Annotated in this window: 55 protein-coding genes (1 of these 55 running past the window's edge); 30 read left to right on the top strand and 25 right to left on the bottom strand. The window is 44.9% G+C overall.

The genetic code is table 11. The annotated features are described in order from the left end of the window. Window positions 1-294 carry the 3' end of an ABC transporter permease gene (locus tag NM125_RS13240; RefSeq protein WP_255135433.1) on the top strand. Its footprint begins 1,401 nt before the window's first position, so 294 of the gene's 1,695 nt are visible here — the last part of the coding sequence; its start codon lies beyond the left edge, outside the window; the stop codon is at window positions 292-294. 369 nt (window positions 295-663) lie between these two features. Here NM125_RS13240 and NM125_RS13235 read toward each other — a convergent pair whose 3' ends face one another. After that, complete coding sequence (locus NM125_RS13235; RefSeq protein ID WP_255135432.1) at window positions 664-1,683, bottom strand: Fe(3+) ABC transporter substrate-binding protein; 1,020 nt, start codon at window positions 1,681-1,683, stop codon at window positions 664-666. Window positions 1,684-1,762: 79 nt separating this feature from the next. Here NM125_RS13235 and NM125_RS13230 point away from each other — a divergent pair, with 79 nt between their 5' ends. Beyond that, window positions 1,763-2,758: an aromatic ring-hydroxylating oxygenase subunit alpha gene (locus NM125_RS13230; RefSeq protein WP_255135431.1), complete on the top strand. Its 996-nt coding sequence runs from the start codon at window positions 1,763-1,765 to the stop codon at window positions 2,756-2,758. Window positions 2,759-2,872: 114 nt separating this feature from the next. Here the strand turns inward: NM125_RS13230 and NM125_RS13225 are convergent, their stop codons facing one another. Continuing rightward, window positions 2,873-3,217 carry a gamma-butyrobetaine hydroxylase-like domain-containing protein gene (locus NM125_RS13225; RefSeq protein ID WP_255135430.1) on the bottom strand — a complete coding sequence of 115 codons (345 nt, stop codon included), beginning with the start codon at window positions 3,215-3,217 and terminating at the stop codon, window positions 2,873-2,875. Window positions 3,218-3,260: 43 nt separating this feature from the next. On the opposite strand from NM125_RS13225, the gene NM125_RS13220 reads away from it, so the two are divergent. Next, the gene (locus NM125_RS13220; protein ID WP_255135429.1) at window positions 3,261-3,965 is read left to right on the top strand and encodes a DUF5673 domain-containing protein; all 705 of its coding nucleotides are present in this window, start codon (window positions 3,261-3,263) and stop codon (window positions 3,963-3,965) included. A gap of 90 nt (window positions 3,966-4,055) precedes the next feature. Beyond that, entirely contained in the window at window positions 4,056-4,544 is a 489-nt protein-coding gene (locus NM125_RS13215) for a YajQ family cyclic di-GMP-binding protein (RefSeq protein ID WP_255135428.1), read from the top strand. An 84-nt stretch (window positions 4,545-4,628) separates the two neighbouring features. Here the strand turns inward: NM125_RS13215 and NM125_RS13210 are convergent, their stop codons facing one another. After that, the gene (locus tag NM125_RS13210; RefSeq protein WP_255135427.1) at window positions 4,629-5,054 is read right to left on the bottom strand and encodes a CoA-binding protein; all 426 of its coding nucleotides are present in this window, start codon (window positions 5,052-5,054) and stop codon (window positions 4,629-4,631) included. Between the two features lie 89 nt (window positions 5,055-5,143). Between NM125_RS13210 and NM125_RS13205 the strand changes: the two genes are divergently transcribed. Together NM125_RS13205 and NM125_RS13200 are read left to right on the top strand one after the other, a co-directional pair. After that, window positions 5,144-5,575, top strand: coding sequence for an FKBP-type peptidyl-prolyl cis-trans isomerase (locus NM125_RS13205; protein ID WP_255135426.1), 432 nt, complete (start codon window positions 5,144-5,146; stop codon window positions 5,573-5,575). Window positions 5,576-5,661: 86 nt separating this feature from the next. Then, the gene (locus NM125_RS13200) at window positions 5,662-6,807 is read left to right on the top strand and encodes a THUMP domain-containing class I SAM-dependent RNA methyltransferase (protein ID WP_255135425.1); all 1,146 of its coding nucleotides are present in this window, start codon (window positions 5,662-5,664) and stop codon (window positions 6,805-6,807) included. A 169-nt stretch (window positions 6,808-6,976) separates the two neighbouring features. Here NM125_RS13200 and NM125_RS13195 read toward each other — a convergent pair whose 3' ends face one another. Next, complete coding sequence (locus tag NM125_RS13195; RefSeq protein WP_255135424.1) at window positions 6,977-8,227, bottom strand: glycosyltransferase; 1,251 nt, start codon at window positions 8,225-8,227, stop codon at window positions 6,977-6,979. A 136-nt stretch (window positions 8,228-8,363) separates the two neighbouring features. Here NM125_RS13195 and NM125_RS13190 point away from each other — a divergent pair, with 136 nt between their 5' ends. Further along, window positions 8,364-9,236: a hypothetical protein gene (locus NM125_RS13190; RefSeq protein ID WP_255135423.1), complete on the top strand. Its 873-nt coding sequence runs from the start codon at window positions 8,364-8,366 to the stop codon at window positions 9,234-9,236. A 70-nt stretch (window positions 9,237-9,306) separates the two neighbouring features. Here the strand turns inward: NM125_RS13190 and NM125_RS13185 are convergent, their stop codons facing one another. Further along, window positions 9,307-9,966, bottom strand: a complete 660-nt coding sequence (locus tag NM125_RS13185; protein ID WP_255135422.1) for an O-methyltransferase — start codon at window positions 9,964-9,966, stop codon at window positions 9,307-9,309. Between the two features lie 49 nt (window positions 9,967-10,015). On the opposite strand from NM125_RS13185, the gene NM125_RS13180 reads away from it, so the two are divergent. Next, window positions 10,016-10,681, top strand: coding sequence for a lysophospholipid acyltransferase family protein (locus NM125_RS13180; protein ID WP_255135421.1), 666 nt, complete (start codon window positions 10,016-10,018; stop codon window positions 10,679-10,681). A gap of 15 nt (window positions 10,682-10,696) precedes the next feature. Here the strand turns inward: NM125_RS13180 and NM125_RS13175 are convergent, their stop codons facing one another. Beyond that, a complete protein-coding gene (locus NM125_RS13175; RefSeq protein ID WP_255135420.1) occupies window positions 10,697-11,764 on the bottom strand; it encodes a hypothetical protein in 1,068 nt (355 codons plus the stop codon). A gap of 59 nt (window positions 11,765-11,823) precedes the next feature. Between NM125_RS13175 and NM125_RS13170 the strand changes: the two genes are divergently transcribed. From NM125_RS13170 to NM125_RS13145, 6 genes are all read left to right on the top strand, one after another. Beyond that, window positions 11,824-12,975: a glycosyltransferase family 2 protein gene (locus NM125_RS13170; protein ID WP_255135419.1), complete on the top strand. Its 1,152-nt coding sequence runs from the start codon at window positions 11,824-11,826 to the stop codon at window positions 12,973-12,975. A gap of 66 nt (window positions 12,976-13,041) precedes the next feature. Next, window positions 13,042-13,959, top strand: a complete 918-nt coding sequence (gene xerC, locus NM125_RS13165; protein WP_255135418.1) for a tyrosine recombinase XerC — start codon at window positions 13,042-13,044, stop codon at window positions 13,957-13,959. Window positions 13,960-13,991: 32 nt separating this feature from the next. Further along, window positions 13,992-14,291 (top strand): ribosome hibernation-promoting factor, HPF/YfiA family, encoded by a 300-nt coding sequence (gene hpf / locus NM125_RS13160; protein WP_255135417.1) that lies wholly within the window; start codon window positions 13,992-13,994, stop codon window positions 14,289-14,291. 18 nt (window positions 14,292-14,309) lie between these two features. Beyond that, window positions 14,310-15,341, top strand: coding sequence for an HPr(Ser) kinase/phosphatase (hprK, locus tag NM125_RS13155; RefSeq protein ID WP_255135416.1), 1,032 nt, complete (start codon window positions 14,310-14,312; stop codon window positions 15,339-15,341). Window positions 15,342-15,424: 83 nt separating this feature from the next. Continuing rightward, the gene (locus tag NM125_RS13150; RefSeq protein WP_255135415.1) at window positions 15,425-16,399 is read left to right on the top strand and encodes a M23 family metallopeptidase; all 975 of its coding nucleotides are present in this window, start codon (window positions 15,425-15,427) and stop codon (window positions 16,397-16,399) included. 111 nt (window positions 16,400-16,510) lie between these two features. After that, window positions 16,511-17,884, top strand: coding sequence for a M28 family metallopeptidase (locus tag NM125_RS13145; protein ID WP_255135414.1), 1,374 nt, complete (start codon window positions 16,511-16,513; stop codon window positions 17,882-17,884). Between the two features lie 3 nt (window positions 17,885-17,887). On the opposite strand, the gene NM125_RS13140 is transcribed toward NM125_RS13145, so the two are convergent. From NM125_RS13140 to NM125_RS13130, 3 genes are all read right to left on the bottom strand, one after another. Further along, entirely contained in the window at window positions 17,888-18,580 is a 693-nt protein-coding gene (locus NM125_RS13140) for a TrmH family RNA methyltransferase (protein ID WP_255135413.1), read from the bottom strand. A gap of 66 nt (window positions 18,581-18,646) precedes the next feature. Continuing rightward, window positions 18,647-19,318 (bottom strand): response regulator transcription factor, encoded by a 672-nt coding sequence (locus NM125_RS13135; protein WP_255135412.1) that lies wholly within the window; start codon window positions 19,316-19,318, stop codon window positions 18,647-18,649. Window positions 19,319-19,436: 118 nt separating this feature from the next. Further along, window positions 19,437-20,138: an alpha/beta hydrolase gene (locus NM125_RS13130; protein ID WP_255135411.1), complete on the bottom strand. Its 702-nt coding sequence runs from the start codon at window positions 20,136-20,138 to the stop codon at window positions 19,437-19,439. 166 nt (window positions 20,139-20,304) lie between these two features. Between NM125_RS13130 and NM125_RS13125 the strand changes: the two genes are divergently transcribed. Then, the gene (locus NM125_RS13125; RefSeq protein WP_255135409.1) at window positions 20,305-20,901 is read left to right on the top strand and encodes a hypothetical protein; all 597 of its coding nucleotides are present in this window, start codon (window positions 20,305-20,307) and stop codon (window positions 20,899-20,901) included. 3 nt (window positions 20,902-20,904) lie between these two features. Beyond that, complete coding sequence (locus tag NM125_RS13120; protein ID WP_255135408.1) at window positions 20,905-21,588, top strand: DUF2490 domain-containing protein; 684 nt, start codon at window positions 20,905-20,907, stop codon at window positions 21,586-21,588. A 4-nt stretch (window positions 21,589-21,592) separates the two neighbouring features. Here the strand turns inward: NM125_RS13120 and NM125_RS13115 are convergent, their stop codons facing one another. Then, the gene (locus NM125_RS13115) at window positions 21,593-21,955 is read right to left on the bottom strand and encodes a hypothetical protein (RefSeq protein ID WP_255135407.1); all 363 of its coding nucleotides are present in this window, start codon (window positions 21,953-21,955) and stop codon (window positions 21,593-21,595) included. Next, window positions 21,939-22,325 carry a VOC family protein gene (locus NM125_RS13110; protein WP_255135406.1) on the bottom strand — a complete coding sequence of 129 codons (387 nt, stop codon included), beginning with the start codon at window positions 22,323-22,325 and terminating at the stop codon, window positions 21,939-21,941. Before NM125_RS13110 ends, NM125_RS13115 begins: the two co-directional genes overlap by 17 nt. Before the next feature lie 248 nt (window positions 22,326-22,573). Between NM125_RS13110 and rsmI the strand changes: the two genes are divergently transcribed. Both rsmI and lnt read left to right on the top strand, forming a co-directional pair. Then, on the top strand, window positions 22,574-23,257 hold the full coding sequence (rsmI, locus tag NM125_RS13105) for a 16S rRNA (cytidine(1402)-2'-O)-methyltransferase (protein ID WP_255135405.1): 684 nt from the start codon (window positions 22,574-22,576) through the stop codon (window positions 23,255-23,257). Beyond that, window positions 23,254-24,807, top strand: coding sequence for an apolipoprotein N-acyltransferase (gene lnt / locus NM125_RS13100; RefSeq protein ID WP_255135404.1), 1,554 nt, complete (start codon window positions 23,254-23,256; stop codon window positions 24,805-24,807). The genes rsmI and lnt overlap by 4 nt, the downstream gene beginning before the upstream one ends. Before the next feature lies 1 nt (window position 24,808). On the opposite strand, the gene sov is transcribed toward lnt, so the two are convergent. After that, window positions 24,809-32,065 (bottom strand): T9SS outer membrane translocon Sov/SprA, encoded by a 7,257-nt coding sequence (gene sov, locus NM125_RS13095; protein WP_255135403.1) that lies wholly within the window; start codon window positions 32,063-32,065, stop codon window positions 24,809-24,811. A 278-nt stretch (window positions 32,066-32,343) separates the two neighbouring features. Here sov and NM125_RS13090 point away from each other — a divergent pair, with 278 nt between their 5' ends. Further along, on the top strand, window positions 32,344-33,771 hold the full coding sequence (locus NM125_RS13090) for an LptF/LptG family permease (protein WP_255135402.1): 1,428 nt from the start codon (window positions 32,344-32,346) through the stop codon (window positions 33,769-33,771). After that, window positions 33,764-34,846, top strand: a complete 1,083-nt coding sequence (locus tag NM125_RS13085; protein ID WP_255135401.1) for an LptF/LptG family permease — start codon at window positions 33,764-33,766, stop codon at window positions 34,844-34,846. The genes NM125_RS13090 and NM125_RS13085 overlap by 8 nt, the downstream gene beginning before the upstream one ends. Before the next feature lie 135 nt (window positions 34,847-34,981). On the opposite strand, the gene NM125_RS13080 is transcribed toward NM125_RS13085, so the two are convergent. Continuing rightward, window positions 34,982-35,299 carry a DUF3467 domain-containing protein gene (locus NM125_RS13080; protein WP_255135400.1) on the bottom strand — a complete coding sequence of 106 codons (318 nt, stop codon included), beginning with the start codon at window positions 35,297-35,299 and terminating at the stop codon, window positions 34,982-34,984. A gap of 46 nt (window positions 35,300-35,345) precedes the next feature. Beyond that, window positions 35,346-36,338, bottom strand: a complete 993-nt coding sequence (locus NM125_RS13075; protein ID WP_255135399.1) for a PLP-dependent cysteine synthase family protein — start codon at window positions 36,336-36,338, stop codon at window positions 35,346-35,348. Between the two features lie 176 nt (window positions 36,339-36,514). Here NM125_RS13075 and NM125_RS13070 point away from each other — a divergent pair, with 176 nt between their 5' ends. From NM125_RS13070 to NM125_RS13050, 5 genes are all read left to right on the top strand, one after another. Continuing rightward, window positions 36,515-36,790: a DUF4290 domain-containing protein gene (locus NM125_RS13070; RefSeq protein WP_255135398.1), complete on the top strand. Its 276-nt coding sequence runs from the start codon at window positions 36,515-36,517 to the stop codon at window positions 36,788-36,790. A 190-nt stretch (window positions 36,791-36,980) separates the two neighbouring features. Further along, complete coding sequence (locus NM125_RS13065) at window positions 36,981-38,444, top strand: isochorismate synthase (RefSeq protein ID WP_255135397.1); 1,464 nt, start codon at window positions 36,981-36,983, stop codon at window positions 38,442-38,444. Next, window positions 38,431-40,146: a 2-succinyl-5-enolpyruvyl-6-hydroxy-3-cyclohexene-1-carboxylic-acid synthase gene (gene menD / locus NM125_RS13060; protein WP_255135396.1), complete on the top strand. Its 1,716-nt coding sequence runs from the start codon at window positions 38,431-38,433 to the stop codon at window positions 40,144-40,146. The genes NM125_RS13065 and menD overlap by 14 nt, the downstream gene beginning before the upstream one ends. Next, entirely contained in the window at window positions 40,143-40,958 is an 816-nt protein-coding gene (menH, locus tag NM125_RS13055) for a 2-succinyl-6-hydroxy-2,4-cyclohexadiene-1-carboxylate synthase (protein WP_255135395.1), read from the top strand. Before menD ends, menH begins: the two co-directional genes overlap by 4 nt. Before the next feature lie 2 nt (window positions 40,959-40,960). After that, window positions 40,961-41,797 carry a 1,4-dihydroxy-2-naphthoyl-CoA synthase gene (locus tag NM125_RS13050; protein WP_255135394.1) on the top strand — a complete coding sequence of 279 codons (837 nt, stop codon included), beginning with the start codon at window positions 40,961-40,963 and terminating at the stop codon, window positions 41,795-41,797. Window positions 41,798-41,879: 82 nt separating this feature from the next. Here the strand turns inward: NM125_RS13050 and NM125_RS13045 are convergent, their stop codons facing one another. Beyond that, window positions 41,880-42,278: a type II toxin-antitoxin system VapC family toxin gene (locus NM125_RS13045; RefSeq protein WP_255135393.1), complete on the bottom strand. Its 399-nt coding sequence runs from the start codon at window positions 42,276-42,278 to the stop codon at window positions 41,880-41,882. Next, complete coding sequence (locus tag NM125_RS13040; protein ID WP_255135392.1) at window positions 42,275-42,517, bottom strand: FitA-like ribbon-helix-helix domain-containing protein; 243 nt, start codon at window positions 42,515-42,517, stop codon at window positions 42,275-42,277. Before NM125_RS13040 ends, NM125_RS13045 begins: the two co-directional genes overlap by 4 nt. Window positions 42,518-42,619: 102 nt before the next feature. Between NM125_RS13040 and NM125_RS13035 the strand changes: the two genes are divergently transcribed. Next, complete coding sequence (locus tag NM125_RS13035) at window positions 42,620-42,952, top strand: GNAT family N-acetyltransferase (protein ID WP_255135391.1); 333 nt, start codon at window positions 42,620-42,622, stop codon at window positions 42,950-42,952. Window positions 42,953-42,959: 7 nt separating this feature from the next. Here NM125_RS13035 and NM125_RS13030 read toward each other — a convergent pair whose 3' ends face one another. From NM125_RS13030 to NM125_RS13000, 7 genes are all read right to left on the bottom strand, one after another. Then, entirely contained in the window at window positions 42,960-44,171 is a 1,212-nt protein-coding gene (locus NM125_RS13030) for an ABC transporter permease (protein ID WP_255135390.1), read from the bottom strand. 127 nt (window positions 44,172-44,298) lie between these two features. Then, on the bottom strand, window positions 44,299-44,562 hold the full coding sequence (locus tag NM125_RS13025; RefSeq protein WP_255135389.1) for a hypothetical protein: 264 nt from the start codon (window positions 44,560-44,562) through the stop codon (window positions 44,299-44,301). A gap of 88 nt (window positions 44,563-44,650) precedes the next feature. Further along, the gene (locus NM125_RS13020) at window positions 44,651-45,103 is read right to left on the bottom strand and encodes a DUF2141 domain-containing protein (protein WP_255135388.1); all 453 of its coding nucleotides are present in this window, start codon (window positions 45,101-45,103) and stop codon (window positions 44,651-44,653) included. A 65-nt stretch (window positions 45,104-45,168) separates the two neighbouring features. Continuing rightward, window positions 45,169-45,507 carry a tRNA-binding protein gene (locus tag NM125_RS13015; RefSeq protein ID WP_255135387.1) on the bottom strand — a complete coding sequence of 113 codons (339 nt, stop codon included), beginning with the start codon at window positions 45,505-45,507 and terminating at the stop codon, window positions 45,169-45,171. 2 nt (window positions 45,508-45,509) lie between these two features. Then, entirely contained in the window at window positions 45,510-47,222 is a 1,713-nt protein-coding gene (locus tag NM125_RS13010; RefSeq protein WP_255135386.1) for a peptidoglycan DD-metalloendopeptidase family protein, read from the bottom strand. Between the two features lie 91 nt (window positions 47,223-47,313). Beyond that, entirely contained in the window at window positions 47,314-48,570 is a 1,257-nt protein-coding gene (locus NM125_RS13005) for a T9SS type A sorting domain-containing protein (protein WP_255135385.1), read from the bottom strand. A gap of 142 nt (window positions 48,571-48,712) precedes the next feature. Next, window positions 48,713-50,887 carry a glutamine synthetase III family protein gene (locus tag NM125_RS13000; protein WP_255135384.1) on the bottom strand — a complete coding sequence of 725 codons (2,175 nt, stop codon included), beginning with the start codon at window positions 50,885-50,887 and terminating at the stop codon, window positions 48,713-48,715. A 278-nt stretch (window positions 50,888-51,165) separates the two neighbouring features. Between NM125_RS13000 and NM125_RS12995 the strand changes: the two genes are divergently transcribed. From NM125_RS12995 to NM125_RS12985, 3 genes are read left to right on the top strand one after another with little or no spacing between them, the layout of a single operon-like run. Beyond that, entirely contained in the window at window positions 51,166-52,053 is an 888-nt protein-coding gene (locus tag NM125_RS12995) for a 1,4-dihydroxy-2-naphthoate polyprenyltransferase (RefSeq protein WP_255135383.1), read from the top strand. Continuing rightward, window positions 52,053-53,123, top strand: coding sequence for an o-succinylbenzoate synthase (gene menC / locus NM125_RS12990; protein WP_255135382.1), 1,071 nt, complete (start codon window positions 52,053-52,055; stop codon window positions 53,121-53,123). The genes NM125_RS12995 and menC overlap by 1 nt, the downstream gene beginning before the upstream one ends. Before the next feature lie 4 nt (window positions 53,124-53,127). Further along, window positions 53,128-54,612, top strand: coding sequence for a class I adenylate-forming enzyme family protein (locus NM125_RS12985; RefSeq protein WP_255135381.1), 1,485 nt, complete (start codon window positions 53,128-53,130; stop codon window positions 54,610-54,612). Between the two features lie 622 nt (window positions 54,613-55,234). Here NM125_RS12985 and NM125_RS12980 read toward each other — a convergent pair. Further along, on the bottom strand, window positions 55,235-56,197 hold the full coding sequence (locus NM125_RS12980; protein ID WP_255135380.1) for an integron integrase: 963 nt from the start codon (window positions 56,195-56,197) through the stop codon (window positions 55,235-55,237). 227 nt (window positions 56,198-56,424) lie between these two features. On the opposite strand from NM125_RS12980, the gene NM125_RS12975 reads away from it, so the two are divergent. Then, window positions 56,425-56,883 (top strand): WapI family immunity protein, encoded by a 459-nt coding sequence (locus tag NM125_RS12975; RefSeq protein ID WP_255135378.1) that lies wholly within the window; start codon window positions 56,425-56,427, stop codon window positions 56,881-56,883. A 157-nt stretch (window positions 56,884-57,040) separates the two neighbouring features. On the opposite strand, the gene NM125_RS12970 is transcribed toward NM125_RS12975, so the two are convergent. Further along, window positions 57,041-57,671 (bottom strand): FAD-dependent oxidoreductase (locus NM125_RS12970; protein ID WP_255135377.1); only part of this gene is annotated, 631 nt, incomplete at its 5' end.

Raw genomic sequence — 57,671 nt, 5'->3', positions numbered from 1 at the left:
ATGGGTTATACGTTCACTAAAGTTCTGCGGAAGATTCACATCCCCATGATGTCGGGAGGACTGCTTACAGCCGGGTTACTGGTTTTTGTAGATGTGATGAAAGAACTGCCGGCTACCCTGATCGTCCGCCCTTTCAATTTTGACACCCTGGCTGTACAGGTGTACCGCTATGCCTCCGATGAGCGATTGGCAGAATCAGCCGGAGCCGCTTTGATGATTGTGTTGGTAGGGATTATTCCGGTGATTATCATAAGCCGTACCATTGCTAAATCCCGGAAGTCTGAAACGCAATAGAACAGCGAACACCGAATGGCGAACAAAGAACGTTTAACGTTCCGGCCTCCAATCAAAACATCCATCACCCCGTTTCTGTCCTATCTTTCATACATGCCTGATTTTGGGAAACGGAATGATGGATAGGGTATATCTAAGATCTTGCCTCTGCTCAGCAGCGCAGGGCTGAACCCCATGATTGCGTACCTGAATAGATCATGAATTGTGGCAGCCCATTTGGCAGTAATTACCATGCATTCAGGTACACAAGAATGCCGTTCACGGCTGAGGTTGTAGAAATTACCGAGCTGAACATTAACATCGAACACCGAATGACGAACAAGGAACCTTTAACGTTCGTCCTTCGATGTTCCTTGTTCGATGTTCAATCTATTTCCAGCCGGCCCGGTCCATAATTTGGATGGCTTCCGGGTTGTTTCTTCCTAAAGCGGATACATTTACCGCATCGCTTTTAAATTCCCCGAATTCCTTAAGAACGTCAGCAATCTCTGCATTCTCGTTGATGGGATATTCGTTGTTTCCGCCGATATAATATTTCTGAGCTTCCGTTGTGGTCAGGTATTCCAGAAATTTAATCGCATTATCTTTGTTTGGTGCATTTTTCAGGATACCGGCACCGCTGATATTCACGTGAGCTCCACGCCCATCTTCTCCTTGGTTAGGAAATACAAATTCAACCTTGGAAGCCGCTTCGAGGTCTGCTTCGTCATCGCCGGTAATCATTACGGCAAGGTAATAGTGATTAGCAACCGCTACATCACATACACCGGCAGCAACTCCTCTGATTTGATCTCTGTCTCCACCCTGGGGATCCCGCGCAAAATTAGATACCAGTCCTTCGGCCCATTCTTCAGTAGCTTCTGCACCCATGGTTTCGATCATAGAAGCAACCAGCGACTGATTGTAGATGTTATTGGAAGATCGAATACATACACGGCCTTCAAATCTTGGATCGGCTAAATCTTCGTAGGTCAGTTCTTCATGGTTTTCCACGGCATCGGGATTAACCACGAGTCCACGCACGCGCTTGGAAAGACCTACCCAAAGTCCATCAGGATGACGGAAAGAAGATGGAATGCGCTCTTCCAGAGTTTCAGATTCAAACGGTTGAAGAATATCTGCTTCTTCAGCTCTCCAAAGTCGGCCGGCATCAACGGTGATGAGAATATCTGCAGGGGAGTTAATTCCTTCACTTTTCACACGTTCAATAAGCTCGTCTGAGCCACCTTCAATCAGGTTAACTTCAATTCCGGTTTGCTCTGTAAATTCTTCATACAACGCCTGATCTGTATCATAGTGACGTGCTGAATACACATTTACTTCTTCCTGTCCCGTACAGGAAGCAAAAATCATTGCCAGTGCAACGAGAGAAAAAATGGTGGATTTCATAAGATTGGTTTTATTGTTGGTAGTTATATATTTGATGAGCCCTAAATTAACCTTTATTTAGATTTATTCTAAACAGATGATGGCAAAAAACAGTAAAAATCTATTTGGTGAAGAAAACCTGGACATTGAATCCATTGAGAGAGCCAAGACTATTCCCTCACGATGGTACTATGAACCAGAGTTCTTCAACTTTGAACAGGATCATCTCTTTACTAATCACTGGCAATTTATTTGCCACGAGGCCCGGATTCAGGAACCCGGAGATTCCTATACCACCGACATTGCCCAAAACCCTGTTATTGTTTTGCGAACCGCTGATCATGAGGTCAAGGCTTTCTTCAATGTGTGCAAGCATCGTGGCGGACCGCTTGCCGTAAAGAAAGGGACCAAAACCGTACTGCAGTGTCAATATCATGGCTGGACCTACCTGGATGACGGTTCACTCCGTGGAATTCCTGACTGGAACCTGGTTGAACTGTTCGATAAAAAGGATTTCGGGCTTGAAGCTGTAGAAATCAAAATCTGGCAGGGACTTATATTTGCAAGAATAAACCCCCAAACACCGAAGCTTTCTTCTCTTTTATCAGGGATTGAAGAACGAATTGCCCCTATTAACCTGGGAGCATTGCAATTTCATTCGGAGCACATTTATGATGTAGAATGCAACTGGAAAGTGTATGTAGATAATTACCTGGAAGGTTATCACATCCCGATTGTGCACCCTGAACTCGCCAATCTGCTCGACTACCGAGCGTACGTCACGGAAACGGAAACGTGGCATTCTCTGCAACACAGTCCCTTTAAAGCCAAAGAAAGTGTGTATTCTCAGGATGGCGGTGAAGCTTTTTACTACTTCATCTTCCCCAATATGATGCTGAACATTTTACCCGGCCGGTTACAAATAAACAAGGTGGTGCCGGTATCACCGAAAAAATGCAAAGTCATCTTCAGCTATTTTTATGATAATGTACAGGCAAAGCAAGAATCGGGACTTATCGATGAAGACATTGCATACAGCCACGATATTCAGCTTGAGGATGTTGAGATTTGCGAAGCCGTGCAGCGCGGACTTTAATCCAGCGCTTATGATCAGGGTCGATTTTCAGTGAAACGGGAACAGGGAGTTTATCACTTTCAGAGCCTTCTCAAAAAAGAGTTCAGGAAAGCGGTTTAGAAATTGTAGTTTCTTCTACTCTTCGTTGTCACCCGGCCGGTGATTTTCGGGATCCAGCCATCTTAATGTTTTCCATTGATACATCCCGGAATTATGACCGTCTCCCCAGGTAATCTGTATGGCATGATTCCCAACCTGTTCTAAGTTCCGGATTTCGATGCGGGAAGGGTTTTCTTCAAAAAAAGCTTCCGGCTCAAAGTCTCCCATGCTTCCATGTCCACCCCGGCACATCACGCAGGGGCAGTTTTTTCGGAGTCCATATAGTGGAAAAACAGTGGTATGTCCATCTTCCCAGGAAATTTCCAGAACCTGATCTTTATTACTAACTTCAATGCCCGTTGGCGTTGTGGATGCGTCCATCAAATCTGTATTTTCTGTTTAAATATCTAACCAAAATTAACCAATGATCTGGATAGTTGTATCAGCAATTGCGACAGCCGCCATCAGTACCTGGCTGGGTTATAAAAGGCTTATTTATCTCGATCAACTCACGGCCAGAAATATATCCTACACCCTGATTGGGGTACTCACCCTTTTCCTGATGCTTCAATGGCTGCACCAAATCGGGTATTTCCCGGAAGCCATTGCCGGAGCCGTAATGGCCAATGTGTATTCTTCCCTATTTGGATTTTTTATGGGAGCGGCCGTTCAGCAATTTCAGCAAAAAACCAATTGCGGTGAAATTGTATATGTGAACCGGTCTTTCTGGACGGATATTTTCCCGAGTATGGTAACTATAGGTATTATCCTTTTTGGGATACAAAGAACTTCGTTGTTTTCAGATCTTCCCTTCACTCCCATTAGAGTGACTTCAGGTTTATCCATCATCGCCATTGGGGCTTACAGCTTTACCATCCGGCTGGTTCCGGAGTTGAGAAAAAATGGGTTAATTCTGCTGGATCGTAAAATAAGCTGGGAACAGTTTTTCACCTATTCCTGGTTTTCTGAGGGTGTGATTGAAATAGAGTATAAGCGGGATGAGAAAATCCGCAGCTTTAAAACCATGATTCCCAATGAAGACCACCTGTTTGTAGAAAAAATTCTGTCTGAAAAGATTGCCGAAAAGCTGGAGAAAGACGAATTTGATGAATACGAAGAGTTGGAGTGATAAAGTGATAAAGTGAGTTAAAATAAACTACTCATCACTTAATCACTCTATCACTTCATGACCCTTTTAAAATTAATAAACTGAATACCTATGGCCTCTTTTGATATTGTTAATAAAGTAAATACACAGGAAGTTGATAATGCCATCAATAATACCCTGAAAGAGATTAACAGCCGTTATGATTTCCGTGGCCTCCACACCGAAGTGGAATTTCATAAAAAGGAAAACCGGATTCACCTGGTAGCAGCTGAAAACATGAAGCTTGAAGCCGTTAAAGATATGCTGGCCAAAAACTTCATTAAGCGGGGAATCAGTTCTAAAGTGTTGGAATACGGAGAGCCGGAAGGAACTTCACAAGGACATCTGAAAATGGATGTGATACTGAAAGAGGGAATTGACCGTGAAACGGCGAAGAAAATCACCAAAGGGATTAAAGGAATGGGAATTAAAGTCCAGCCTCAGATTCAGGAAGACCAGGTTCGTGTGGTTGGCAAGAAAATTGACGACTTACAGGCCGTTATCAAAAACCTGAAAGCCAAAGACTTCGGCGTCCCCCTCCAGTTTGTGAATATGAAGTGATTGAGTGATAAAGTGTTTAGGTGTTTAAGTGTTAATGACTAAAACCAAACACGTTCACACTTTAACACCTAAACACTTTCAAACTTAAAAATACCGATCCCACTCTACCATAATGCATTTGTTGCGTATGTAAGGGAGCTCTTGTTCTTCAGCAACTTTCTTGGCTTCCGGGGATGAGACATCAAGCTGCGTCCATACAACAGGATTTTGTCCGGTTTGCTTTTTCCATTCGGCGACATCACGGGCTGCATCAGCAGCATATTCTGAATTGCGGAATACATTCACGATGTCAATTTGGATGTCTTTGGGGATATCGGTGAGGGAATCGTAGCATTTTTCTCCGTAGATTTCTTCCGGTCCCGGATTAACCGGTATCACCCGATATCCTCTCTCCTGCAGAAACCGAGCTGCGTAGTTGCTGGTGCGATACACGTTCTCAGAGCAGCCAATAATGGCAATAGTTTCAGCCTCTGAAAGCACCTCATTGATATTACTAATTGTTTCAATCATTAAAACCTGTCTCGATAGCCGTCAATTGTATTCAAATATCCTTATCTTATATCACCTAATCACTATAAACTAAAACAAAACGATTTATTTTGTCTAAAGTAAAAGACGGTGACACCGTAAAAGTCCACTACACTGGAAAATTAGAAGACGGATCTGTTTTTGATTCTTCTGTATCAAGAGACCCATTAGAAGTAACATTGGGTGAAGGAAAATTGATTCCAGGTTTTGAGAAAGCTGTTGTTGGTTTAGAAGTTGGAGATAAGACCACAGCTAATATTGAATCTGCCGATGCATATGGAGAGCGCAGAGAAGACCTGGAAGTAACTATTGAGCGTGAACAACTTCCTGAAGATATTGAGCCTGAAGTTGGAATGCAGCTTCAACTGAACCAACCAAACGGACAGCCTGTACCTGTACAGATTACTAAAGTAGAAGAGGAAAACATCATTATTGATGCAAACCACCCTCTTGCAGGTAAAGACCTGACTTTTGATATCGAATTGGTTGAAATCATAAACTGATTTCGCTTCTTTGAAACGTAATTGATGGAGTTCTTCGAGAGAAGGACTCCATTTTTTATATCTGCTCTTAATCACCAAACATTACTATGGCCGATTTTTCCCAAAAAAGCACCATCTCCATCACCTGCCCCAAGCGTATCACCCCTTATCTTAAAAAAGAGCTGGAAGATCTGGGATTCCCCATTCATAAAGTCCGGCATGCAGGCATTGAAACAGAGGGTTCGCTGAACGACTGCATGATGTTGAACCTCTCGCTAAGAACCGCACATCGGGTACACTATCGGCTTAAAGACTGCCGGCCACAGAATGCAGATCAACTATACCGGGAGTTGGTAAAAATTCCCTGGGAAGATTATATCGACAAGCACGGCTATGTGAGTGTTACCTCCTTTATCAAAAACAAGACGGTGACGAACACGCAGTTTGCCAATATGAAGGTGAAGGATGCCATCGTGGATCGCATTCGGGAAAAAACGGGTACCCGACCCGATTCAGGTCCTAACCTGAACAAAAGCGTTGTATTTGTATTCTGGAAAAACGACCGGGCACAGATCTACCTGGATACTTCCGGGGAATCCGTATCACGGCGTGGCTATCGTACCGAAACCAGTACTGCTCCCATGCAGGAAACGCTGGCTGCTTCGCTGATTCTGGCCAGTAAGTGGAAACCCGGTAATCACTTTATCAATCCCATGTGCGGAAGCGGAACCATTGCCATTGAAGCGGCTCTGCAAGCCCTGAATAAAGCTCCGGGTCTGCTCAGGCCCAATTACGGCATCAAACACATTCTCGGCTTTGATGAAGACCGCTGGAATGATTTGCGCTCAGATTTAAAGAATAAGTCGAACAAAGACTTTGAAGGCAGAATTATAGCCACCGATCACGATGTACGAGCGGTGAATGCCACCCGCAAGAATGCTCGCACGGCCGGACTGGATCATTTGATTGAGGTTAAAAAATGTGACTTCAGCGAAACAGAAATTCCGGGGGGCGACCCGGGAGTGATTATGCTAAACCCTCCTTACGGTGATCGCATTGGAAATGAGAAAGAATTAGAGCCGGTTTATGCCGGTATCGGCGATTATTTTAAGCAGGAAGCAACCGGTTGGTGGGGATATGTTTTTACCGGAAACTTTGACCTGGCCAAACACATCGGGCTGAGAACCAACCAGCGTATTGAGTTCTATAACTCTACCATCGATGCCCGGCTGCTGGAATATGAACTTTACTGATTTGATTCTGTAGTCGAGATTGGTACTCTGCTTTAGATACAACCAAAGGTCCAAGCGGACGATTGGACCATTGAGATTGAACTACCTAAGCTTGAAGTATCTGTTCATGAAATAAAAGTTTGAAGGATATTTTCTGTCTCGGTAATAATCAGCGAAATCCAACAATCCTTCAATCTGTGATCCTGTTTTTCGCCTCTATCCACTTACCCATAAATTTGGTGCTGGCTAACGTATGATGCTGTAACATAGATCCCATAAAATTATGGTGACGATGAGCTTCCAGGTTTTCTCGAACTTCTTTTATCCTTTCGATCAAACGGACTGAATGAGTCTCTTTATCAAATCTCCTATGGATAACCTCCAGGCCCTTTTCCTGCTTGTTCTTCCAAAGCTCCTCGTTCTTATAAAGCTGAATAGCACGGTCTGCAAATTCCCGCGGATCATCGGAAATAAATCCCGGCCACGGCAGATTTCCGTTCATTCCTTCAGCGCCAATGGTAGTGGTCACGCTGGGCGTGCCGCATTGCATGGCTTCAACCAGCTTTCCTTTTAGTCCGGCCCCAAAACGTAGCGGCGCCAGCAACATCCTTGAGGCACCTACAACATCCGTTGCACTTTCTGCCCTTCCTTTAATCAGAAAGCCTTCTGACTCATTATGAAGCTGCTGCACTTTTTGAGAAGAATACGCTCCATAAATATGAAGCTCTGCCTTTGGTAATTCAGCCCTGATTAACGGCCATATTTCTTCTTTAAGATACAACACCGCATTCCAGTTCGGCTCATGCAGAAAGTTCCCAATAGATATAAAGTCTTCCCTGTTATCGAATGACTTCCAATTGTTTACGCTATTCTCAGAAATCTGTTCGAGCAGGAAAGGTAAATACAGAAGCAATTGTTTATCAATCCGGAAAGTTTCCTCAAGCAGATTCGTTTCAAACTCAGAAATGATCAGGGAAAGGTCGCACCGAAGGATACTGGCGATCTCTCGTTTCGCCTTGTCATTAAACAGATCTGAAGTCTCAAACTCTTTACCCTTCTTACATGCCTGATACCTGCCTTCCCGTAAAAAATGAAGATCCTCGGTATCAAGGATTCGAAGGGCACCCGGGCATTGTTCCGCCACCCGCCACCCAAATTGCTCTTCAGTCATAAACCGATCAAAAACCACAATATCCGGATTTAACTCACCTGCAAAGTGATCAAAGGAAGAGCTGTTTATGCTTACAGATGCACATTCTACCCCACACGATTTCAGATCTACAGCAAATTGACTTTCAGAAGCTGCTGAAGCAAAGGTCACTTGCCAATCCTCAGACTGAAACACCTCGATCAGTTCCATCATCCGCGAGCCTGCTGCCGAGGAAGCCGGCTCCGGCCATACTTTACCAATTATCAATACCTTGAGAGAGCTGGTGTTCATAAAATATAATTTGTCCGGCTATTTTTATTCATTGCATAATTTATGACATTTACTGGTCGTTTAAGTTACTGACAATAACTCGAGCGGTACAAAAATGTCGGTTGAGTAGGTACAAATAAAATAATCAGGGAACATTATGAAATCATCTAAACTGTGGGTCGCTTTTCTCTCACTTTTTCTGTTTGCAGGATTAGCAACTCAAATTCAGGCTCAAACAGAGACTGAGACCACAAAAACCTACCTCATCATAAAAAATGACGGGTCAAGATATGTCGGGCAAATCATTTCTCAGGATGCCCGGGAAGTGATCTTATTAACGAAAGAGCTGGGAGAAATTGCTATTCCAAAGCATGAAATAAAAGAAATGAGAGAGCTGACCAGCGAGGAAATAACTGACGATGGTCGCCTTAGAAGGGAAAATACCTTTGCCACCCGTTATTACATTTCCACAAACGCGAATCCCATTTCGAAAGGTGAAAATTATATTATATGGAACCTGTATGGGCCGGATATTCAATTTGGCATCAGTGACGACTTTGGAGTTGGCCTGATGACAACCTGGTTCGGGTCTCCCATTGTTGGATCTGCAAAATACAGCCTTTTGAAAAAGAACAATGCCGGAGTTGCTTTAGGAACCCTTTTAGGAACCGGCTCTTGGGCGTCACCTGAATATGGTATTGCTCTTCCATTTGGCTCAGTTACCTTAGGAGAAATGGATAAAAATATATCCCTTTCTGTCGGTTATGGAGCTGTATTTGGCCCGGGAAGTTCAGGCGGCTCAGCCCTTTTTTCCTTAGCTGGAATGAACCGAATTAGCGATCGAGTGAGCTTGGTTTTCGATTCCTTCGTAGTCATGGAAAATAATGAAGCAGCTGCGTTAATTATTCCCGCGGTTAGATTACATTCTGGACCACAGAAAGCATTCCAGCTTGGCTTCGCCGGTGTAGCAGCAGAAGGCGAGTTATTACCATTCCCCTTTCCATTCCTGCAGTGGTATAGAGCTCTTTAAAGCCCTTAGTTAATTTTTAAAAAGGCCGGGAAATTAAGCGATTGTTTCCCGGCTTTTCTATGTGCGGGAATCATTTCTTCCTGATAATAGTAACCCCATCCCGAACAGGAAGTAGCAATTGCTCTACCCGATTATCTTGTGAGACTATCTTATTAAATTCATGCAGCGCTTGTGCTTTATGATCTTCAGGATCTAAAACCGTTCCGTCCCAGAGCACATTATCTACTACCATGAGTCCACCCTGCTTTAACAGCGGTAGTGTTTGACTAAAGTAATCTTCATAACTCAATTTATCTGCATCAATGAATATCAGATCGAAATCCCCACTTAGCCCCGAAACCAATTCCCGGGCATTTCCTTCCAGCAGCTTTATCTTGTTCTGATGATCAAACTGCCGGAAGTGCTTTGACGCAAGCTCCTGATAGCGGATGTTCATTTCCATCGTAATGATTTCTCCGTCATCAGGCAGAGCTTCTGCCATCACGATAGCGGAATAACCCGTAAAGGTTCCGATCTCCAGAATCCGCTTTGCTCCGCTTACCTGAATCAGCATCCGCAACATTTGACCCACCAAATTTCCGCTCAGCATGTCGATATATTCCAACTCTGCATCAGAAGACTCTACAAGAGCTTTAACGTCTTCTGACTCCGGTGTGGTCATTGCACGTGCATATTCTTCTATCTTTGCGTCTGTAATTTGAACGATCGATTTATCTCTGTGCTTCTTCATAATTGAAAGATAAGGCACAACCCCCTATTATCACCAAAAAAAGAACGCATTGAATTTCATCCCCGCTGACGAATCCCGCTTTTTCATCTGGTTTTTTGACCGTTACACCCGCTGGTCTCTTAAACGAAGGTTCAAACAACTCTGGATTAAGCAGGAATACCATCCTGAACCCGACTCCCGCACTGTTTATTTCTTGAACCACAACCTCTGGTGGGACGGACTGATCCCTCTTTACCTAAACGAGAGTCTCTTTCATCAACAAGCGCGGGCCCTGATGGAAGACAAGCAGATGCAGCAGTACACGTTTTTTAGCAAGATCGGGGCTTTCTCGATTAACCTGGAAAACCCGAAGGCATCAATTCAATCGCTGCGCTATGCCGTAAAGTCTCTGGAACGAGAAAATTCCTGCCTGTTTATTTACCCGGAAGGAACCATTACTCCGGCTTCAGATTCAGCTCCTGATTTCAAAGGTGGCCTGGCCTGGCTGTACACTAAAACGGAGAATATTGACTACGTTCCCATCCATATTTACGCTCATTTTCTCCGAAGCAGCAAACCGGAGCTTTATTTATCAATAGGAGAATCAGTTGATCATGATAAGTCAATGAGCAGAAATGAATTAACATCTCTTTTTGAAGCAGATATTCAGCGTTTAAATGAGCGAACCAGGCTTGTTGCCGGATTTTCAGACGAAGGCTTCGAACCGCAATTTTAGCCTAAATAATTTAGGTTACCATGTCCACGGATACATGCGCCGGGATTTTTGCACCCAGTGTGGATTCTGTTGATTATCATTCAGCCTCATTTTCACTAATGGCCAGAATACCTTATTGTATATATTTAAGGGATATATATACTCTGAAATACCATGCGCTGCATAGACTTGATCGTTATACCTTAAAACTGATTCACCTTTAAATCTTTGATAAAAAGGTCCGTCATCAATTTTAGTGCTACATTGAATATTTACAGTAGTTTCACCTGCTTTTAACTCAATTTTTCGGGCTGATTTCAATCCAAACCAATTTCGGGTGAAATAGCTCATTTCTGCATCGCTAAATTTCTCCAGCACCTGCTGACTTTCCCGGTCGATTAGCCAGGCTTCAAACTGCTCGGTGTTCCTTTTTTGCATCAGGTAATAAACAAGAGTGAAATCTTTGAAGTGGTACCTTCCCCAGTACCAATCCCGGAAGCTCTCCTTCATCGGTTCGTGTCCTGTATTGTGATCATGATATCCTGCACCCGAAAAGTTCAGCTCCTCTTCCCCATTCTTGCCAATGATGTTCAGCTTTGTCTCAACTGATACTTGAGGGAACAACAAATTCCAACTGTGGCGGTCTTCACTTGTTGATTGTATCAGACTTTTATCCGCTACCGGTGCTTTCCCGGTAACCGTTCCTTCAACCTTATGCCCCGATGGCAGCTCCTGATTCAAAGTGATTTCAAAGCCGGATTCTTTCTGATCAAGTCGGTAGCTAACAGTATCATTTTTAACCGAAAGCTTTTTCTTGTCTTCATCCCAGCTAAACTCATCGCTTCCAAATTCGAGGAAGCTGTAGTACACCGTCTCACCATCCTTATACAGTGAAACACTAATGGCCGGATAGAAAACCTCACGAACCCGGTTTTCTTCTAAATCGCGGATATATTGGATGGAAAAAGGATTGGTTTGATATAGAATGATGACGAAACCTTGCTGCCCGTCCTCACTTAAACCATCGAAATACCACCACTCGTACCCGCCGAACGACTTGTTAAAATCTGGAGTTATATGCCTGAAGTCTGTAGATATATTCATGGTCAAATAAAATAATCGTATTGGTGAACGGCAACGCTCTGTTTGCTAACTTTCGTTCAATGGACATACTTCTTTACATCGCAGCTACTTATATCGGTTTTACGGTTTTTGTTTTTGTACGAAACTGGTTTGAATTCCGCTCCCTTTCAAAACAGTCTCCCTCAACATTTAAAGCAGGTGATGCACCGTTGGTAAGCATTTGCATTCCCGCACGCAACGAAGAGACGGTTATAGAACATTGTGTCACTTCGGCCCTGAAACAGGATTATCCAAACTTTGAGGTGCTGGTGCTTGACGACAACTCCACCGACCAAACCACGGAGATACTGGACAAGCTAAGCGGAATCATTAACAACCTGCACCACCTGAAAGGCCTGTCAAAACCTGATGACTGGCTGGGGAAACCCTGGGCTTGTCATCAGTTGAGCGAGCACGCAAAGGGTTCTTACCTGCTCTTTATCGATGCCGATGCGTGGCTGGAAGAAGATGCGGTCTCAAAAGCTGTTCAGGCCCTTCAAACATCCGATGTAATCACCGTTTGGCCCAAACAGCAAGTGGTCAGCTTCTGGGAAAAGCTGATTATCCCGATGATTTACTACGGACTCTATACCCTGTTGCCTGCAAAGTATGTAGAACAAAATCCCCGATGGCTTCCCAGGAATCTTCGCCAGAAAATGGCCCCTCAATTTGCAGCCGCCTGTGGACAGTTTATCGCCTTCAATAAAAAAGCCTACTCGGCGATTGGCGGACATTCATCCGTAAAACAAGAAATTGTGGAGGATGTGGAGCTGGCAAAAACCATAAAGCGCCACGGCTTCTCTATCACTATGTTTGACGGGGTTGGAACGGTGAATTGCCGGATGTATCGCTCTCATAAAGAAATATTTGAAGGACTCCGCAAGAATTTCTTTGTGGGTTTTGGCAGAAACGTCCCCCTCTTCCTCTTCATGGCTTCAATGCAGTTCATCGTATTTGTAGTCCCGTTTTTGGCTTTGTTCTCCGGAGATCCCGGCTCTCAACAACTCGCAGCCATCCTGATTGGAATTTTTATCATTCAGCGATGGCTTCTTGATTTCAGGTTTGGCTGGAATCCAATTGTGAGCCTTTTGCAGCCTGTAACCATACTTTGGTATGAAGTGCTTGGCATTCGGTGCTTATGGGACTACTTTACCGGAAAAAGAGCCCGCTGGAAAGGCCGCGAAGTCGGTTAAAAATTTATCTGTTCTTCACTAATAAGTGTTTTCTTTTTTGCAGATACATAGACATATTTAAGATGTATGAAAGCATTGATCGAGAAATATCTGAAATACCTGAGTGTAGAACGAAATGCTTCGGAACATACCATTACCTCTTATCAAAATGACCTGAGTTCTTTTCTCGAATTCACAGCAGAAGTAAATGAACAGACAGATGAACAGGTTGATATTTCATCGATCACCCGCTTAAACATCCGTTTATGGCTGGGAGATCTTTCCGAAAAGGGATTGGCAAAAACATCCATTGCCCGCAAGGTTGCCGCACTCCGATCTTTTTTTAAATACTGCTTTAAGCGGGGACACATTGACAAAAACCCCGCCCACCTGCTGGTTGTACCCAAAAAAGAACAGACACTACCCAAAACAGCTACTGTGGAAGACATTTCCCGCATGATGGACAGTGTGGATACCGACACCATAAGCGGACTGCAGGACAGAGCGATCCTCGAGCTTTTTTATGGAACCGGAATGCGGCTGAGTGAGTTGACCGGACTGAATGTTACGGACATTGACTTAAAACAACGGCAAGTTACCGTACACGGTAAGGGCAATAAACAACGGATTATTCCATTGGGTAATACAGTGGCTTCCATCTTAAAGCAATTCATTGAAAGAAGACCGGAATTATACGGAGAACGAACCGATAGCGACGCAAAAAAAGCACTGTTCCTTGCAGCAAGCGGTCAGCGGATTTATGACCGGGCCGTTCAGTCGATGGTAGAAAATTATTTAAAACAGACCAGTGAGGTCACCCAGAAAAGTCCACACGTTTTAAGGCACAGTTTTGCAACCCACATGCTCGACAACGGAGCGGATATAAGAATCATCAAAGAGTTTTTAGGGCATGCCAACTTAGCGGCAACGCAGGTTTACACGCACACAAGCATGGAAAGGCTTAAGAATGTGTATGAGCAGGCCCACCCAAGAGCAAAAACGTAATAATTACACAACTATAAATTAAGGAGTAGAATATGAAAACTACATTCACAGCACGCCATTTTGAAGCCAGCGCTGACCTTCAACAATATTGCAGAGACAGTGTGGAGAAACTGGAACAGTTTTATGACCGGATTGTAATGTGCGATATTATTTTGCAACCTACTCCCTCCGATGAAAATCCACAGCAGGCTGAAATTATTGTAAAAGTGCCCCGTAAAGTTTTAACGGCGAAAGAATCGGCCGGCTCCTACGAACAGGCTGTGCATAATGCGGTAGAAACCGTAAGCCGACAGCTGAAGAAGTACAAGGAAAAAATGCACGCTGTCAACTAAACATATAATTTAAAATCTATGCCATTTTCGCCCCAAGCACCAATTCCGCGCAAAGACAAGATTAGCGTGGCTTACCTTGTTAAAAAACTGCGAGAGCGCGTAAATATTAATTTAGAAGCGTGCGTATCTGAAAATTGTGCTGAAGACCATTATGTGGTGGAAGCCGATTTACACCGGCCGGGATTGGCGCTTGCCGGGTATAAAAAGCTTTTTACCTACCAACGAATTCAAATTATCGGGAATACCGAAACCCAGTTTCTGGAGCACATGGGTAAAGACAAGCAGGAAGAGTCGTTCCGGAATATCACGCAGTTTGATATCCCGGTTATCTTTCTCACCGATAGCAATAAGCTGCCCGAGAATTTATTCCAGATTGCCAAGGAAGCCAACATTCCCATCTTCTCCACCCCCCTTGAAACCACCCGTTTTATGTACATTCTGCGGGATTTCCTGGAAGATCAGTTCGCCATTCAAACTATGGTTCACGGTTCAATGATGGATGTATATGGAATCGGGATTTTGGTAGCGGGAAAGTCCGGTATCGGTAAAAGTGAGGTTGCTCTCGACCTGGTTGAACGCGGACACCGCCTGGTAGCTGATGACGTTGTGATGCTTACCAAAAAGAACAACGTGTTGATGTCGTCGGCTACGGAAATGAGTAAACACTTTATGGAAATCAGAGGGCTCGGTATCGTGGATGTAATGTCGATGTTTGGGATTCGCGCTATCCGATACCAAAAACGATTAGAGGTGGTTTTGGAACTGACCCTTTGGGATGAAACCCGCGAGGTAGAACGAACCGGTTTAAATCACGATTCAGTAAATGTATTAGGATTGGAAATTCCCCTCATCCATCTCCCTATCACACCGGGTAAAAACATTACGGTGATAGCAGAAGTAATTGCTATGAATTATTTATTGAAACATTATGGGTACGATCCCGCAAAAGCATTCCAGGAAAGGATTAAGTCGAGCATTGGCGAAAAAACAAAAGGACGGGACATGACTCCTAAAAGAGCTATCGAATACTTTGAAGGAGATATTGAATAACTGTAACATTAGAGTTCCGGCTTACTCTTTGAATGTGATACGAAGGTTACTATCTTAGGCAAGTTTTGGAACAAGGTTAGTATATGTCAATAAAAAATCACTATTACTACGACGAAACGAATTGCGAATTTGTGCCTATTGAGTACAATCGCCTCGAACAGGTTGTTTATAACCTTTCTATTTGGATCTTGTCCGGTGTGGTGTTAACCGGCATCGGTATTATCCTCCTCTCTACCTATATCGGAACCCCGGCTGAACTCGCACTTAAAGCCGAAAATGAAGCCCTCTACGAACAGCTGGAAAGCACCAAAGATGCGCTTGTGGATTTGGATGAACAAATCACGGCTATAGCTGAAAAGGATAATGAGATGTACCGCTCTGTACTGGGGATGGATCAAATTTCCTACGAAGAACGACAGGCCGGTGTAGGTGGTTCTGATCCTTATAACGAATTTGACGTATATAATGAATCCACTTCGGAATTATTGAAATGGACAGCCTCCAAAGTAGATAACCTCGAGCGGCGTATTGGCATTCAGAAATTGAGCTTTGAAGAAATTAAAAGCCAGTACAACGTGAATAAAGAGAAGATGAGCCATATCCCGGCTATCAAACCCACCTCTGGTATTCTATTGAGTGGTTATGGCGTTCGCTACCACCCGATCCTGAAATACAACCGCCGGCACAATGGATTGGACTTCCGGGCAGATATCGGAGATCCCGTATTTACAACCGGAAACGGTAAAATCCGATTTGCAGGACGTAAAGGAACCCTTGGCCTTGTAGTAATTGTAGATCATGGCTTTGGCTTCGAAACGTTATACGCACACCTTTCCGGCTTGGCTAAAGGCATTAAGAACGGAAGTGAAGTAGAGCGTGGCGAGCAAATCGGCATGGCCGGAGATTCCGGACTTTCTGAAGGACCTCACCTTCATTACGAAGTTCATTTCAAAGGCGAGCCGGTAGATCCGATCTACTATCTCTTCGCTGATACTTCCCCGGAAGAATATGCGATGTTTAAAGAGATATCAGAGACGAATAAAAACTCTCTCGACTAACCGACTTACCCAGCCCCGCTTATAATTTATATCCGGGGTTTTTTGTGGCATTGAACATCGCTTTTCCCTTTCTTTGATTCGTTCCCAAAAATGAATCAATCATACAATGCCATGAAATACATCCTACCCATTCTCCTCTCTGTATTCCTCCTTTCTCCAGACTTTATGAAGGCACAATCGGTGCTCACCAATCAGCACAAAGAACATGCTCAACAGCTTATTCAAAAAGCGATGGGCAGTGATGTAGCCTGGGAACGCCTCACCTACATGGCCGATACTTTTGGACCTCGATTCAGTGGTTCTGAAAATCTGGAAAATTCTATCGACTGGATTGTGGAAACCATGGAAGAAGACGGCTTTGATAAAGTGTGGACCCAGCCGGTGATGGTTCCTCATTGGGTACGCGGCGAGGAGTCGGCCACCTTGCTCTCACCCCGAAAAAAGGATTTACCTATGCTCAGCCTTGGGGGCAGTGTCGCCACTCCGGAGGGCGGAATATCAGCCGAAGTAATTGTGGTTAAAAGTTTTGACGAACTGGAGAAGGTTAAAGATCAGGTAGAAGGAAAGATTGTTCTGTATAACGCTGAATTTACGTCCTACGGCCGTACCGTACAATATCGGGTAAACGGTGCCATCGAGGCAGCAAGGCATGGCGCAGTGGCAAGTATCATTCGATCGGTCGGCCCTTATTCTATGCAAACTCCGCATACCGGAACCATGTATTATGACGATGAAGTGAAGAAGATTCCCCATGCAGCCATCACCATAGAAGATGCCATGTTGATACAACGATTATATGACCGGGGCGAGAAGATTGAGATCAACCTGAACATTCAGGCCCGGACACTGCCGGATACTGAATCCCGAAATGTGATCGCCGAGATAAAAGGAACCGAATTCCCGGAAGAAATTATAGTGATGGGAGGACATATTGATTCCTGGGATGTGGGTCAGGGCGTGATGGACGATGGCGGAGGTTGTATTGCTGCATGGGAAGCCGTTCGATTAATGAATGAATTGGGCATCAAACCCAAACGAACCATTCGGGTAGTACTATGGACCAATGAGGAGAACGGACTGCGCGGTGCGGAAGAGTATCACCGTTGGGTAAAAGAGGAAGAGAAATCTCTGGAAAACCATGTACTGGCTATTGAATCTGATGCCGGGGTTTTTGACCCCATCGGGTTTGGGTTTTCTGGAAGTGAACGCGCTTATGATATTCTGTCTGAAATCGGCACTACCCTGCAGCCTATCGAATCAGGACAGGTTACCAAAGGCGGAGGCGGAGCAGATATTGGTCCGTTGATGCGAGATGGTGTACCCGGAATGGGTTTGGTTGTGGATGGCTCCCGCTACTTCTGGTACCACCACACAGGCGCCGATACCATGGACAAGCTGAACAAGGAAGACTTCAATGAGTGCGTGGCTACCATGGCTGTATTTGCCTATGCCGTGGCAGATATTGAAGAAAGGCTGCCCCGGTAATCCTTAAAGAGACAGCCCTTTTTCTTGCAGGAAAGCTTTTTCGATTTGTTCGCCGGCTTTAATGGATTTTTTTAGCCACTGATATTTTAACTCTTCAAGTTCGTTATCGGAGAGCTTCCAGTTTATTTCTGAGGCTCTGAGTCGCCGGGTTACGTTATACAGGCAAACCGCTGCGCTCACAGAAATATTAAAGCTTTCGCTGAAGCCGGTCATGGGAATTTTGACAAAACCATCTGCCATTTCTTTAGCCCGCTCACTAATTCCGTCAAGTTCGGTTCCAAAAACGAGCGCTGTTTTCTGATCAAGAGGTAAATCGTTCAGGTTGGTATCATTTTCATGCGGCGAGGTTGCTATCACTTTAAACCCCTGCTCCTTTAGCCTGTTAAAACAAAGCTCGGTGTTATCCTTTCGCTTTTCCCTGTACCGGTGCAAAGTCAGCCACTGATCGGCGCCTATGGTAACCTGCGTGGAAGCATCGAAAGTGTTGGAGTGTTCAATGATATGCACATCCTGAATGCCAAATCCGTCACAGCTCCGCAATACCGCACTGGCATTATGAGGCTGGTAAATATCTTCAACCACCACACAAATATGCCGGGTGCGTTGCTGTACAACTTCTTGAATCTTTTGCCACCGTGCCTCAGTGGCAAATTCCTTCAGGTGTTCGGTGATTGCCTGCCTTGTAGATGCATCCATAAGCTAAAAATAAAAAAGCCTCGTACACGGCTATAGCATACGAGGCTGATAAATTCATTTAAAATGTTATTCGCAACGGAATACAAATCCTTTTTTGCGAATGGTTTCAATATAGTCCACCTCAGAATGTTCGCGGATTTTCTTTCTCAGGTAACTGATGTACACATTGATATAGTTGGTCTGTGTATCAAAGTGAATATCCCATACTTTTTCCGCCAGTTCTTCCTGTGTAATAATGCGATTTCGGTTTTTAAGGAAGTAAACCAGCAGATTAAATTCATTATTAGTGAGCTGCACTTTTTCACTTTTAATGGAGAACTCCCGCTTAAGTAAATCCACCTTAAGTTCGCCACAGGTAAGCTGCTGCTCCCCTCCCGATTCTGTACGCCGTTTAATGGCATCCATTCGGGCTATCAATTCTTCGGTGTTAAAGGGTTTGGTCAGGTAGTCATCTGCCCCCACCTTTAAACACTTCACCTTTACATCTGTTTCCTGCTCGCCGGAGAGGATCAGAACGGGTGTGGTGACATTCTTGTCGCGAATATTTTTACATACCTCGTAGCCATCCCCATCCGGTAAACCCAAATCGAGTATGATCATATCAAAATCATTACCTACAGCATTGGCTTCACCATCAGTCGCATTATCAGCGGTGGATACGGAGTTTCCGTTGTGCTCCAGAACAGCCTTTACAAGCGTTCGGACAGATGGATCATCTTCGATTACTAATATATTCATTTATGTTCGCGGGGTTTTTTGTAGCGGTTTCAGGGATATCGTAATGATTTATGAACTGCTTTGCAATAGTTTAATTAAAATAACTTAACAAACATTAGAGCCTAAAGTATAACAAAATTCAACTTGATTCAACGTAACCTGATTCCTTCAGCCAGTCTTTCGATTCTACTATAAAAATTGGCTCCAGTTTATGTCCTGCTTCCACTAATTTAAACTCAGCGTTAAACCCTTCACTTTTCAACAGTTCCACGCACTCCTGCTGTGGTTCCGGATATACACTGTCATCGTCTTTTCCGTGCAGTGCTAATATCCGTATGTGACGGGCCTGTTCCCTTTTCCCATCAAAGGCTTCCGTTTTAATGCGTCCGCCAATCACAATTAAATCGTTTACATGCTTCCAGCGCGACAGTGCAAAATATCCACCCAGGTAACCACCCATCGAGTAGCCGAACAGACATATACGGCTGATTTCAATCTTTTCTTTCACATCCTCAATAATTTCCAGAATGAAACGAGAGGCATTTTCCATCGATTGTAAGAACTGCTGCTGGGAACCGTCATACAAATACCACGCTCTTCCCCATTGCGATACTTTAAGCTTTCGGGAGGTGTCATAAATAGGATATGGAGCCTGAATAAATAAATGAAAAGCTTCAAGTTCTAACAACGGGGCAGTTTTCTTTTCAAAATATTCTATGTTTTGATTGTAGCCGTGCAAATATACTATGAGCGGTTTCTTTCCACTATCTCCCGTTTCAATCAGCTTGTAGGGAACGTCGAGGTTAAATGAGGCTTTTTCGGAAATAAAAACATTACGCATATAATGGGTTCGTTTTTTGATGAGATGTCGACTTAATTTAACCCATCTGTTTTGGGGATGCATTTTTTTATAAAGACTTTTTGTGATCTGCCTTAACATACCAACCCTTTATCCACGCTTAACCCTCTATTAAAGATTTGGTAATACCTGTTTTCCATATTCCGGTATGAAAACGTATTACCAAATATTATTACTTCTGCCGGTTCTGATCCTCTCCTCAACCCGCTTTGGTGCAGCTCAGCACACAAAAAATGAGGTTGAAAAATCGATTGATCGTGATGCCATGCCTGCCAGGGCTTTATCACTGATAAATCAATTTTGGAAAGAGCCAAAAAAAGCAGATTTTTACCGCCAATCGGACGGTGAAATGATCAGCTATGAAGTAAAGCTGAATTGGGAAGATCACCCGTACAGTATCGAATTTGATGCTTCAGGTTCGCTCATTGACGTTGAGCAGCTTATCGAATTCGAAGAGCTTCCCCACGCTTTACGGAACACCATCACAGAAGAAATAAACAATCAGTACACAACATTCAGATTAACCCGTGTTCAGCGTCAATTTTCTGCTTTCGAAAACGACGATGATGAGGTGTTGAAAAAAATTCTCGAAGAGGATTTCGAAGACCTGTTGATTCGTTACGAAATTGAGATTGACGGACATAACAAGACAGAACTCGGTTCATTTGAAATGCTGTTTGATGAAAACGGTAATCTCATTCAGAAACGTAAAATTGTGAGACGTTCGCTGGATAACATTTGGTAATACATGGACTTTATGAAATGTAAGGCGCTGCTGGCAGTTGCTATCCTCTACCCTGTGTGTGCCTTTTCGCAGCAAGCGGACCTCATCTGGAACCCGGAACTATCTTATTCCTGGAAGTCTTCTGACCGGCTGGGCTTCAACACCAAGCTTTCGGTCTTCAACTCCATCAGGGATTTCGACAACGAAGCCGCCATCCGATATATCGAGCCTCAGTTTACTTTTTCCTACGGACTTTCAGCCGGCACTAAAATCGGCGGTGGTTACTATTACCGGCTCTCCACTCCTATGGTTGATGGCTACCAATACGAGCACCGGTTTCTGCAGCAGGTAGGTTTTATTTCTTATTTAGGAGATCGGCGACTTGCTCACCGATTGCGACTGGAACAGCGCGTTCGGTCCAGCTCCTACCAAAACAGGCTGCGTTATCGGTTGAGTTATGACTTCCCGCTGGAGGGTGAAAAGCTGGATCCCGGCGAAAAGTACCTGATTGTGAAAGATGAAATGATGACTGCCTTCAATAAAGATGAAGCCGATGCCGAAAACCGTGCTTCCGTTGGTTTGGGATGGTACTTCAATTCAAAACAAAAATTTGAAGTGGGTCTTCAGTATCGCACGCAGGATGTTTTCAGTGATGGCGGAATCAGCCACCTTTTCCTTGTAAGTACATCCTATTACCTGAATCGGTAGGGTTTTAGTCGTACCAGCCATTGGGCGTTAACTTCAGGATATAAGTGATCGGTGATTTCCAGGTAATGGCCGAGCTGATAGCCATAATCAGGAATACAACATGCATGAAGGGTGTCATGGTCTCAAAGAATGCTTCCAGTATGCCTAATGTAATGGGTCCTAATATTGAGGAAAGTAACCACCAGAGAACTTCAAAAAATACCAAGGTTGAAGTAAAGTAAAGAACACCCACCACGTACTTATTGGCATCCTCACGCAGCTTTTCTTCAATGTTCAGCTTGCGGTATTGCTGGGCTAAGTCTTTCCCAATATCATTTTCAAACTCTTTCTGGTCCAGCTCCTGCTCTATTTCATTCTTTCTCTTCATAAAAGTATTCGATCATATTCCCATCGGGATCGGCCACAAATAGAAACCGGCCTTTTTTACGATTTGCCGGGCCACTCATGATAGTAACCTCTTGTTCGCGAAAGTATTTGGCAAGTTCATCCACCTGCTCAGGTTCATCCACATAAAAGCCGAAGTGATCTACCCGAAAGTCCCGTGAGGTCGGGTCATAACTTGTTTCCGCTTCCACAATCACCAGCGTGTCTTCTTTTCCGATTCTATACACGGCCATGCTCTGCCCCATGGTTTTCACGAGTTCAAGGCCCAGAATGTCACCATAAAATTCTTTGGAGGCATCAATTCTGTTTACTCTTATAGTGATGTGGTTTAATCCGGATGGTTGAAAATTCATATTCGTATTTATGATAAGTGTTTACATTCAATTATAACGCCACAAACATACAACCCTCTTTTTAAATTCCAAAGCGGACTGTGATGGGTTGATGTTTGTGATATTGATGGGATAAGATCTTTTTAAACGCTCTTTAGTTTCTATATAAAACTAAACCATCACAGTTCATCCCATTAATCACCCCCATCACAGTTGTTTTTGGAGTGAGGTAGTTTGATATTTGTGCACTTTAATCAATGAGGTAAACCGTGTCCACACTCTACATCGTAGCTACACCAATTGGAAACTTGCAGGATTTTTCACCGCGGGCGGTTGAGGTACTGCAGTCGGTTGATTACATCGCCTGTGAAGACACCCGTACTTCCGGTCACCTGTTACAGCGGTTCCAGATCGACAAGCCCACGTTTTCATTCCATCAGCATAATGAACACCGTAAAGTCGGTCACCTGATGAACATCCTGGATGCACAACAGGATGTAGCCTTAATCAGCGATGCCGGCATGCCGGGAATATCGGATCCGGGTTTTCTGGCTGTGAGAGCGGCTCAAAATGGTAATCACACCGTAAGTGTGATTCCGGGTCCGGATGCAGCTACCACAGCCGTTGTAGCCAGCGGGTTGCCCTGCGACCGATATATCTTCGAGGGATTTCTTCCCCATAAAAAAGGCCGGCAGAAACGATTGGGACAACTGGCAGAGGAAGAACTCACCATTATCATTTATGAAAGCCCTAACCGCCTGCTCAAGCTGCTGGGTGAACTGGAAGAACACTTTGAACCCGACCGACTGGCTGCGGTAGCCCGCGAACTCACCAAAAAATTTGAAGAAGTGGTGCGGGGCACAATAAGTGAGCTCAAAACAGAGTTTGAAAGTCGTGATTCGATTAAAGGTGAAATCGTAGTAATTGTATCAGGTAAAGGATATTCGGAATGAATGTGAAACAGTGGCTGGAAAATAAGTGGGTGCTTTCGGTAATCGCAGGAATCTTATTGGGGGTCAGCTTCCCTCCCATTAATCTCTCCTTTTTAAGCTTCCCGGCATTTATCCTGCTGTTTTATTTGTCCGATAAATGCGATTCCTACAAGCAGCTGGCTTATTACAGCTATGCCGGCTTTGTGGTCTGGAACCTGATTGGCACCTATTGGCTGATGATGGCCAGCCTCGGCGCCGGTATTGCCGCCATCTTAGCCAACAGTGTGCTTATGACGATCCCACTTTGCCTGGCTAAGTTCTTCACTCAAAAATCTGAATCCCCCATACTGATCGCTTTTCTACAGGCAGCGGCCTGGGTCAGTTATGAGTTTCTGCATCACCAGTGGGATTTATCCTGGACCTGGCTTTCTATCGGAAATGCGTGGTCCAACTTTATTGGGGTAATTCAATATATTTCCCTCACCGGACATCTGGGCATTACCTTTTGGGTGGTTTTGAGTTCAGCCCTGGCTTATCAGGTATTCAAGAGAAAGCAGAAGAAGTTAGCGTATGTAGCAATCGGGATTTTCCTGATTTTCCCTGTATGGTCGTTTCTACTGTTTGAAAGTGAAGCCAAATCCGTTGATTCTGATCAAACGCATGTAGCTATCATCCAGCCCAATCATGATTCTTATCAAAGCTATGGGGGAATGAGTGGATTAAGAGAGGTAGTTGACAGCCTGTTCACCCTCACCGAGCGGACCATAACTCCCCATACGGAGCTCATAATCTGGCCCGAAAATGCCATCGACGGATTTATCTTTTCCGACTCTCGCACAGCCTTACGCATTGCCGACTCTGCCAGAGCCTGGAACAAAAATTTCATAGTTGGAACCGGGCTTTATAAAACTTACCCGGAAGACACAGAAGTTTTGCACCGGGGAACGCTGCGAACCGGCGAGCCCTACAATGTTTTCAATGCCGCTCTTTTTGTAGATGCAAAGGGTGTCATCTCTGACTATGAGAAGGGCAACTTAGTACCCATTGTAGAACGAATTCCTTTTGTTGAAACCCTGAGTGCACTGGATGTCTTCGGCTGGGTTAACTGGGGTGAAATAGCCGGCTTCGGGAAAGGCACCCGGCCGGATATGATTGAAACGGAAAGTTTCAGCTCACCCGGACTGGTCTGTTATGATTCGGTATATCCATCCTGGATTCGGCTTTTTGTACAGAAAAATGCCTCTTTTCTCACCATCATCACCAACGATGGATGGTGGGGCGATACCAGCGGACATCATCAACATTTTGCTTATGCGCGGCTCAGAGCTATCGAGTTTGACCGCTGGATTGCGCGAAGTGCCAATAACGGGATTTCAGGTATTATTGCTCCCAATGGAGCTATTATCCAAAAAACAGACTATTGGGTACGTACCGGGTTTACAGGAACCGTAGAAAATTTAACGACCCAAACCTTCTTCACCAGATTTGGAAACTGGCTTTCTGTTCTCTGCCTGATGGCTACCTTTTTCGGTTGGGGTTACTTCACATTCACTTCCCGGAAAAAAGAGTAGCCTACCTGGACTGAATGGAAATCTTGAAGTTGAACCGGATTTCATGATTGGTTCTCGGGAAGTAAGCCGATGACTTCGGGTTCACTTTGGTGTAGGTGTATTCAAAGTTGGAGGTCACCGTTTGGGAGAAGCGATACCCGATAACAACCGAACCGTTTATTCGCTGCTGGCCTGTAACAAATGGATCGGTGTAATCATACTGGCTTACATCAGGCACAAAATTCACATCACTTAATACCTCATCAATATCGGAACTGAGTGTGTACTTACTCTCGGTGTCATCCGCAAAGCCCCCATTAATGGTAAGCGTGACGTTATTCTTGATCTTCGGGAAGAACGGTATCGTCAAATTCTTAAACGTATAATTGATTGAGGTGCTTAATCCCTTCGAAGTTCGCTCCGTAACCGTACGACTTGAAAGTGCCAGGCTACTTGTTTTGCTTTGGTCAAAGCTGACCTGAGTCCTCAGATCTGATTCCCAGGTTACATTTAGCTGAATAAGTGGTGAAAAGCGCTGTTCTACGTTAATTGAATTCGGTTCATACAGTTCCTTTCGATCAATAACGCTGAAACTACCCAGCCCCTGTGGGTCCTGAATCCCCGTAAGCGTATTCAGGCTCCATCCCAGTCTGTACGTTCCGGTATAGCCGTGGGTCAGTGTCGCAGCTCGCATATTATCCCCAATAATGGGTATAAAACTCTGAACTCCAGACCAGGTAACCCTCCAGTTTGGTTTGGGGATTGGCGTGTATCCTTTCTCGCCTACCGCACCGGTTCCCCCTCCCAGATATGCTTTTCTGAAATCCTCTTCAAGGGTATTCCGGTTTAATACAATCCGGCCATCTCCGTTTCCTCCTTCGCTAACATCATCAGAAATAATACCCTCTTCCCTGTTGGCGTCTGCAAAAGCAGTTTTAAGCTGTCGCTCGTAAAGGTCACGATATCCACCACCAAATGCCCATGCCGAAGAGCTGATATTTCCGCTGGACGAAACGGTTGAGGAGAAATCACCGGCCGGAGTCAGGGTAATCGTATTCGTCTCTCGTTCATCCCAATTCGTTGACCAGTTTAAATCCACTGTAAAGTTTTTGAACAGGTTCAGCTTGGTACCCATCGTAATTTTATCGGTATAGGTATTGTTTTTGGGTAGGTTTATGGAATTGCCTGAAGGACTTTGCTGAATTAACTGCGACCGTGGCAGTTCCTCATCAATACCCAGTCGGTAGCCAAAGGGCGGAGAAAAATTATCATCTGCTTCGCCTGCCAATGCATAGAAAATTTGGGAATCTCCCCTGTACCCGGCCTGATTTGAAGTCTTGTTCTTATTATAGGTGATGTCAATATTTTCCATGCTGAAGATAGCCAATAGCGCTTTCCGGCCCAGGTACTGAAGGTCTTTCATCAAATCCGGAGATGCCGAATCTTCACTTTCTGCATCGCTGTTCTTCGCTTTATTCCGGGCGGTGGTTTCTTTCTTATCTGCATCCTCCAGTTGCTGGAAAAACCCAATCTTGTCAATAAGACTGCCCACACCAAATTTAACCGTGTGATCCAGCCGGAAACGATTGGAAACACCCGCTCCCAAACCAGAACCGCTCGGGCTGTTCGTCCATCCGTAGCCACCCGCATAGGAAGCGGAATAGGTGAGCCACTTCAACGCCTCTATCTTATTGAACTGAGGACGCCAGCTGGCCGTGTACGTTTCTTCATAATTCGACCTTCTCGCCGAAAGCGTATCGGTAAGCAGATTGTTAAGCACCTCGAAGGTGGGCGTCAACTGATAGGAGTTACTGTCGGCCGGCAAGCCTGTTTTGTTGATGTTCTCACGGCCGGCACTCGACAGGTCATAGTTTGTAGTAGTGCGGAATGAAATGGGGATACTGGGCGTGAAATTATAGTTAAACCCAAACCCCGAACGCTGGTTGAATGTATGGCTTTGCTGTAAGGATTGAACCACTTCCATCCCTTCATCATCAAACTCCGGTCGTCTTCTCTTCTCGGTGTAAGACCGATTCAGGTTCGCAGAAGCATTAATGGACGAAGGCATATATCCCAGCCTGATCCCGGAAAGTGCCCCTACTACAGGTACATCTTCGGTAAACCCAAACGGCTGCCACAACTTCACATTATTAAACGACAAGCTGTAATTAATGGATGTATTATAGTTCCAGTCATCCTGAAACTGAATCTCCGGGTTCTTTGAACTTCCTTCGTTGTACACGTAGCTCAACTTGGTTTTGTCGATGGTGTACTGAGCCAGTTTACTCTTGGAGTTCTGCTTCGAGATATTGGAAACATTAACCGAGAAATTATCCCGAACGGTTTCAACCGCATCAATGCGCTCGTCAATAATGGTTTCTTTTTCAGATTCGGTAAGTTCATCATTGCTGTTGGTGGCGTTGATGAAATCATCCAGGCGAATATCACCCTGATTAGGCAAGTACTTTGGCGTTGAAATATTCTTACGGCTTGAAACAGTAACCGGGAAATTCCAGCCATAGCGGTCAGGGATTAACTTGTGCAGGTTCACAGTTGAGCTCAGGTCGTACCCGATTTCATCCGCCACGCTTCGATTCCCTAATCGCGATTCCAACCCACCAAAACCGGTGGTTGTTCGGCTGAAGTTGGTATTGAAGGTTGCAAAATCAGCAAGTTTGAAACTGGCATTGGCGTTTGCTTTCCAGCCTTTCTCGTTATCAAAACCGGAAACGCGAAGTTCATTCAGCCAAAACTCAGCATTCAGGCTTGGCGTACCCGGCGAGCTTACATCAGCAGGGTCGTGAGGGTTCAAAATCCCCATCCCAACTTCTGACACACGTCCGAGAGAAGGATTCCCCTTTATAGCTACCACCGCTCCTTCAACAGCATCATCTTCTTCGGGAGAAAGCTCTTGCTCAAATTTCTGGGTAAAGTCGGTTACCCCCTGCTGATCTCTGAGCTGCTTAAGTTCGTTGAAAGCAGCCAAAACAATGTTCATGCTATTTTCATCATACAGCCATACTTGTTCAGCATCAATTTCGAGTTCCCCGCCGCCATCAGCGCTGTAGGGAGAATACGGGTAATCGGGATCTGAAGGAGTTACCGGCTGTCGATATTCGTAGTAGTTGGCATTTAAGTCAGTTCCCATCCTCACCACCAGCTCGGCATGGTCTCTTTCTTCCGGGCCATCCCCATATCCTTCCCCGTGCACAAACATCCGCATGTTAGAGTAGTTCAACAGATTCAACCCACCGGGATAAATTCGTTTTACCATCTGAATTTGTCCTGAACCCAGATTCTCAACCCCTAACACCAAAGACTGCTCATTGGCCAAAGACTGCACCTGCACTCCCCGGTTTATGGCTCGGATTGATCCATCCGGCTGGCGGTACGGAACCGGCTCCCGGCTGGCATTTTCTTCGATATTGATGGTCGCAATCCTGAAATCCCCGTTGAAATTCTGCCCTTCGTCAATATTTTCCACTTTTCGCCACTGGCTTCCTATAAACTCAAAAGTGGCAAAACGCATGGTGAACGGCTTCTCATAACCCGACATCCACATGCGAATGTGACTGATGTTCTGAAACCCTTCAATATCACCCACTTTACGCTTGAATTCGGTCAAAGGAATGCGAACCAGATGCCACCGGTCTGCCTGTCGTGGAGCATTCACCTTATCCACAATAAAAGTACGGTTATCGGGATCAGGATTCGTTTCAATTTCGAGACTGCTGAAATCTGCCGGGTTCAATGCAATCTCATATTGATAATAATTGTTGTTAGTTTCGATGTTGGCGCGGCTTACCAGTCCCTCCGTATCCGGACGGGAAGTAATGGCTCGTTTATCTCCACCAGCCGCCGGTGTGTTCCCTTCATGGTAGCCCATCACCCGGTAAAAACGCTCCTGAAGCGGCAGGTCCTGAACCTGAGATTCCCCGTAAAAAATATAATCGTCGTTGGATGGGTCGGCTAAAATGGACTGAAATTCATCGCTTTGCTCACCATAAGCTATCCGCATAGAATCGATAAAGGGACTGAAGAGGGCCGTCTCTACTTTTTCATCATCAAAGCCGTTACTGCTGGGAATTCCATCAAAGCCCACGTCCTCGAGCTCCCTGTTATCGTTCGAAAACTGCCCTTGCGGTGCCGTTGGGTTGGCCGGGACATACGAACGGGGATTTTCCTGAAAGGTATCCAGTTCCAGGTTTTCCAGGTTATTAGCCAGACCATCCTCCGAATTCAGGTCAAAGTTGGGAACCACATCTTCGGAGATAGTCCCAATCTCGATGTATAACTTACCGTCGTAATCTTCAAGGTCTTCGGCAGTGGGTTCTCTTCCACCCGGCAAAATAGGCTGTACCCAAAATTCAATAAACTCAATATTATTCTGCGTGAGATCTTCCTGCCCCGATGGGAGTGCCGCCGTCATTCCACCCCACTGGTTTTCCGGTTCGTTCTCCAGCTTACTCCTTAAATCAGTATTGTAATTATATGGGCCCCGCTCGGTGGGATTGTAATACACATCCAGAGTATTAATGACTTCATCCTGGGCGTTATTCGTTTCCTTTCCGGGGAAAACCTCTTCGGTTGGTGTAGTCTCTGATTCCGGCGTCCCTCGAGCATTCCCTAATATACTCGATATGTTTCTGGGGATGGTGTACCAGGAAAACTGACTTCTCAGATCGGAGCGGGCAATCTTGGACTCCAGCGAGTTGTTCAGCGTGGCATCGGGATTATCAAAAAAGGCTTGGTCGGGGCCGTAACCTGGAATAGCTGCCGGAGCTGCAGCCAGCTCCCAACGGGTTGGGCTTGTAAAGGTGATGCTGATTTCCGAGCCCTCAAAGTCATCTATAAAAGACAAGCCGTTCACTTCATCTTTAAAAAGCTCATTGTTATCAATAGCATCACGCACGGCATTGGTTTGAGCCACATCCGGACGGAGTTGGGCAAATTCTCCGCTTACGCTGATGTTAGATTCGGCCTTGGTCTGCAGCAGCGGGATTTTATCGATGAAGCGGGTAAGCCATGGGGTGTCGAACTCCGCATCTGCATCCATCCCAAGAATGGTGTTATTAATCGACTCATTCCCAATTCTGATTTTATCGGAAAGGGGCTGTTCCTTCAGTTTAAAGTACGTTCCCCCAATACTGATATCCTCACTTACCTGGTACTCGGCCCGGAGTCCGGTAAAGTTCTTCTGCCCGATTACATTCAGTTGGTTGTTCTCATACTCAATCCGGATATCCTGACCGGAAGCCAGATACTGCTCACTCAAAATAGTGATCAGGCCAAAAGAATAATCCACCTCATAATCCACACCTTCGGTTAGCTGGGTTCCATTCGCAAATACTTTTACCGAACCTTCAACCAGGCTAAACCCAAGCGAGAAATTTCCCGACACACCGCCTTTTGAAGTCCCCTCAATGCGATAATAGTTATTCTTGGGACTTTCATCAGCCGTGGTCTGTTTTTCATTATATAATTCGGTGTACGAAAGAGCCTGTACCAAAGAGTCAGAGGAAGAGGTTGACTCCAGGAGCTCGGTAATCCTGCTTCCGAAAGGCTCCAGGTAAGGAAACATGATGCTTCCGTTTCGGGGATCCAGTACATAGCCGGAAAAGTCAATAAGGTTATCAGGCTGTGCGGCACCTTGCGTATTCACCCTGTCCAGGCCCAGCACCTGTAACAGCGGGGTGTTCAGGTTGGGGAGGTTAGTATCGTCAACGTTACCCTGAGTAAACTTAAGATCAAGCTCCAGCCCATCTGCCGTCAGATTGGAAACACCCAGCGAGTAGAAGTTACGCATGGTAAGAGGCCAGGACTTTAAATCCGGGGTTGGATTATCCGTTCGCAGAAGTTTTAAATAGGTCAATTCATTAGATGAACGGGGAGAAATATCACCGATTTCAGCCGGAGAGTTCTCACCTCCAACGGGTTGCCTGATAAAGGAAACGGCAAGGTAGGCTCCCGAACTGAGCGACCGGTTCAGGCTGATAAATCCCAGGGCTTTGTCAATGGTGTAGTCGGCACCTTCTGTTAGCGGCCTGAAATATCCATTGTAAAAGTCATTGCCCGCAACTCCAAAATCATCAGCAGCAGCGCTAAGATTACTCCTGTTGTTTTCCAGGGTGTTGTCATCAATCACATCAGCTGCCTCAGTGGGAAGGCCAAAGGTGCCATCACCCCGGTCATTCACACCCAAATCAACGAACGATGCAGCTCGTACCGCCTCGGGATCAGTAGTATTAATCTGAGGTTCGGATATCCACACCCGGATATCTGAAATCTGGTAAGCTTGTGTCTTTTGTTGAGGATTTGAAACGTTGGACTCAAACTCCTGCCGGTTGTAGAAATCCAGGAAGAAGTGGCGGTTGTTCTGATATTCAATCGGCCTGATGGAGAATTGTGTTTCTTGCGAACCTCCCGTAATGGTTTGGGTGTCACTCTCCCCTTTTTGTTGAGAAACGACGGATGTCAGTCTCAGCGGCCCGAGTTCAGCAATCGATTTAATTCCAAAAAGGGATGCCCCACCACGAATAAGCGAGTTCCCGGTCTCCATCGACACGTTCCCCATTTCAATCCGCTTGATGATTTCATCCTCATATCCTTCATACACAATGCTCAGGCGGTTTTGGAAGTCGAATGCCCGTTCCGTATCCCAGTCGGTGGCAATGGTAAGCTTGTCCCCGATGGTTCCCTGAATATTCAGCTGCAGGTTTTGGTTGAAGGTAGGATCAACCCGGCGTTGTAAATCCGGTTCAATGGTGGGGTTTTCAATATTCTGGATAGAAACCCCAACGTTCATATTTGCTGAACCGTTAACGCGCAGGTTTACTTCAGGCTTCCCAAAAATGGTTGTGAATACCGATGATTGTCCGCCCGGAATTTGCAGGCTGAAATCAAGCAGGCCGCGTTGTTGCTGGCTTTCTCTCTTACCTTCCTCAATCAGGTTAAACCGTATCTCTTTTTCCTGCTGTTTACGCTTTTCAGCTACGTATTGCTCAAAATTGAAAATTTGAGGGGATGATACTTCAAAACCATCAATCTTGTGGATGATGCGGTAGGTATCGGCAGAATCCCAGGTAGCCTGATACTGCTCTTTGGAAAGCTTGATGTAATAAAGATTCCCGGGGTTGACCACTCTTTTATCGCTCACCGGACCCTGAGGTGGGCGGTAGATAAATTTCACCCCTTCAAGGGTACTATCCGCCTCGCTGACTGTTTTTGTAGTATCGCTGGTATCTTGTGCAGATACACCAACCAACAGCAATCCATTCATCAAACATACGAATGGCAGGTAATAAACTAACTTAAAAAAAGAATGCACCGGCTTTAATTACTGACTCGGTTATTACTTATTGTCTGTAGCGTTAGGCGATAGGCGGATCTGTTTTTTTTATTCTAAATTAGTTTGTAGATGAATGGGTGCGGTCGATAATACTATATATTTGAATATGTTGAAAGTATAATACGATAATCCATCCTTTAATTTATAAGCGGAAATTGTCTATTATTTACGTCTGTGAAAATTAAAAAGTACCCGAGCAACAGCAAGCTTTGAATAAATTCATCAACAAACTTCAGATAGACCTGCTTAAAAGGCACCTGAGCCCTTTTCTGTTCTGTTTTTTCACCCTCTTGTTTTTGCTGTTGATGCAGTTCCTGATTCTGCATATCGACAAGCTGATTGGTAAGGATATTCCCTTGCTCATCATTATTGAGCTTATTATTACGAACCTGGCCTATATGGTTGTGCTGGCTGCTCCTATGGCTGTTCTTGTAGCCACGCTGATGGCTTTCGGCAAGTTTTCAGAGTTGAACGAGCTCACCGCGCTGCGGGCCTCGGGCATCAACCCCATGAAAATTATACGCCCGGTGTTAATTGCCTCTGTCCTTCTGTTTATCGGGCTGGCCTGGTTTTCAAATAATGTGTTACCGGAAGCGAATCAAAAAGCGCGCTCGTTGTTTATAGACATTCGCCTCAAAAAGCCCGGTTTCGATCTCAAACCCAACACGTTTTATGATGGCATCGAAGGATATACCTTTCTTGTTGAACGGATTGACAGCGAAACCGACAGTCTCTATGATATTACCTTATTCCAAAAGCCTGAAAACAATCGCGACCGCGCCTACATCGTTGCCGATAAGGGACTCCTTGTAAGCAAAGGAAAACAAGCCCTTACCCTTCATCTGATACATGGAACCAGTCTGAAGTTTCTTGCTACCGACCGCCGAAATGAGACCATGATAGAACGCAATCGGTTTGATAAACACATCATGACGCTGGACCTTTCCGACCTATCATTCATGCGCTCTGATCCTGAAGACCGCAACCGAAGCGACCGTACCATGAGTTCCAGGGCTATGATCGCCGTAGTTGATTCACTATTTACAGAGATTGAGGAGCAGAGGGCTAACATGAGTGAAAACACCATGGTTTACCCCGAGGATAAATACACCGGAAGAACCTCCTACTTCAACCCCAACAAAGTACTGCCAGACACCCTGGATTACATCACCTCCATTGAAAGCCCCTATTTGGCTACTAACATATTTCCTAAAGCAGAAATACAGCGCACCTTCGTGGAAGAATCCATTCGTCAGATGAAGGAATACCGGAATAAAGTGGAATCAATAAACGCTAATGTCGAGTGGCGTAAGAAGAGAATAGCCCGCTACCTGGTGGAGATTCACAAAAAATTATCCATTCCGTTTGCCTGTGTAGTGTTCATCCTTTTTGGCGCACCGGTTGGTATTATGACCAAACGTGGAAATTTTGGTTTTGCTGCCCTCATCAGTACCGTGGTTCTGACTTTTTACTGGGTTTCTTTGATACAGGGAGAAAAACTGGCCGATCGGCTTTTTATCACCCCCTTAGTAGGCATGTGGACGTTTAACGTGGTTCTTTCCTTAGTAGGAGCGTACCTTATCATTCACCTGACAACCGACATTCGAATTACCAAGCTGTTCCGAAACCGTGATTAAACATTTTGATAAATATATATTTCTGCGTCTGTTTGCCATCACGGCTTTTGTGCTGCTCATGCTGATCTTTATTTTCATAATGATCGACTTTTCCGAGAACAGCGATGACTTTGCAGATCAGGGAGCTCAGATGGCAGAAATATTCAGGAATTACTACCTGAATTATGTTCCCGAAATGACCCGCCTGGTTCTACCAGTAGCTGTTTTCGTGGCCTGCCTTTTTCTCACCGGACAGTTGTCGGACCGACTGGAGATAACCGCACTGAAAGCAGCCGGGGTTAGCCTGTACCGCCTGATTGTACCCTACATTGTTTTTGCAACCCTTTGTGCTGGTGGGATTAGCCTGTTGGACGCACACGTCATCCCTAAATCCAATGCTCAGCGGATTGCTTTTGAAGAACAATACCTGCAGGATAAATCCGAGAAAATTGACCGCAGTGATATTTACCGGCAGCCTTCACCCGATACCAAACTCCAGGTAAATTACTTCGATAAGAACCAGCAAATTGCCTATCGCATCCGGCTCATCCAGTTTAAAGATCAGCAAATCATAAAAAGTACACGTGCTAACCGGATGGAATGGGTGGATTCGACCCAAAGCTGGAGGCTGGAAAGCGGAACCGAACGGGTGTTCACGGATGTAGGATATGAAGAAGAAGATTTCATCAAGAAAGATACGGTGCTGAATGTGTTCCCGCGCGACCTGGCCCGCACTACTTCTGATGTTTATCAGCTGACCTATGAGGAAGCCCGGGATTACATTGCTTCCATTGAACGAAGCGGGGCAGGCGGCATTGAAATCCCGCAAGTACAATTTTATGGAAGGCTGGCCTACCCTTTTTCTATCATCGTGGTCATAATTGTTGGTTTTTCATTTGCCAGTGTTCGCCGGCGAGGTGGAAAGGGAGCTTATTTAGCAGCCGGGCTCACCATCAGTTTTCTATACCTGGCCTTCATGAAAATTATTGAGCCTTTCGGGTATTATGGAACACTTTCCCCTGAATTAGCCGCCACACTCCCACACATTTTCTTCTTCCTGGTAGGGATAGGTTTATTGATAGAAGCCAAAAAATAAGATCCTATTTCGTTCCGACGCAGAGCGTCAGAACGAGAACAAATAACCACATCATCGCTCCGACGCGGAGCGCCAGAGCGAGTAAAAAAAGCAACACTTCATCGTTCAATGTTCGGTGTTCCTTGTTCAAAGTTCCTACGCTTCCGGCTGCGGCCCCCGGTACATATGCATATCCACCTTCTCGTTGGAACTGATGGCGCCATGTTCCTGCTCGTAGCGAGCTACATTATCGTTAAGGGCATTGGCCAGTCGTTTGGCGTGATCCGGAGTCAGGATCATTCGCTTCACAACCCGGGCTTTGGGAACTCCGGGCATCACAGCGATAAAATCCAGAATAAACTCGGAGGGTGAATGCGTAATCATCACCAGGTTCGAATACGTACCCGTGGCCTCCTCTTCCTTCAATTCAATTTCCATTTTTCCGGGATTCATCGTCTGATCTTTCTTAGCCATACATTCCTTTTTTCTGACTTGTATTAGTTAACCGTAGATACAAAAATTATTCGTCTTCGTTCAGGAAACCCTGCTCTTTCATCCACTCATCATTATACACCTTACCAATATAACGGGTACCGCTGTCGGGCATAATGATGACCATAACATCATCCTTGCCCAATGGATGTTCTTCAATATAGTCCAGTGCGCCTTTTACGGCTGCTCCGCACGACCAGCCAATCAAAAGTCCCTCTTCGCGGGCAAGACGGCGGGTTACCAATGCAGAATCTTTGTCATTAACCTGAAGCACATCATCCACATACTCAAAATCGATGGTTCCGGGAATGATATCTTCCCCGATTCCCTCGGTCATGTAGGGCTTGATTTCATTCTTATCGAATTCACCGGTTTCGAAGTATTTCTTGTACACGGATCCCACACTGTCGATCCCAATCACTTTGATATCCGAGTTTTTCTCTTTCAGGAATTTCCCTGTTCCTGAAATCGTACCGCCCGTTCCCATCCCGGCTACATAATGGGTGATTTTGCCTTCCGTCTGCTCCCAAATTTCCGGGCCGGTTGTTTCATAGTGAGCAGCAAAATTACTCTTGTTATCATACTGGTTGGGATAGTATGAATTCTCGATCTCCTCACTGAGTCGTTGAGCAACAGAGTAATAACTGTCGGGGTGATCGGCTTCCACATTTGTGGGACAAACAATCACTTCAGCCCCCAAAGCCCTGAGTAAATCCACTTTCGATTTACTTTGCTTGTCGGTGGTGGTAAATATGCACTTATAACCCCGGGTAACGGCTACCAGGGCCAGTCCCATCCCGGTATTTCCTGAAGTGCCTTCAATAATGGTCCCACCGGGTTTAAGCAGCCCTTTTTCTTCCGCATCATCAATCATTTTGATCGCAATACGATCTTTAATGCTATGTCCCGGATTGAAATATTCTACTTTAGCTAACAGCGTGCCTTCTGAATTTCCGTTTACATGGTTCAGCTTAATAAGCGGGGTGTTGCCAACCGCTTCCAGTATGGAATTGTGATACATAAATTTCTTCGTGTTGATGTTTTCTTATCTAATTCTCAAAACTAAGAAATAATTCACCGAGAGTCTGAGATATATGACTGAAAATTTTATCCCACCGTAAATACAGCATATTCAATTTTAATCTATCCCCATTATGGCTTATTTTCCTGCAGAATTATTACAACCTATCCCAATTCATGTTTATACACCAACAAAAACCCAAAGACTTTGACTGCGGCTACAATTTAGATTTAATGATTGCTGCCCTTCCCCGAATAGAAGACACCGAAGAGCGCGTTACCTATGCCAAGCGTGTAGTTGGGCTCATTAAGCAAAGTCACCCAACCTGGGTTGATGATAACGGAAAAAGCGAAGCCGCCTGGAATCATTTCTTTAAGCTTGCCGAGTATGAGCCCACCGAGCACGGGATCTATAATCCCTACGCTACCGGCGAAGATGATGATGCGCAATAAACTTATTAAAGCGTACATTTCTTTTTGTCAGGCTTATCTTCACCCTGCTTTTTTGTGTCTCTGATCCATCCTATTTCATTGTATAAGAAAGACTCAACAAGTTCTAAAAAACAGGAACTAAAATTAGTTTAACATTGCTGTAATAATCCGTACTTTCAATTTAGATTGAAAACTAAACTACAGCTTATATATGGATTCACAGAATCCTGCCTTACAAGATGTGAAAGAATGCTTCAGGCAACAGGTGTCAAAGCTTGACCTCTTCGAGGCTATAGATTTTATTTCTGAAAACCGGAAGCAATATCAATATCTGTCCTTTTCGATTCAGATTCCTTCCGTAGATGCGCTCGCCGTTTTGGAGCAATATCCTGATAAAGATACTTTTCAATATTATTGGGAAAAGCCTTCGGCTGAGTTTTCTATTGCCGCGGCCGGTTCTTTGGCCCGTATTCAAACCACCGGTCAGCAGCGGTTCAGGAATGCTTCCGATTTGGGAAAAGAACTGCTGAATACCGTTCATCACATTACCAACCTTAAGCATCATTTGGCTTCTGTTCACCTGTTGGGTGGTTTTTCATTTTTTGATCACAACATCGGGAAGCAATGGAGAGAATTTGGAGCGGGTTCATTCAGTTTACCCGAATGGGTGTTGGTACGTGAAGGAAAATTCACTGTATTAACCGTAACCAAGAAAATTGAATCGACCGCTTCGGAGACCGATATCTATAACTCGTTTGTCGATACTTTTGACCGTCTTGACCGAATTTGTGACGCCGGCACCTACCATATCGAGTCGAAAAAAACTTTTACCTCTGAAATTAACACTCCTGATACCGATTCAGACGATTATCGCAAATGGGTGGATTCTGTTGAGAACGCCACCGACCTGATTAAATCCGGGGAGTTTAAGAAAATTGTGCTCGCACGTGAGCTGAATGTCAATCTAAGAGAACCGGTATCCGACACCCGCTTGCTCAATCACCTGCGAAACCAGTATCCGGACTGCTACTCCTTTTTAATCAGTCAGAATGGGGAGTCCAGCTTTATAGGAAGCACCCCGGAACGGCTGGCCTCTTTTCACGACCGGGAAGTACTCACCGAGGGACTGGCCGGTAGTATCTCACGGGGCAAAACTGCTTCTGAAGATGCGGTACTTGAATACGAACTTCTGCACAGCCAAAAAGATCTCAGCGAACATGCATTTGTACTGGACGCTATTGAAGAGAACCTGCAGCGCTTTTCGGATGTCTTCGAACACCCGATAACTCCGGGAGTGAAAAAGCTTTCCAATGTACAGCACCTTTACACGCCGGTTCATGCCCGCATTAAAGAAGGCGTTTCAAGAACGGAAGTTCTATCCCGCCTCCATCCCACCCCGGCTGTTGGCGGATACCCGCGGGAAACAGCGATGCCTTACATCAGCAAGCTCGAACATTTTGACCGTGGATGGTACGCTGCTCCGGTTGGCTGGATTAATGCAAACGGCGAGGGAGAGTTTGTGGTGGCAATCCGCAGCGGATTAATTAAATCTAATGAGGTGAGATTTTTTGCAGGATGTGGTATTGTTGAGGACTCAAACCCTCAAAAAGAATGGGATGAAACCAATCTCAAGTTCATCCCCATGCTAACTGCGTTGGAACATGCAAGAAAATGAACCGCAAAATGCTGCCTTCTACTGGAGCACTACATTCGTACGCTCCCTGTTTGAAGAAGGCATTGAACACGTTGTAATATCTCCGGGCTCCCGCTCCACGGCTTTAACCCTTGCTTTTGCCGCTCATTCCGGATTCAAAAAGCATGTAGCTATTGATGAGCGTTCTGCCGCTTTTACCGCCCTTGGTATTGGTAAATACACCGGGAATCCGGCCTTTTTAGTTTGTACATCCGGTACAGCTGCCGCCAATTATTATCCGGCTGTGATTGAAGCTGCTCAGTCCGGTATTCCTATGATTATTTTGAGTGCCGACCGCCCCCCTCATTATCGCGGATTGGGAGCCTCACAAACCATAGATCAGTTGAAGCTGTTTGGCAACTACCCCGTCTTTTTTCATGAGGTTGGAGAACCGGATACTCATCAAAGAAGTTTAAACCGCCTGAAGCTGGCTGCATCACAGGCCGTTCAGCAATCAGTGCAAAAAGAAGGGGTTGCCCATTTAAACTTCCCGTTTACAAAACCTTTTGAGCCGGACCAGAAATACCTTCGGCAGGTTGAATTTGAGAATGAAAAGCAATCGCGCAGGCCGTCACCTAAATACAGCCGGGAAGATGGCGAAATCGAAATGGGAGAAACTTTTTGGTCGGATCTTATCTCTGCCGAACGCCCGCTGATTGTGGTTGGTCCTACCAATAAATCGGATCGGTTACAGTTTATCACTCCGCTTGCACGCGCCCTGGATGCCCCCATTTTAGCAGAACCCGGTTCACAGGTGCCTACTTCAAGGCATACCATTCAGGGATTTGATGGATTCCTTAAAAATGAAACCAACCGGGAAGAGTTAAACGCCGATTTAATCCTTCGTTTTGGTGCTCAACCCGTCAGTAAGGGGGTCAACGAGTTCCTTGACAAACACTCCGAAGCGATGCAAATCTGCTTTATGGGGCCCAACCGATGGGTAGATGGAAGCTTATCCTCCGACAAGCAGGTTACGCTCAAAGGTCCGTTGAAAATTCCGGAAGTGACCGGTGCTGCAGATAAAGAATGGATGAAAAAGTGGCGCAAAATTGAAAAGGATTTCAAAACATTTCGGGAGCAGCAACTCCACCCTTCCGCCCCCATCACGGATGGTTATGTGTTTTCTAAAGTGATGGAAAATATCCCAAAAAAGGCTTTCACTATGCTTTCCAACTCTTTCCCGGTCCGGGATATGTCTTTATTTGGGGAATTTGACGGGAAGGATATTTACGTAAACCGGGGCGCTGCCGGCATTGATGGCATTACTTCCACGGCATTAGGAATAAGTATCGCATCTGAGAAACCGGGCGTTCTGTTTGTAGGTGATATTTCCTTTTTGCATGATACCAATGGCTTATTGATGGCTAAAAAAATCAAACACCCGCTCGTAATCGTTTTATTGAACAACGGCGGGGGTACCATCTTCCGGATGCTTCCGGTTCATCAGATTATGAGTAAGTACACCTCATATTTTGAAACCCCTCAAACCGCGAAAGTTGCCGCGCTGTGCCGGGCTCATAATATTGATCATACCCTCGTTTCGAGACCGGAGCAAATTATTGCTACCTTTGAGCGGCTGATTCAACGAAATGGCGTTCATGTCATGGAATGCATGACCGGAGCCGATGAGTCGATGGAACAGCGACACGCACTTTGGAATTTCGATATTAAAAAAGACACATGAATATTCGCGTAAGAGGCATCTCTTATCACATTGATATTCAACAGGAACTTGCAACACTGCCCAACCTTATACTCCTTCACGGTTTTATGGGAAGCGGAAAGCAGTTTGATCACCTGATTCCTGAACTCAAGAAATTCTGCAATCCCATTACCATTGACCTGCTGGGACACGGAAAAACCGAAGGCGCTGAACTCCACTACCGCTTTTCCACCAAAGAACAGGTCGCCGATCTCACCAAACTAATCAGTGAGCAGTTACAGATTCCCCTTTTTCTATACGGGTATAGCATGGGTGGACGATTAGCCATTCAGCTTGCCCTCCACCGCCCCGATTTGTATAAAGGGTTGATTCTCGAAAGCAGCACCTTTGGCATTGAGGGAGAAACCGAGCAACAAGCCCGGCAGTCTCTGGATGCCCGCCGCTCGGATGCCATCACCGGAAATTTTGAAGGGTTCCTGGAAGACTGGGCAAAGATGCCGCTGTTTAATTCAGCAAATCCGGCTCCTGAACTGATTGATAAGATGAACGAGATTCAACAAAACCAAAACCCGTTTTGGCTGGCCAACAGTTTGCAGGGGTTCGGAACCGGCACCATGCCTTGTGTTAGAAACCGGCTGGGTGAAATTCCTATTCCCGTACAGTTACTGGTCGGTGAAAAGGATTCGAAATTTCTGCACATCAACCGGCAGATGGAGAAAGAGCTCCGTGAACCGGAATTAGCGGTTGTGAAAGACGCCGGCCACCGCGTACATTTAGATCAGCCTGAACAGCTGATAGCTCAACTTAAAAATTTCATTCAAAACCATCGTTAGTCATGAACTGGCAAACCGTCAAAGAATACGAAGACATCACCTATAAGAAATTGAATGGCGTGGCGAGAATCGCATTTAACCGGCCGGAAATCCGGAATGCATTTCGTCCTAAAACGGTGTTTGAGCTGTATGAGGCTTTAAGTGATGCCAAAGAGGATAATGATATTGGTGTTGTACTGTTGAGCGGTGAAGGGCCTTCTCCCAAAGACGGCAAATGGGCATTCTGCTCAGGTGGAGATCAAAATGTGCGTTCCAAAACCGGGTATAAAGCCGATGATGGCATTGCACGACTCAATATACTGGAAGTGCAGCGACTCATCCGGTTCATGCCCAAAGTAGTGATTGCCGTGGTTCCCGGCTGGGCTGTGGGTGGCGGACACAGCCTGCATGTAGTTTGCGACCTTACCCTGGCTAGTAAAGAACACGCTATCTTCAAACAAACGGATGCCGATGTTGCCAGCTTTGACGGCGGATTCGGTTCTGCCCTGCTTGCCCGACAGGTAGGACAAAAACGTGCCCGGGAAATTTTCTTCCTTGGTGCCAACTATTCTGCTCAGGAAGCTTTTGAAATGGGAATGGTGAATCGCGTAGTTCCTCATGAAGAACTTGAAGAAACAGCTTATGAATGGGCACAGGAAATACTGGCTAAAAGTCCGACAGCCATCAAGATGATCAAGTTTGCCTTTAATGCGATTGATGACGGCATGGTGGGTCAGCAGGTATTTGCCGGAGAAGCCACTCGCCTTGCTTATATGACCGACGAAGCCGAAGAAGGTCGCAATGCCTTCCTCGAGAAACGTAAGCCCAACTGGGACAAATTTGACCGTTCACCTTCATAAGAGTTGCCACGAAAGCTCTAAACCACAAAGCATTTTAGTGAAACAATATCAGCTTGCAATCTCTTGTTGATATTCTCAATACTCAGACAAAGCTTTTGGGGTGTATAGCTAAAGATGGGAATTCAGTGAGAATCTTCTGGTCAAATGTTAGCAGTGGCACTCCTGCATCGTCTGCCAGTGCAATGAATTCACAATCATAAGCTGAGCAGGTGGAATCTTTTACAAAACTGAGTACCTGTGTTGAGTTTACCTGAAATTCATTCGATGTCATTAAGGCTTCAGCCTGCTCCATGATTTGCAGAATGGTTGGGAGATCAAAGATTTCTTTTCTGAAATACAGTGCCAGAACATTCCGGAATTCCGGTTTCCACAGAACGGGTGCAATCCATTCCGGATCCTTTTCCATCACCTGATCAGCTATTTCTTCCATCCCGTTAGGCAAACACAAACTGGCTAGTACATTGGTATCAGCTACTATCACGGGCGGCCTTCTTCAATGGCAAGCTGTACCTCTTTCAAAGACAATGAACCTTTGGCTTTTTCTCTGAGTTTTTTTGCCTGTTCAATAATGTGGCGGGAATCAACCGGCGTACTTTGAACTGCTTTTTTCAGGTTTACTATTACTTCACTGTTAATGCTGCGATGATTTAACTCCGCTTTCTTCCTGATGCTTTCGTACACATCATCCGGAATCCCTTTAATGGTAATATTTGTAGGCATTTCAGTAGTTTCATTTTGGTTTCATTATGAAACTAATAAAATTCACCTTTATTGCAAAGCTGCCATATTCGTTGTCTTCTTAGCTTTCATTTACAACTAATTATGTTAGATTCTCTGCATCACCAGAGAAAAGTATGGAACTTCAAATTATACCCGATGCAAATAAAACACGATACCGCTGAAACCAAAGGCTCCTTTTACATAGAACGAGAAGGTAAACGAGTTGCCGAAATGACCTACTCCAAAGCCGGACCTGAACGTATTATCATTGATCATACCGAGGTAGCCGATGAAGCGCGCGGTGAAGGATTAGGAAAGAAACTGGTTTATCAAGCTGTGGAATTTGCCCGGGAAAATAACCTGAAGATATTACCGCTGTGTCCTTTTGCACGCTCTGTTTTTAGCAAGAATCCTGAGATCAGGGATGTGACTTAACCAATTTTCATTCATGCCGGATAGCATCCACAGGGGTCAAATTAGCTGCTTTCCAGGCAGGATAAGTTCCAAAAACCATCCCCACAATAATAGCTACGATTAAAACTACCCCTACCGTATCTACGCTAAGAGCCGCCTGAAATCCAAAGTCGGTAAATCGGTTTATCAGTTCGACCAGCCCGAATACTCCGAGAACTCCTACCACCCATCCGATGATGCACCCCACGATGGAAATGGTCACTGACTCCGAAATAAACTGCATCACGATATCTTTCTTTCGGGCCCCCGTGGCTTTTCGGATTCCGATTTCCCTGGTCCGTTCGGTTACAGAAATGAGCAGTACGTTCATAATTCCAATCCCGCCAACCAGTACGGAAATGCCGGTAATCGCTCCCATCACCAGTTTAAAAACCAGTATGCCCTGACTTAACTGCTCCACCCTTCCCTCATACGTAAATACCGAAAAGGCCTCTGTACCTTCTGTATAGTTTTGATCCAGCCAGGCTTCAACTTCCGCTCTCATTTGGGGAATATCTTCCACTTTCCGGCTTTTGAATACCAGGTTGGCGGGATTACTCCCTTTCACTACCGGCCGGTATGTACTCATGGGAATCATCACCTGAGCGCCTCGTGACTCTTCTTCCAAAATCCCAATGATTTCAAAGGTTGTTCCTTCAAAGGTGATGGTTTCTCCAATCAAAAGTTCGCTATCCGGTGACCATTTTCGAGCCAAAGGTGCGGTAAGTACAGCTTTCCGGGCGGCACTCTCTACTTCAGCACGATTGAAATATCTCCCATTGATTTCAGATTCAGTGAAATGAGGAACGTTATCTAAGGTGGCCTGAATATAAATTGCCAACGAAGAGTCCTGTAGCGTAGCCAGGCGGGAGCTTTGAGCAAGCAGTTCGGTGTACCCCCATTCACTTACTATTTCTTCAATCGCTCGTGCCTCTGCAATTCCAAATTCATAAACGGTATCTCTGGGAACCCTCACATCATTTACAAGATCTACTGTTCTGGGGGTTACCGACATCATTTGTACTGAGGTTGTAGTCTCGATTTGCTCCCGGCCCGTTTGCTCCAATCCGTCACCAAGGGCAAGTATGGCTACTAAAGAAGCCACCCCGATAATGATTCCAAGCGTGGATAAAAAGGTGTGTAAGGGATTGGCTTTGATATTCTGAAGGGCAATGGAAACCGATTTTATAATCTGCTGCATAAAGTATGGGATGTGGATTCAGATGGATTTACGCCGGCATTCTTCCATTGTTTCACCTTCATAAAAAACAAAAGCCCCGCACACAATAGTACACGGGGCTTAATTAATAAGTGAGTCTTGCTGCCGGTTACATCGAATCAAACCCTCCGGCACCTGCCGACATCATTGCCCCAAAGAAAATGAATGCGAACACCAGGTAGAGTACAAATCCTGTCGCAAATATGATCAGTGTTGCTTTAGCCCAATTCTTTTTATTTGGATTGGTGCTGTCACTAAATGCCCAAACTAACAGCATAATAAACCCGATAACCGGAATGAATGAAATTAAAACCGAAATAACCCAGTCTTTAAGACTCATTACCGGTGCTGTTTCCCCTTGGATATTTTCCATAGTAGTCTCCGTTAATTAATGGTAGTCGGGGAATATGTAGAAAACGGATGTTTCTTACAAGTAGATGAGCATCAACCGCTAAGCCTGATTATTTAATCTCTATTGCCATGGTTGATCTTTCAGAATTGATGCTGAAGTGAGCATCTTTCCAGGAAGCCGGACCAAAACGTCCCCGGGCATTATTCGAAAAGCCGTAAGCTTCTTTGGGGATACCGAGTAAGTTGGAGTCGAGCTCACCGTTCTCGTTTTTATCATGATATACGGCAATGGCGTATTCTCCAAAATACAGGCTGTCCTGCGACCAGGTAATTGTTTCATCATCAACAGATAGCACCACGGCGTAGAGTGGATTTTCTTTCTTATTATACTCCTTCTCCGAATCAAAAAGGGCAATCCTGATCTCCCCCTCAACTCTATCGATACCCTCAATTTTCAGTTCAAAGGTGGACATTCTTCGCTCGTCTTCCGGATAGGATATTTCCTGGGCCCAAAGCGTGAATGAAGTAAGTAAAAAAGCACTAAGAAACAGGAAGTGTTTCATCGTTGGTAAAACAGGTTTGTAGATGAAAATTATTGGGAGTGATGAATTTATGAAACCTAAATAAACTAAAATAGTTTCATTCCGTTGGGCACTTTTTTGTCCGGAACGGCAAGTACCACATCGCCATTTTCATCCGGGAAACCGGTTACCAGGCATTCAGACATAAACGGTCCAATCTGCTTTGGTGGAAAGTTTACGACCGCAATCACCTGTTTTCCCTTCAATTCTTTAAGGCCATACTGCTTCGTTATTTGGGCCGATGATCTACGTATACCGATCTCCTCTCCAAAATCTACCGTCAGTTTATAAGCCGGTTTTCGGGCTTCAGGGAATGCCTCAGCTTCGACAACAGTACCCGTTCGTAATTCTACTTTTTCAAAGTCTGCCCAGCTAATTTCTTTCATAACTACTTGATCAGCGTCATAGGTTTGACTTCGGTAAAGTACTCGGTTTGTAATTTCAGATAATAAATTCCGCTCGGTAAGAGTGAGGCATCAAAAGTAACATGGAAGCTTCCCCGGTTCTGAACTTCATTCACCAAAAGTGATACTTCTTTACCCAAAGCACTGTAAACGGCAAGCTTAACTGTACTTCTTTTTGGCAAGATGTACTGAATTTGAGTGGTCGGATTAAACGGGTTCGGGTAGTTTTGATATAAGTGATACTGATCCGGATAGTCTGCAAAAGGTTCTGTAACAGATGTAGAAACACCGGTGTTGAATGTTCCGGTTTCAGACCAGTCTCCCGTGCCTACCGAATTTTTTGCTCGTACTCTCCAGTAAAAATTTTCCCCTTCCGAAAGATCCCCCACCAGCAGTTCTCTGTCAGTAGGTTGGTATGAATTCACTATCTCCGAAAATTCATTGTCCATGGCAAGCTCCAGCTCATATTCATCCGCATCGGCCAACGGAAGCCAACGCAAAATCACTTCATTTCCGGTTATCTCGGTATCATTCTGCGGGTTTTGAAGGTGAACCTGAATCGGCCTGGTGTTTCCATCACTTACCGTAAACTGATGAGTATAGACCTCATTCAGGAATGAAACCCTGAATTCCCAAACCCCTTCTTCGGCCATCACGGGTAAATCATTTTGCCAATACCAATATGAGGCGGAGTAATGAGGGATTTCAGAAAGGGCATGACTCCAATTCCATAGCGTTTGCCCCGATGGACGGTTCACGGAATAAAAAGCCGTTTGCCCTTCCAGCTGATCCCGATAGTAAATAGCATTAATAATTTGGTCACCTTTCAAAAAGGCATCTTTAAAATTTGGGATACCCGGCGTAGGGCATTGATTAAAGACAGGCGCCGAACCATGAGTCCTAAGGGCATTCAGGCCGGAATCATAATAGTCCCGCTGATCATGCCAAAGGCTTTCATCTATAGAATTACAAGCTCCTTCAAATGGATCTACAATAGCGCCATTTTCATCATGAAGTTCAAAGTGAAGATGCGGACCGGTTGAGTTCCCGGAACTACCTACAATGCCGAGGTACTCCCCTTCTGTAACATTATCTCCTACATTTTTTTCGGTTGTAGAGTTTGTTTTAAGGTGTCCGTACCAGGCCACCGAACCATCGGAATGTCGAACATAAACCGCATTCCACTGCGTGTTGTTGAAAGAACAACTCTGATCCTGATTGCCATCAATCTTTTGAATAATCACTCCGGGGGCGGCTGCAACCACGGCTACATCATCATTCTGAACTTTATTCCACGCAAAAGGCCAGGTAAAAAAATCGGTACCGGCATGATTGTATCCGCTTTCCAGATCATAGCTCCGTGAACCACAGGTATAATCTGTTATTTGATTGGGGAAGGAGTTATTTAAATCCACAAAATTGGAAACCCCGTGGTAATCGAAATCAAATAAATGATCTTGCCCGCGCAGCGGCCAGCCCAATTTAATATCGATGGTTTTGGCAGTAGAAATTCTGCCCATAGCTTTGAGGCTGTCTATATTCTGTTGCAGCTGCTCGGTCATACTTGACCGCATTTCTTCAGTCATATGATCAGTGGGCGGTTGATAAAGGCCGCCGCCGTCCGGCATTCTGTCCTGGGCGTTTATAAATGGATTGGCAAGAACCAGAAAGGCGATAAACAGTAAAAGTGATTTCATAGGAACTCATTATGTTGGTAAAAGAAAGAAAGCCCTTCTTTCCTTTCAGAAAGTAGGGCTTTTTTAAGGTTTCATCAGTATAAAACTAAGCTTACTTGATAAGCGTCATCGAACGTACCTGTTGGTGTTGCCCTGATACCAGTTTGTAGTAGTAGATCCCACTTGGAAACCCGGATGCATTGAAGCCCGCTACATACTCACCGGCTACCTGATTGGCATTAACCAATGTAGCCACACGTTCGCCCAACACATTGTACACTTCCAGCAATACTTTGCCGGGAGCCGATATCTCGTAGGCTATTTGTGTAGTGGGGTTGAACGGGTTCGGGTAGTTTTGGGAAAGTTTAAAGGTGGAGATATCGTCATTTACCTCATCAATAGAAGTAACCATTCCGTACTCATACAATGTCCGGCTTTCGTCATCCCAGTTCATTCCGTCAAAAGAATAGGTTGCCAGGTCTTCTGCAATCTTCCCGTTTTCGTAGGTAAAGGTGTTTCTGTATTCAGCCATCCACTCCCCTTCGCTTTCATAGAAGTATTCTTCTTCTACTTCGATAACAAGTTGCCCGTCATAAGCCAGGGTAGTTCTTGAATACGGTATCCAAACATCATCACCCTCATAGTATTCATCGTTATACATCTCCACGAAAAAGAACTCATTGAATACATTGGTTAAATACTCATCAAAATCTATACCTGAATAGATGTACCTGTCGGTGTACTCGGTTTCATAGTACACTTCAACAAAGGCATCTTCCCGGTTTACGAAATAACCGGTTAGTTCAGGCTGACCTCCTTCACTAAAGACGGTGCTGTATATTTGGATCGAGTCGTCGGTAACGTATTCGAGCTCGATTTTTTCTGAATAAGATGCCCCTTCATAAGTTTCACTGAAGGTAGCCGAGTCCAGTCTTCCGGCTGAGTAATGAAATACTTCAGAAAACACATCTCCCCCGAACTCAAAAGAATAACTCAACGGATATCCCTCTTCTGAAAATGTAAATATATAAGCGCCATCACCAACCCAGCCTTCACCGTCGTAAATCTGCCAGTTTTGGGTAATGGTCAGCCGGTCGGTGCTGTACGAATAGGTAATTCGGTATGCATCCATCCAGCCTTCTTCTGAAGCCCATTGCATGGTGCTCCTTCCGATATCATTATCAGTTTTAAATCTCGCATTCAGTACATCTGATGGTAATAAAGGTTTATCTGAATGCTTGAATAGCAGTGCAGATTTCTTTGATTTACGGCCGTCATCTACCGATGATTGAGCCTGTAGTTCTACGCCGGAAGTCAGGAAAAGCACGACTAAACCGGCTACAATGGTATTTATAGTTCTGTCAAACATATACCCCTCTTGTATTTGGTTGTTATATGACATTAAGCTGTCATAAATCGAATATGATTGAAAAAAGGGAAATATAAAATTAGAAAAAAAGCCCTGCCTCCTTTCGGAAACAGGGCTGAGTAGAATTAAATATTGGAGAGCTTTACTTAATAAAGAGCATCTCGCGGTACACCGGAAGCGGCCAGTAGTCATCAGCCACATATCGCTCTAAAAAGTCGATGGCATCCCGAATATCTTTCATAATCGGAAGCACATCCGTTTCCACTTTCCTGGCGTGATCGGAAGTATCTTTGTAAGACAGTTTGCCCTGAACTTCAGCCAGCTTCTCAAGAGCAGTGTTCAGCCTGTTCAGCCCGTCATTCACTTTATTAAGCATATTGAGAGACCCTGAATGATCTAATCCCAGCGCTTTTGTTTGATCCACAGCTTTGCTGAGTTCCCCAATATACCGAACCACAGCAGGATAAATCATCGTTTTGGCTATGGATTCAATGGTATCCACCTCAATAGTGCGGGTGGTGATGTACTGCTCCGTCCAGATCTCTTTTCGGGAAAGCATCTCTTTCTTGTTCAATACTTTATATTTTTTGAACAGAGAAATGTTCTCTTTTTCCGTGAGATAGGGCAAAGCATCCGGTGTGGTTTTCAAATTAAGCAAACCACGTTCTTTTGCTTCATCCTGCCATTCATCTGAATATCCGTCTCCATTGAAAATAACAGCTTTGCATTCCTTCAGACGGTTGCTCAATACCTTAGCAAGAGCTTTTTCAATAGAATCCCCTTTCTTGGCTTTATTCAGATCTTCAGTCATATCTTCTATGGCTTCGGCAACAATGGTATTTAAAACCACAATGGGGAAGGAAGGTGACTGATTGGAGCCCAAGGCACGGAATTCAAATTTATTTCCGGTGAAAGCAAAAGGAGAAGTTCGGTTACGATCGCCGGCATGCTTCGGCAGGTGTGGAAGAACCGGACTTCCAAGTCCCAGCAAACCGCCTTGCTTCGAGCTCTTGGCACCACCACTGATCAGCTGCTCAACAATATCATTCAGCTGGTCGCCAATAAAGGAAGAAATGATTGCCGGCGGGGCCTCATTGGCACCCAACCTATGGTCATTTCCGGCATGGGCAACCGAAATTCGCAACAGATCCTGGTGACGATATACGCCCAGCAGCACGGCCGTGAAGAAGAACAAGAACTTCATGTTTTCGTGCGGACTTTCTCCCGGCTCCAGTAGGTTATCCCCTTCTGCTGTTGAAAGCGACCAGTTTAAGTGCTTACCGCTTCCGTTCAGCCCGTCAAACGGTTTTTCGTGAAGCAGACACTCAAGCCCGTATTTCTTGGCTACTTTTTTGAGCACCATCATGGTGAGCTGTTGGTGATCGGCTGCAACGTTAGACATTTCAAAAATCGGGGCCAGCTCATATTGACTCGGAGCTACTTCGTTATGACGGGTTTTAACCGGAATGCCCAGCTTGTATAATTCCTTCTCGGCCTCCAGCATAAACGAAAGCACACGCTCGGGAATAGAGCCGAAGTAATGATCATCCAATTCTTGTCCGCGCGGCGGTTTAGCGCCCACCAGGGTACGGCCGGAAGTCAAAATATCAGGGCGGCGGTACACGAATTCCTGATCTATTAAAAAATACTCCTGCTCACATCCAACAGTAGAGTTCACCTTTTTGGACTCGATGCCGAATAACTTCAATGCTGCTTTTGCGGCTTTATTCAGTGCATCACTGGAGCGAAGCAGAGGGGTCTTATGATCCAGCGCCTCTCCCTTCCAGGAAGCAAAGGCGGTTGGGATACACAAATAGGTTCCATTTTGATTTTCTATTAAAAAAGCCGGAGATGTTGGATCCCAGGCTGTGTAACCGCGTGCTTCGAAAGTGGGGCGTAAACCACCGCTCGGAAAGCTGGAGGCATCCGGCTCCCCCTGAATCAAATCCTTTCCGGAGAATACTGCCATGGCGCCTCCACCCTGGTTAGGCGTAATAAAACTGTCATGCTTTTCAGCAGTTGATCCGGTTAACGGCTGAAACCAGTGGGTAAAGTGGGTAGCGCCTTTTTCGGTAGCCCAGTCTTTCATGGCCAAAGCAACGGCATCGGCAACATCAATATTCAGAGACTCCCCTTCATCAATTGTTTTCTGAAGATCTTTCCAGGCTGCTTTGGGAAGGCGTTCTTCCAGCTTGTCGAGAGTCAGCGTATTCTCCCCGAAAATTTCAGGGATATCCATCGTTGAGTTTTTGGCTTTCCCGGGCTTGAAGTTCCGGGCGGCGGCTAAGTTATCGTAGCGTTGTGCGACTTTGGTCATGATTGTTAAAATAATTTTGTTATTAAGTAAAAATGACGACCAAATATAAAGCTACCTATTAATTATACGCAAATAATTAAGTCATTTCTTTTTTAACAATTAATAAAAGTAACTATTTTTTATTCTCAACTTAATTATTTTACTTAGAAGCGCTTCCAGCCGGAGTTTGGCTTAATATATTTTTCCAGAAAATGAATTGACTTCACTTTTTAAGCCCCTGTCAAAAGTTGTATCTTCATCGAATAAGTTATCCACAATAAATCACCGAATTTTTCCCGTTGAAAGAATCAAAATTTGCTCTTTGGGTTGAAGCCGCCCGCCCACAAACCCTTGCTGCTGCGCTTGTTCCCGTTTTAGTTGGAGCCTCCCTCGCCTGGCAGTCTCACTCCCTGAACTGGGTCAATACATCGGTCGCCCTGATCTGTGCATTCCTTATACAAATAGGTACCAATTTCGCCAACGACTACTTCGACTTTGTGAAAGGCTCCGACACGGACGAACGCATAGGCTTCCGGCGGGCAACGGCGGCCGGACTGATTTCTGCTGATGCCATGAAAAAAGCTACCATCCTCACTATGGGACTGGCTTTTGTACTCGGACTCTACCTGGTTTGGGCTGCCGGGTGGGTGGTCTTAGCGATCGGAGTTCTATCCCTGATTTTTGGAATTCTTTACACGGGTGGACCTTTCCCTCTGGGTTATAATGGGCTGGGGGATATTTTTGTGTTTATCTTTTTCGGGATTGTAGCGGTTATGACTACTTATTATGTGAATGCCCTTGAATGGTCGGGAGCTTCTTTCTGGGCATCCCTTGCCGTGGGTGGACTTTGTGTGAACATCCTGGTCGTCAACAATCTCAGGGATGTTGAGCAAGACCGGAAATCCGGGAAGCGTACCATCGGTGTTCTGTTTGGGGAAATTACCCTGAAATTTGAGTACCTGATGATGATTGCGCTGGCCTTTGCCATCCCACCTCATTTTTATGTGCAACTGGGTTATAATTTGTGGATTATGTTGCCTTACCTAAGCCTGCCGTTAGCGGGATATTACACCTACAGAATTTGGACAGAACAAGACAAAACCCAACTAAACCCCATGCTTGAACGAACGGCCCAATACATGGTTATTTTTGGTGTTTTGCTATCCATCGGCATACTGATGAATTAATGCTGAAGTACTACACATACCGCCTTCCCTTCAAGCAACCATTCCGGACAGCCGGGTCTGAGTTTTCGCACCGGGAAGGTATTATCCTGGTTTATAAGGAAGACGGTATTGAAGCTTACGGTGAAATTGCTCCTCTCCCCGGCTTTTCAGAGGAATCTTTGGAGCAGATTAAGGAAGTCCTTAAAATTAATCATGAACATCTGCAGGAAAGCATCCGTACAGGCGAAGGTAAACAAACTCTGACTGTATTGGATCAAATTCACCGCTTCCCTTCCCTCAGCTTTGGGATTGATGCTCTTTTGCACGACCTGGAAGCAAAGAAAGCCAATAAACCGTTGGGCCGTTTTCTTTTTCCTGATTTTCCGGAGTCTGTAAAAGCAAATGCCACCCTCTCCATACAAGAACCCGCACAGGTAATCAGCAAAGCAAAGGATTTAACAGAGCAGGGTTTCACCACCTTGAAGGTAAAAGTAGGTAAGAACTTTAATGCTGAACTTAAATTATTGCAGGATCTCCGACACCAATTTCCGGACCTGGCAATCAGGATTGATGCCAACCAAAGCTGGACCAAAGACGAAGCCATACAGAATCTGAAGGCGTTGGATTCGTTGAATATTGAGTATTGTGAACAACCGGTTCACAAAGATAAATTTTCAGATATGGCGGCTGTTCAGGAAGCTATAAAAACTCCCGTTGCTGCAGACGAATCTTTACGGAACAAAAAGGATGCCACTGAACTATCAGAGCTTAAGGCCGGCCGCCTGTTTATTGTAAAACCTATGCTATTGGGTACATTCGATACTATTTTCGTAACAAAACGTACGGCAGATACTCATAATATAGAAGTGGTGGTTACAACTATGCTCGAATCAGCAGTGGGAAGAGCAATGACATCCATCCTTGCAGCGGGTTTGGGAAATCAAAAACGGGCACATGGATTGGCGACCGGAAGTTTGTTGGACAATGACATCAGTTCGGATGAATGGATGAACAATCCCGTCATTCGGTTCCCGGAAAAAGCCGGGCTGGGAATTTCACTGGATATGGAAGGATTAAAAAAGTTATTTTAAGTATATGTTTAAGTCACGGTTACATATGTTTGAGTTTAAGAAAAAGGAAGCGCCGCACGTGTTTCTGTCTTCTCAGCATGGCATGTACACCTACAGTGATTTAGAACGCTTCACCGCTTTCTTCAAAGATTTGGTTGAAGAAAAAGCCGATTCGCTCAAATGGCCCGTTGCTTTTCTATCTGAGTCGAGCGATATGCTGATATTCGGAATTGCCGCCTGCTGGAAGCTGGGCATCCCCTTCATTCCCATCAATCCCAAGGTTAAAGACGATGAACTGAAGGAATACCTCGAAGCGCTGAAACCCGTACTCGTTTTTACCGATACGGGAAACCGGCGGCGACTTGGAGACGACCACGTGGTTAAGATGGACGAGAATTTTTTCCTGAATGCTTTCACGCATGATGTCCGAAATATTGATCTTCCCGAACCGGATTCCATTAAAGACTCCCAGATCTTTGGTTACTTTTTTACTTCAGGTACTACCAGCAAGCCCAAGGTAGTTCCCCTTAAACGCCGGCAGATTATAAGCGCTGCTGAAGCTTCTGCACAAAATTTTAAACCCGACCCCAATCATTTTTGGCTGCTGTGTCTTCCCCTGAATCACATTGGAGGCATTTCCATCATTCTTCGTTCGGTTATTTATGATACAGCTATTTATCGCCTGGGTGAATTTCATGAGGAAATGGTGAAGGAATTCCTGGGCGAGAATAAACGCTTTCAGGCCGCTTCCCTGGTTCCCACTATGTTAAAGCGCCTGCTGGATGATCCGCTGTTCAAAACCCACCGGGAATTTAAATCTATTTTGTTGGGTGGCGGACCCATTTCAGAAACCCTGCTGAAAAAATCGGCCGAGCGAGGCATTCCTATTGTATCCAGTTACGGGATGACGGAAACCTGCGCCCAAATTATAGCCAATCCCCTGCTTGCTCCCTCAGGCATGTACACGCCGCTCAAGAGCGTAGGCAAGCCCTTCCCGCCAAATGAAATGCAGATCCGGGATGACAACGGAAAAGTACTCGGTAAAAATCAGTCGGGCGCCCTGTGGCTGAAAGGCCCGCAGGTTTTTGACGGGTATTACGACAGCAACGAAAACGAAAACCGCTTTGATGACGACGGCTGGTTTAACACCGGCGACTATGGCCACATGAACGGCTTCGGGCACCTGTTCATTGAATCGCGCCGAAGCGACCTGATTATTACCGGCGGCGAAAACGTGAACCCTGCCGAAGTGGAAGAAGCCATGCGTAAGCTCTCCACCATTGATGAAGCCGTGGTGATCGGACTGCCGGATGAAGAATGGGGCCAAAAAGTAACGGCTGTAGTTACACTGAAAAACGGCAAAACTCCCGAGCTGGAAGAAATCCGGGAAGAATTAAAATCTCACCTTACCGATTTCAAAATTCCCAAAGAGCTAAAGATCGTTAAAGACTTTCCTAAAACCGGCACCGGCAAAGTGAAGCGCTGGGAGCTGGTTAAGCAGTTTGGGTGAGGACCTCACTCTTTCCGTTCCCCGTCATTTCTGCCCCTACCCTGTCATTCCTGCGCAGCCCGGAATCCGGGTATTTGATAAGCGAATGATCGAACGACCGATTTTCGATGGGCGATTTATAAAATATCCACGGGGCTTTTGATGTAGTTGCCGCCTTTGTTGATGACGTGCGCCCCGTTAGAAATTAATCCGCTCCAAAATATATTTTTAGCCTGTTTCTGATATATCTCTTGCCCATTCCTGATTTTAAATATTTTTCTCTGGCTATGGCATCATCCCCTCACACAATTCATTTCAAAGTCGTCATGCTGAATTTATTTCAGGATCTTGAATTGCGAATGATCGAGTGACCGATTTTCGATGGGCGATTTATATAAGATCTACAGGGCTTTTGATGTAGTTGCCACCTTTATTGATCACGTGCGCCCCGTTATAAATTAATCCGCTCCAAAATATCTCTTGAGCCTATTTCTGATATATCTTTTGCCCATACCTGATTTTAAATACTTTTCTCTGGCTTTGGCATCATCCCCTCACGCAATTCATTTCAAAGTCGTCATGCTGAATTTATTTCAGGATCTTGAATTGCGAATGATCGAGTGACCGATTTTCGATGGACGATTTATATAAGATCTACAGGGCTTTTGATGTAGCTGCCGCCTTTATTTATTACATGGGTGTAAACCATGGTCGTCTTCAGGTTTTTGTGGCCCAGCAGTTCCTGTACGGTGCGGATGTCGTAGCCGTTTTGAAGGAGATGCGTTGCAAAGGAGTGGCGAAATGTATGACAACTCGCTTTCTTATTAATTTGGGCTTTATGGAATGCTTCTTTAACTGCTTTCTGAATTGTTGAGCCGGAAATATGGTATCGCTGCCATTTACCGCTCCGCGGATCTTTTGCCCTGGTTTTAGAAGGAAATATATATTGCCAACCCAATTCGGTTTCTGCATTAGGGTATTTTCGTCTTAATGCTTTTGGCAGTACCACGCTTCCATATCCCTTATTTAGATCTTTGGCGTGTAAGTTTCTCACTTTCTGAATATGGGTCTTCAGTAAAGGCTGCAATCTTTCCGGTAATATGGTCACCCGATCACGAAGTCCCTTACTATTTCTGACATTGATCTGTTGATACTCAAAATCAAGATCGTGAACTCTAAGCCTGAGTGCCTCAGAAATCCTGAATCCGGAGCCGTAGAGTAACTGCACAACTAACTTTTTTACTCCCGATAGGTGTTGCAGTACCCTTGCTACTTCATTTTTTGAAAGTACCACAGGAAGGCGTTTTGGTTTCTTTGCTCTTTTCAGATCATCCAGTGTTCCGAAAGGTTGTTCGAGTATATGCTCGTATAGAAAAACAAGAGCGCACAAGGCCTGGTTTTGGGTGGAGGCTGCTACATTTATATCGTTGGCCAGGTAATTCAGATAATCCACGATCTCGGATTTAGCCAATTTGCCCGGATGCCTGAAATCATGAAACTTTACGAACCTCCTGATCCAATTGGTATAAGCGTTTTCTGTTTTGTAGCTGTAATTCCTGCGTCTTATTTCGGTACGGACTTGCTCTAAAAGTTTTGGTTTTTTCATGAGATACTCTTACTTGCCTTTTTAAGTAAGAGCGGTTTCAAAGCCATTCCTTACAGATTTTATCAGGAAATATTATCCGGAATTTTTTGAGGATATAATTCCTGATAACATACTTCAATTGATATCAGGGACTTATAATTAACACATTTGTCATTTTATAAAGAATTTTTGCACATTCCCTCATTCCAAATAATTATATGTTATACGTTTTACATTAAATCCTAAATATGTCCAAGGTTGATATTTTAAATAAGTTTGGTGAGCCAGACTTGAAAATGAATCGATTCAAGTTATGGGTTCATGGAAGACAGTTTCCTAAATCAGATGATTTTTGGGATGGAAATTGGTTAAATATATCGGCCTATTGTGGAGAAAGTGGAGCAAGCGTTTACACAGATGGTGCAATAGTACATCTTACTGAAATAGAAAAATGGTTAACAGTTTGCCAAGACTTGAATCAAAAGCTTAGTGGAGTTGCAGAATTAAAATTCCTTGAACCAAATTTAGTATTTGAAATAAGATTGCATAAAGGAAGTGGCACTTTAAAAATATATATCACTCCTGATCATTTGAATCAAGATCATTGGTTCACCTTCGATATTGACCAATCATATCTGTCCTCTATCATATTAGATTGCAAAGAGATTTTGAAAAAGTACCCTGTAAAAAATGAAGAAAACGTATAACAAGCGCATCAACTGGGACGCGGACATGCTGTTGGTTATCAGAATTGCTTGTTTATAAATTTTAATCGTTAATTAACTCATAATCTCCGCGCCCGTTATGCGCTGGGTCGTTATAGAACCTTCAAAAATCATCTATTCGTGAAGTAGCCGGAAACATCTAAACTGCACAGCAGCTCAACTTCTTCACGTCTTTGTCGAAAGTGAGTGCAGCAAGCTTAATCCCTTCGGAAAGAGTCAGGTAGGGATGAAATTCCGACTTAAGTGACTGAATGGTTATCCCGTGACGAATCGCCAGAGCCAGTTCCATCAAAAGTTCCGAGCCCTCCGGTGCCAAAATACGAGCTCCAATCAAGTGGTCATTATCTTTGTTTCGGATCAACTTGATAAAACCACGTGTATCTCTCGCAGCAATGGATCGGGGTACATTGTCCAGCGTAAGTTTCGTTGCTTGATAGTTAAGTCCAGCTTCTTCCGCTTGCTGTTCATCCATGCCCACACCGGCCACCTGTGGATCAGTGAAAATAACCCACGGTAAGACTGAAAAATCGGCTTTTCCATGACTATCTCTCATTGCATTTTCAGCCGCAATTTTACCTTCATAGGCCGCCGTATAAACGAACTGCCGTTCGCCCAGTACATCGCCGGCGGCAAAGATGTTGGACGTCTTGGTTCGCATGGTTTCATCAACGGGAATGTAATTTCGTCCTTTGGTGTCAATTCCATTAGATTTAAGATTCAGGTTCTCTGTATTTCCCTGCCTGCCGGTGGCAACTAATATCTGATCGGCT

This window comes from Gracilimonas sediminicola, assembly GCF_024320785.1.
GTDB classification, from domain to species: domain Bacteria; phylum Bacteroidota; class Rhodothermia; order Balneolales; family Balneolaceae; genus Gracilimonas; species Gracilimonas sediminicola.
This window is presented reverse-complemented; position numbering and strand designations above follow the sequence as displayed.

Bases quoted from the DNA above. Each gene is read 5' to 3' on its own strand.
- NM125_RS13145 (WP_255135414.1), top strand. From the start codon at position 16,511: ATGAAATACATCCTACCCATTCTCCTCTCTGTATTCCTCCTTTCTCCA.
- NM125_RS12980 (WP_255135380.1), bottom strand. From the start codon at position 56,197: ATGAAAAAACCAAAACTTTTAGAGCAAGTCCGTACCGAAATAAGACGC.
- hprK (WP_255135416.1), top strand. From the start codon at position 14,310: ATGCCATTTTCGCCCCAAGCACCAATTCCGCGCAAAGACAAGATTAGC.
- NM125_RS13130 (WP_255135411.1), bottom strand. From the start codon at position 20,138: ATGCGTAATGTTTTTATTTCCGAAAAAGCCTCATTTAACCTCGACGTT.
- NM125_RS13215 (WP_255135428.1), top strand. From the start codon at position 4,056: ATGGCCTCTTTTGATATTGTTAATAAAGTAAATACACAGGAAGTTGAT.
- NM125_RS13125 (WP_255135409.1), top strand. From the start codon at position 20,305: ATGAAAACGTATTACCAAATATTATTACTTCTGCCGGTTCTGATCCTC.
- sov (WP_255135403.1), bottom strand. From the start codon at position 32,065: ATGAATGGATTGCTGTTGGTTGGTGTATCTGCACAAGATACCAGCGAT.
- NM125_RS13170 (WP_255135419.1), top strand. From the start codon at position 11,824: ATGGACATACTTCTTTACATCGCAGCTACTTATATCGGTTTTACGGTT.
- NM125_RS13225 (WP_255135430.1), bottom strand. From the start codon at position 3,217: ATGGACGCATCCACAACGCCAACGGGCATTGAAGTTAGTAATAAAGAT.
- lnt (WP_255135404.1), top strand. From the start codon at position 23,254: ATGAATGTGAAACAGTGGCTGGAAAATAAGTGGGTGCTTTCGGTAATC.
- NM125_RS13210 (WP_255135427.1), bottom strand. From the start codon at position 5,054: ATGATTGAAACAATTAGTAATATCAATGAGGTGCTTTCAGAGGCTGAA.
- NM125_RS13005 (WP_255135385.1), bottom strand. From the start codon at position 48,570: ATGTTTGACAGAACTATAAATACCATTGTAGCCGGTTTAGTCGTGCTT.
- NM125_RS13010 (WP_255135386.1), bottom strand. From the start codon at position 47,222: ATGAAATCACTTTTACTGTTTATCGCCTTTCTGGTTCTTGCCAATCCA.
- NM125_RS12975 (WP_255135378.1), top strand. From the start codon at position 56,425: ATGTCCAAGGTTGATATTTTAAATAAGTTTGGTGAGCCAGACTTGAAA.
- NM125_RS13140 (WP_255135413.1), bottom strand. From the start codon at position 18,580: ATGGATGCATCTACAAGGCAGGCAATCACCGAACACCTGAAGGAATTT.
- NM125_RS13115 (WP_255135407.1), bottom strand. From the start codon at position 21,955: ATGAAGAGAAAGAATGAAATAGAGCAGGAGCTGGACCAGAAAGAGTTT.
- NM125_RS13035 (WP_255135391.1), top strand. From the start codon at position 42,620: ATGTTAGATTCTCTGCATCACCAGAGAAAAGTATGGAACTTCAAATTA.
- NM125_RS13185 (WP_255135422.1), bottom strand. From the start codon at position 9,966: ATGAAGAAGCACAGAGATAAATCGATCGTTCAAATTACAGACGCAAAG.
- NM125_RS13025 (WP_255135389.1), bottom strand. From the start codon at position 44,562: ATGGAAAATATCCAAGGGGAAACAGCACCGGTAATGAGTCTTAAAGAC.
- menD (WP_255135396.1), top strand. From the start codon at position 38,431: ATGCAAGAAAATGAACCGCAAAATGCTGCCTTCTACTGGAGCACTACA.
- xerC (WP_255135418.1), top strand. From the start codon at position 13,042: ATGAAAGCATTGATCGAGAAATATCTGAAATACCTGAGTGTAGAACGA.
- NM125_RS13040 (WP_255135392.1), bottom strand. From the start codon at position 42,517: ATGCCTACAAATATTACCATTAAAGGGATTCCGGATGATGTGTACGAA.
- NM125_RS13020 (WP_255135388.1), bottom strand. From the start codon at position 45,103: ATGAAACACTTCCTGTTTCTTAGTGCTTTTTTACTTACTTCATTCACG.
- NM125_RS13190 (WP_255135423.1), top strand. From the start codon at position 8,364: ATGAAATCATCTAAACTGTGGGTCGCTTTTCTCTCACTTTTTCTGTTT.
- NM125_RS12985 (WP_255135381.1), top strand. From the start codon at position 53,128: ATGTTTAAGTCACGGTTACATATGTTTGAGTTTAAGAAAAAGGAAGCG.
- NM125_RS13200 (WP_255135425.1), top strand. From the start codon at position 5,662: ATGGCCGATTTTTCCCAAAAAAGCACCATCTCCATCACCTGCCCCAAG.
- NM125_RS13050 (WP_255135394.1), top strand. From the start codon at position 40,961: ATGAACTGGCAAACCGTCAAAGAATACGAAGACATCACCTATAAGAAA.
- NM125_RS13195 (WP_255135424.1), bottom strand. From the start codon at position 8,227: ATGAACACCAGCTCTCTCAAGGTATTGATAATTGGTAAAGTATGGCCG.
- NM125_RS13070 (WP_255135398.1), top strand. From the start codon at position 36,515: ATGTTTATACACCAACAAAAACCCAAAGACTTTGACTGCGGCTACAAT.
- NM125_RS13030 (WP_255135390.1), bottom strand. From the start codon at position 44,171: ATGCAGCAGATTATAAAATCGGTTTCCATTGCCCTTCAGAATATCAAA.
- NM125_RS13015 (WP_255135387.1), bottom strand. From the start codon at position 45,507: ATGAAAGAAATTAGCTGGGCAGACTTTGAAAAAGTAGAATTACGAACG.
- NM125_RS13135 (WP_255135412.1), bottom strand. From the start codon at position 19,318: ATGAATATATTAGTAATCGAAGATGATCCATCTGTCCGAACGCTTGTA.
- NM125_RS13235 (WP_255135432.1), bottom strand. From the start codon at position 1,683: ATGAAATCCACCATTTTTTCTCTCGTTGCACTGGCAATGATTTTTGCT.
- NM125_RS13065 (WP_255135397.1), top strand. From the start codon at position 36,981: ATGGATTCACAGAATCCTGCCTTACAAGATGTGAAAGAATGCTTCAGG.
- NM125_RS13120 (WP_255135408.1), top strand. From the start codon at position 20,905: ATGGACTTTATGAAATGTAAGGCGCTGCTGGCAGTTGCTATCCTCTAC.
- NM125_RS13220 (WP_255135429.1), top strand. From the start codon at position 3,261: ATGATCTGGATAGTTGTATCAGCAATTGCGACAGCCGCCATCAGTACC.
- NM125_RS13000 (WP_255135384.1), bottom strand. From the start codon at position 50,887: ATGACCAAAGTCGCACAACGCTACGATAACTTAGCCGCCGCCCGGAAC.
- NM125_RS13080 (WP_255135400.1), bottom strand. From the start codon at position 35,299: ATGGCTAAGAAAGATCAGACGATGAATCCCGGAAAAATGGAAATTGAA.
- hpf (WP_255135417.1), top strand. From the start codon at position 13,992: ATGAAAACTACATTCACAGCACGCCATTTTGAAGCCAGCGCTGACCTT.
- menC (WP_255135382.1), top strand. From the start codon at position 52,053: ATGCTGAAGTACTACACATACCGCCTTCCCTTCAAGCAACCATTCCGG.
- NM125_RS13075 (WP_255135399.1), bottom strand. From the start codon at position 36,338: ATGTATCACAATTCCATACTGGAAGCGGTTGGCAACACCCCGCTTATT.
- menH (WP_255135395.1), top strand. From the start codon at position 40,143: ATGAATATTCGCGTAAGAGGCATCTCTTATCACATTGATATTCAACAG.
- NM125_RS13175 (WP_255135420.1), bottom strand. From the start codon at position 11,764: ATGAATATATCTACAGACTTCAGGCATATAACTCCAGATTTTAACAAG.
- NM125_RS13150 (WP_255135415.1), top strand. From the start codon at position 15,425: ATGTCAATAAAAAATCACTATTACTACGACGAAACGAATTGCGAATTT.
- NM125_RS13110 (WP_255135406.1), bottom strand. From the start codon at position 22,325: ATGAATTTTCAACCATCCGGATTAAACCACATCACTATAAGAGTAAAC.
- NM125_RS13230 (WP_255135431.1), top strand. From the start codon at position 1,763: ATGGCAAAAAACAGTAAAAATCTATTTGGTGAAGAAAACCTGGACATT.